Annotated in this window: 59 protein-coding genes and 1 pseudogene; 38 read left to right on the plus strand and 22 right to left on the minus strand. The window is 71.3% G+C overall.

The features are described from left to right. Positions 1 to 477: cellulose binding domain-containing protein (locus ABZT18_RS19270; RefSeq protein WP_354997748.1), on the plus strand; the 477-nt coding region annotated here is incomplete at its 5' end. Between the two features lie 97 nt (positions 478 to 574). Here ABZT18_RS19270 and ABZT18_RS19275 read toward each other — a convergent pair. From ABZT18_RS19275 to ABZT18_RS19285, 3 genes are all read right to left on the minus strand, one after another. After that, positions 575 to 3,490 carry a glycosyl hydrolase gene (locus ABZT18_RS19275; protein WP_354997749.1) on the minus strand — a complete coding sequence of 972 codons (2,916 nt, stop codon included), beginning with the start codon at positions 3,488 to 3,490 and terminating at the stop codon, positions 575 to 577. Between the two features lie 156 nt (positions 3,491 to 3,646). After that, positions 3,647 to 4,021 carry a hypothetical protein gene (locus ABZT18_RS19280; protein ID WP_354997750.1) on the minus strand — a complete coding sequence of 125 codons (375 nt, stop codon included), beginning with the start codon at positions 4,019 to 4,021 and terminating at the stop codon, positions 3,647 to 3,649. A gap of 40 nt (positions 4,022 to 4,061) precedes the next feature. Next, positions 4,062 to 4,757: a DUF1223 domain-containing protein gene (locus ABZT18_RS19285; RefSeq protein ID WP_354997751.1), complete on the minus strand. Its 696-nt coding sequence runs from the start codon at positions 4,755 to 4,757 to the stop codon at positions 4,062 to 4,064. A 130-nt stretch (positions 4,758 to 4,887) separates the two neighbouring features. Here ABZT18_RS19285 and ABZT18_RS19290 point away from each other — a divergent pair, with 130 nt between their 5' ends. From ABZT18_RS19290 to ABZT18_RS19300, 3 genes are all read left to right on the plus strand, one after another. Further along, positions 4,888 to 5,190, plus strand: coding sequence for a GNAT family N-acetyltransferase (locus ABZT18_RS19290; RefSeq protein ID WP_354997752.1), 303 nt, complete (start codon positions 4,888 to 4,890; stop codon positions 5,188 to 5,190). A gap of 74 nt (positions 5,191 to 5,264) precedes the next feature. Next, positions 5,265 to 5,444, plus strand: coding sequence for an SDR family oxidoreductase (locus ABZT18_RS19295; RefSeq protein WP_354997753.1), 180 nt, complete (start codon positions 5,265 to 5,267; stop codon positions 5,442 to 5,444). 38 nt (positions 5,445 to 5,482) lie between these two features. Then, positions 5,483 to 6,199, plus strand: coding sequence for an isocitrate lyase/phosphoenolpyruvate mutase family protein (locus tag ABZT18_RS19300; RefSeq protein ID WP_354997754.1), 717 nt, complete (start codon positions 5,483 to 5,485; stop codon positions 6,197 to 6,199). A gap of 21 nt (positions 6,200 to 6,220) precedes the next feature. Here ABZT18_RS19300 and ABZT18_RS19305 read toward each other — a convergent pair whose 3' ends face one another. From ABZT18_RS19305 to ABZT18_RS19315, 3 genes are all read right to left on the minus strand, one after another. Beyond that, positions 6,221 to 7,147: a 5'-3' exonuclease gene (locus tag ABZT18_RS19305; protein ID WP_354997755.1), complete on the minus strand. Its 927-nt coding sequence runs from the start codon at positions 7,145 to 7,147 to the stop codon at positions 6,221 to 6,223. A gap of 58 nt (positions 7,148 to 7,205) precedes the next feature. Beyond that, positions 7,206 to 7,433 (minus strand): hypothetical protein, encoded by a 228-nt coding sequence (locus ABZT18_RS19310; RefSeq protein ID WP_354997756.1) that lies wholly within the window; start codon positions 7,431 to 7,433, stop codon positions 7,206 to 7,208. 93 nt (positions 7,434 to 7,526) lie between these two features. Next, positions 7,527 to 8,801, minus strand: coding sequence for an MFS transporter (locus tag ABZT18_RS19315; protein WP_354997757.1), 1,275 nt, complete (start codon positions 8,799 to 8,801; stop codon positions 7,527 to 7,529). Between the two features lie 81 nt (positions 8,802 to 8,882). Here ABZT18_RS19315 and ABZT18_RS19320 point away from each other — a divergent pair, with 81 nt between their 5' ends. Beyond that, the gene (locus ABZT18_RS19320; protein WP_354997758.1) at positions 8,883 to 9,770 is read left to right on the plus strand and encodes a winged helix-turn-helix transcriptional regulator; all 888 of its coding nucleotides are present in this window, start codon (positions 8,883 to 8,885) and stop codon (positions 9,768 to 9,770) included. A 37-nt stretch (positions 9,771 to 9,807) separates the two neighbouring features. On the opposite strand, the gene ABZT18_RS19325 is transcribed toward ABZT18_RS19320, so the two are convergent. Continuing rightward, on the minus strand, positions 9,808 to 11,178 hold the full coding sequence (locus tag ABZT18_RS19325; RefSeq protein WP_354997759.1) for a glycosyl hydrolase family 18 protein: 1,371 nt from the start codon (positions 11,176 to 11,178) through the stop codon (positions 9,808 to 9,810). A gap of 209 nt (positions 11,179 to 11,387) precedes the next feature. Here ABZT18_RS19325 and ABZT18_RS19330 point away from each other — a divergent pair, with 209 nt between their 5' ends. The 3 genes from ABZT18_RS19330 to ABZT18_RS19340 all read left to right on the plus strand — a co-directional run bounded on the left by ABZT18_RS19330 (position 11,388) and on the right by ABZT18_RS19340 (position 14,257). Continuing rightward, the gene (locus tag ABZT18_RS19330; RefSeq protein ID WP_354997760.1) at positions 11,388 to 12,503 is read left to right on the plus strand and encodes a Xaa-Pro peptidase family protein; all 1,116 of its coding nucleotides are present in this window, start codon (positions 11,388 to 11,390) and stop codon (positions 12,501 to 12,503) included. After that, complete coding sequence (locus tag ABZT18_RS19335) at positions 12,500 to 13,642, plus strand: acyl-CoA dehydrogenase family protein (protein ID WP_354997761.1); 1,143 nt, start codon at positions 12,500 to 12,502, stop codon at positions 13,640 to 13,642. The genes ABZT18_RS19330 and ABZT18_RS19335 overlap by 4 nt, the downstream gene beginning before the upstream one ends. A 108-nt stretch (positions 13,643 to 13,750) precedes the next feature. Continuing rightward, a complete protein-coding gene (locus ABZT18_RS19340; protein ID WP_354997762.1) occupies positions 13,751 to 14,257 on the plus strand; it encodes an Lrp/AsnC family transcriptional regulator in 507 nt (168 codons plus the stop codon). On the opposite strand, the gene ABZT18_RS19345 is transcribed toward ABZT18_RS19340, so the two are convergent. After that, entirely contained in the window at positions 14,187 to 14,798 is a 612-nt protein-coding gene (locus ABZT18_RS19345) for a histidine phosphatase family protein (RefSeq protein ID WP_354997763.1), read from the minus strand. The genes ABZT18_RS19340 and ABZT18_RS19345 overlap by 71 nt on opposite strands. Positions 14,799 to 14,953: 155 nt before the next feature. Between ABZT18_RS19345 and ABZT18_RS19350 the strand changes: the two genes are divergently transcribed. After that, positions 14,954 to 15,148 carry a CsbD family protein gene (locus tag ABZT18_RS19350; protein WP_354997764.1) on the plus strand — a complete coding sequence of 65 codons (195 nt, stop codon included), beginning with the start codon at positions 14,954 to 14,956 and terminating at the stop codon, positions 15,146 to 15,148. On the opposite strand, the gene ABZT18_RS19355 is transcribed toward ABZT18_RS19350, so the two are convergent. Then, the gene (locus tag ABZT18_RS19355; protein WP_354997765.1) at positions 15,138 to 16,730 is read right to left on the minus strand and encodes an FAD-dependent monooxygenase; all 1,593 of its coding nucleotides are present in this window, start codon (positions 16,728 to 16,730) and stop codon (positions 15,138 to 15,140) included. The genes ABZT18_RS19350 and ABZT18_RS19355 overlap by 11 nt on opposite strands. Before the next feature lie 96 nt (positions 16,731 to 16,826). Between ABZT18_RS19355 and ABZT18_RS19360 the strand changes: the two genes are divergently transcribed. The 5 genes from ABZT18_RS19360 to ABZT18_RS19380 all read left to right on the plus strand — a co-directional run bounded on the left by ABZT18_RS19360 (position 16,827) and on the right by ABZT18_RS19380 (position 20,280). After that, positions 16,827 to 17,030, plus strand: coding sequence for a helix-turn-helix domain-containing protein (locus ABZT18_RS19360; RefSeq protein WP_354997766.1), 204 nt, complete (start codon positions 16,827 to 16,829; stop codon positions 17,028 to 17,030). Beyond that, on the plus strand, positions 17,027 to 17,506 hold the full coding sequence (locus tag ABZT18_RS19365; protein ID WP_354997767.1) for a Clp protease N-terminal domain-containing protein: 480 nt from the start codon (positions 17,027 to 17,029) through the stop codon (positions 17,504 to 17,506). The genes ABZT18_RS19360 and ABZT18_RS19365 overlap by 4 nt, the downstream gene beginning before the upstream one ends. 261 nt (positions 17,507 to 17,767) lie before the next feature. Beyond that, complete coding sequence (locus ABZT18_RS19370; protein ID WP_354997768.1) at positions 17,768 to 18,466, plus strand: polysaccharide deacetylase family protein; 699 nt, start codon at positions 17,768 to 17,770, stop codon at positions 18,464 to 18,466. A 171-nt stretch (positions 18,467 to 18,637) separates the two neighbouring features. After that, positions 18,638 to 19,207 carry an RNA polymerase sigma factor gene (locus ABZT18_RS19375; RefSeq protein ID WP_354997769.1) on the plus strand — a complete coding sequence of 190 codons (570 nt, stop codon included), beginning with the start codon at positions 18,638 to 18,640 and terminating at the stop codon, positions 19,205 to 19,207. Continuing rightward, a complete protein-coding gene (locus tag ABZT18_RS19380; RefSeq protein WP_354997770.1) occupies positions 19,204 to 20,280 on the plus strand; it encodes a hypothetical protein in 1,077 nt (358 codons plus the stop codon). Before ABZT18_RS19375 ends, ABZT18_RS19380 begins: the two co-directional genes overlap by 4 nt. A 66-nt stretch (positions 20,281 to 20,346) precedes the next feature. On the opposite strand, the gene ABZT18_RS19385 is transcribed toward ABZT18_RS19380, so the two are convergent. Continuing rightward, positions 20,347 to 21,753 carry a lysine 2,3-aminomutase gene (locus ABZT18_RS19385; RefSeq protein WP_354997771.1) on the minus strand — a complete coding sequence of 469 codons (1,407 nt, stop codon included), beginning with the start codon at positions 21,751 to 21,753 and terminating at the stop codon, positions 20,347 to 20,349. A 152-nt stretch (positions 21,754 to 21,905) separates the two neighbouring features. Here ABZT18_RS19385 and ABZT18_RS19390 point away from each other — a divergent pair, with 152 nt between their 5' ends. The 9 genes from ABZT18_RS19390 to ABZT18_RS19430 all read left to right on the plus strand — a co-directional run bounded on the left by ABZT18_RS19390 (position 21,906) and on the right by ABZT18_RS19430 (position 32,176). Next, positions 21,906 to 22,955 (plus strand): zinc-binding alcohol dehydrogenase, encoded by a 1,050-nt coding sequence (locus tag ABZT18_RS19390; RefSeq protein ID WP_354997797.1) that lies wholly within the window; start codon positions 21,906 to 21,908, stop codon positions 22,953 to 22,955. 4 nt (positions 22,956 to 22,959) lie between these two features. Continuing rightward, on the plus strand, positions 22,960 to 24,525 hold the full coding sequence (locus tag ABZT18_RS19395) for an amidohydrolase family protein (RefSeq protein ID WP_354997772.1): 1,566 nt from the start codon (positions 22,960 to 22,962) through the stop codon (positions 24,523 to 24,525). A 39-nt stretch (positions 24,526 to 24,564) separates the two neighbouring features. Next, positions 24,565 to 26,121 (plus strand): lysine 5,6-aminomutase subunit alpha, encoded by a 1,557-nt coding sequence (locus ABZT18_RS19400; RefSeq protein ID WP_354997773.1) that lies wholly within the window; start codon positions 24,565 to 24,567, stop codon positions 26,119 to 26,121. Continuing rightward, positions 26,118 to 26,867 carry an OAM dimerization domain-containing protein gene (locus ABZT18_RS19405; RefSeq protein WP_354997774.1) on the plus strand — a complete coding sequence of 250 codons (750 nt, stop codon included), beginning with the start codon at positions 26,118 to 26,120 and terminating at the stop codon, positions 26,865 to 26,867. Before ABZT18_RS19400 ends, ABZT18_RS19405 begins: the two co-directional genes overlap by 4 nt. Beyond that, positions 26,864 to 27,256, plus strand: coding sequence for a hotdog domain-containing protein (locus ABZT18_RS19410; protein ID WP_354997775.1), 393 nt, complete (start codon positions 26,864 to 26,866; stop codon positions 27,254 to 27,256). Before ABZT18_RS19405 ends, ABZT18_RS19410 begins: the two co-directional genes overlap by 4 nt. Next, complete coding sequence (locus ABZT18_RS19415) at positions 27,253 to 28,590, plus strand: glutamate mutase L (protein ID WP_354997776.1); 1,338 nt, start codon at positions 27,253 to 27,255, stop codon at positions 28,588 to 28,590. The genes ABZT18_RS19410 and ABZT18_RS19415 overlap by 4 nt, the downstream gene beginning before the upstream one ends. A gap of 488 nt (positions 28,591 to 29,078) precedes the next feature. Further along, complete coding sequence (gene lnt, locus ABZT18_RS19420; protein WP_354997798.1) at positions 29,079 to 30,734, plus strand: apolipoprotein N-acyltransferase; 1,656 nt, start codon at positions 29,079 to 29,081, stop codon at positions 30,732 to 30,734. Between the two features lie 34 nt (positions 30,735 to 30,768). Beyond that, a complete protein-coding gene (locus tag ABZT18_RS19425; RefSeq protein WP_354997777.1) occupies positions 30,769 to 31,578 on the plus strand; it encodes a polyprenol monophosphomannose synthase in 810 nt (269 codons plus the stop codon). Positions 31,579 to 31,645: 67 nt separating this feature from the next. Further along, positions 31,646 to 32,176, plus strand: coding sequence for an FxsA family protein (locus ABZT18_RS19430; protein WP_354997778.1), 531 nt, complete (start codon positions 31,646 to 31,648; stop codon positions 32,174 to 32,176). Between the two features lie 64 nt (positions 32,177 to 32,240). Here the strand turns inward: ABZT18_RS19430 and ABZT18_RS19435 are convergent, their stop codons facing one another. From ABZT18_RS19435 to ABZT18_RS19445, 3 genes are all read right to left on the minus strand, one after another. Next, entirely contained in the window at positions 32,241 to 32,582 is a 342-nt protein-coding gene (locus tag ABZT18_RS19435; RefSeq protein WP_091636146.1) for an RNA polymerase-binding protein RbpA, read from the minus strand. Positions 32,583 to 32,820: 238 nt separating this feature from the next. Next, on the minus strand, positions 32,821 to 33,978 hold the full coding sequence (locus ABZT18_RS19440) for a hypothetical protein (RefSeq protein ID WP_354997779.1): 1,158 nt from the start codon (positions 33,976 to 33,978) through the stop codon (positions 32,821 to 32,823). Positions 33,979 to 34,030: 52 nt separating this feature from the next. Next, complete coding sequence (locus ABZT18_RS19445; protein WP_354997780.1) at positions 34,031 to 35,440, minus strand: MFS transporter; 1,410 nt, start codon at positions 35,438 to 35,440, stop codon at positions 34,031 to 34,033. Positions 35,441 to 35,497: 57 nt separating this feature from the next. Here ABZT18_RS19445 and ABZT18_RS19450 point away from each other — a divergent pair, with 57 nt between their 5' ends. The 4 genes from ABZT18_RS19450 (at position 35,498) to ABZT18_RS19465 (ending at position 38,952) form a co-directional block, all read left to right on the plus strand. After that, positions 35,498 to 36,145, plus strand: coding sequence for a TetR/AcrR family transcriptional regulator (locus tag ABZT18_RS19450; RefSeq protein WP_354997781.1), 648 nt, complete (start codon positions 35,498 to 35,500; stop codon positions 36,143 to 36,145). Between the two features lie 56 nt (positions 36,146 to 36,201). Beyond that, positions 36,202 to 37,560 (plus strand): NAD(P)-binding domain-containing protein, encoded by a 1,359-nt coding sequence (locus ABZT18_RS19455; protein ID WP_354997782.1) that lies wholly within the window; start codon positions 36,202 to 36,204, stop codon positions 37,558 to 37,560. Further along, complete coding sequence (locus ABZT18_RS19460; RefSeq protein WP_354997783.1) at positions 37,557 to 38,396, plus strand: SDR family NAD(P)-dependent oxidoreductase; 840 nt, start codon at positions 37,557 to 37,559, stop codon at positions 38,394 to 38,396. The genes ABZT18_RS19455 and ABZT18_RS19460 overlap by 4 nt, the downstream gene beginning before the upstream one ends. Positions 38,397 to 38,478: 82 nt before the next feature. Continuing rightward, the gene (locus ABZT18_RS19465) at positions 38,479 to 38,952 is read left to right on the plus strand and encodes a hypothetical protein (protein ID WP_354997784.1); all 474 of its coding nucleotides are present in this window, start codon (positions 38,479 to 38,481) and stop codon (positions 38,950 to 38,952) included. 52 nt (positions 38,953 to 39,004) lie between these two features. Here ABZT18_RS19465 and ABZT18_RS19470 read toward each other — a convergent pair whose 3' ends face one another. After that, positions 39,005 to 39,655: a LysE family translocator gene (locus ABZT18_RS19470; protein ID WP_354997785.1), complete on the minus strand. Its 651-nt coding sequence runs from the start codon at positions 39,653 to 39,655 to the stop codon at positions 39,005 to 39,007. A gap of 227 nt (positions 39,656 to 39,882) precedes the next feature. On the opposite strand from ABZT18_RS19470, the gene ABZT18_RS19475 reads away from it, so the two are divergent. After that, a complete protein-coding gene (locus ABZT18_RS19475; RefSeq protein WP_354997786.1) occupies positions 39,883 to 40,368 on the plus strand; it encodes a DUF1992 domain-containing protein in 486 nt (161 codons plus the stop codon). A gap of 37 nt (positions 40,369 to 40,405) precedes the next feature. Further along, positions 40,406 to 40,930 (plus strand): GNAT family N-acetyltransferase, encoded by a 525-nt coding sequence (locus tag ABZT18_RS19480; RefSeq protein WP_354997787.1) that lies wholly within the window; start codon positions 40,406 to 40,408, stop codon positions 40,928 to 40,930. A gap of 1 nt (position 40,931) precedes the next feature. Here ABZT18_RS19480 and ABZT18_RS19485 read toward each other — a convergent pair whose 3' ends face one another. Next, positions 40,932 to 41,498, minus strand: coding sequence for a maleylpyruvate isomerase N-terminal domain-containing protein (locus ABZT18_RS19485; RefSeq protein WP_354997788.1), 567 nt, complete (start codon positions 41,496 to 41,498; stop codon positions 40,932 to 40,934). 53 nt (positions 41,499 to 41,551) lie between these two features. Further along, positions 41,552 to 42,058 (minus strand): hypothetical protein, encoded by a 507-nt coding sequence (locus ABZT18_RS19490; RefSeq protein WP_354997789.1) that lies wholly within the window; start codon positions 42,056 to 42,058, stop codon positions 41,552 to 41,554. A 125-nt stretch (positions 42,059 to 42,183) separates the two neighbouring features. Here ABZT18_RS19490 and ABZT18_RS19495 point away from each other — a divergent pair, with 125 nt between their 5' ends. After that, positions 42,184 to 43,053: a 2-hydroxyacid dehydrogenase gene (locus ABZT18_RS19495; protein WP_354997790.1), complete on the plus strand. Its 870-nt coding sequence runs from the start codon at positions 42,184 to 42,186 to the stop codon at positions 43,051 to 43,053. Positions 43,054 to 43,119: 66 nt separating this feature from the next. Here the strand turns inward: ABZT18_RS19495 and ABZT18_RS19500 are convergent, their stop codons facing one another. Continuing rightward, positions 43,120 to 43,764 (minus strand): dihydrofolate reductase family protein, encoded by a 645-nt coding sequence (locus ABZT18_RS19500; protein WP_354997791.1) that lies wholly within the window; start codon positions 43,762 to 43,764, stop codon positions 43,120 to 43,122. 759 nt (positions 43,765 to 44,523) lie between these two features. Here ABZT18_RS19500 and ABZT18_RS19505 point away from each other — a divergent pair. Continuing rightward, positions 44,524 to 45,300 carry a maleylpyruvate isomerase family mycothiol-dependent enzyme gene (locus tag ABZT18_RS19505; RefSeq protein WP_354997792.1) on the plus strand — a complete coding sequence of 259 codons (777 nt, stop codon included), beginning with the start codon at positions 44,524 to 44,526 and terminating at the stop codon, positions 45,298 to 45,300. A gap of 66 nt (positions 45,301 to 45,366) precedes the next feature. Here the strand turns inward: ABZT18_RS19505 and ABZT18_RS19510 are convergent, their stop codons facing one another. Further along, positions 45,367 to 45,489, minus strand: a complete 123-nt coding sequence (locus ABZT18_RS19510; RefSeq protein WP_354997793.1) for a hypothetical protein — start codon at positions 45,487 to 45,489, stop codon at positions 45,367 to 45,369. 278 nt (positions 45,490 to 45,767) lie between these two features. Between ABZT18_RS19510 and ABZT18_RS19515 the strand changes: the two are divergent. Both ABZT18_RS19515 and ABZT18_RS19520 read left to right on the plus strand, forming a co-directional pair. Further along, positions 45,768 to 46,092 (plus strand): annotated as a pseudogene (locus ABZT18_RS19515) (Tn3 family transposase); the annotation flags it as partial. 99 nt (positions 46,093 to 46,191) lie between these two features. Continuing rightward, complete coding sequence (locus ABZT18_RS19520; protein ID WP_354997799.1) at positions 46,192 to 46,437, plus strand: Tn3 family transposase; 246 nt, start codon at positions 46,192 to 46,194, stop codon at positions 46,435 to 46,437. A gap of 133 nt (positions 46,438 to 46,570) precedes the next feature. Here the strand turns inward: ABZT18_RS19520 and ABZT18_RS19525 are convergent, their stop codons facing one another. Both ABZT18_RS19525 and wrbA read right to left on the minus strand, forming a co-directional pair. Then, positions 46,571 to 47,995: an MFS transporter gene (locus ABZT18_RS19525; RefSeq protein ID WP_354997794.1), complete on the minus strand. Its 1,425-nt coding sequence runs from the start codon at positions 47,993 to 47,995 to the stop codon at positions 46,571 to 46,573. A gap of 28 nt (positions 47,996 to 48,023) precedes the next feature. After that, positions 48,024 to 48,650: an NAD(P)H:quinone oxidoreductase gene (wrbA, locus tag ABZT18_RS19530; RefSeq protein WP_354997795.1), complete on the minus strand. Its 627-nt coding sequence runs from the start codon at positions 48,648 to 48,650 to the stop codon at positions 48,024 to 48,026. A 95-nt stretch (positions 48,651 to 48,745) separates the two neighbouring features. Between wrbA and ABZT18_RS19535 the strand changes: the two genes are divergently transcribed. Next, positions 48,746 to 49,186, plus strand: coding sequence for a MarR family transcriptional regulator (locus ABZT18_RS19535; RefSeq protein ID WP_354997796.1), 441 nt, complete (start codon positions 48,746 to 48,748; stop codon positions 49,184 to 49,186). 67 nt (positions 49,187 to 49,253) lie between these two features. Further along, positions 49,254 to 49,763, plus strand: coding sequence for a pyridoxamine 5'-phosphate oxidase family protein (locus ABZT18_RS19540; RefSeq protein WP_354997966.1), 510 nt, complete (start codon positions 49,254 to 49,256; stop codon positions 49,761 to 49,763). A gap of 19 nt (positions 49,764 to 49,782) precedes the next feature. On the opposite strand, the gene ABZT18_RS19545 is transcribed toward ABZT18_RS19540, so the two are convergent. Further along, a protein-coding gene (locus ABZT18_RS19545) for an IS5 family transposase (protein ID WP_355252147.1) occupies positions 49,783 to 50,669 on the minus strand; the annotation gives its coding sequence in 2 pieces (ribosomal slippage) (positions 49,783 to 50,315 and positions 50,315 to 50,669; 888 coding nt in all). A 153-nt stretch (positions 50,670 to 50,822) separates the two neighbouring features. Between ABZT18_RS19545 and ABZT18_RS19550 the strand changes: the two genes are divergently transcribed. From ABZT18_RS19550 to ABZT18_RS19560, 3 genes are all read left to right on the plus strand, one after another. Beyond that, complete coding sequence (locus ABZT18_RS19550) at positions 50,823 to 51,311, plus strand: recombinase family protein (RefSeq protein WP_355252064.1); 489 nt, start codon at positions 50,823 to 50,825, stop codon at positions 51,309 to 51,311. Between the two features lie 234 nt (positions 51,312 to 51,545). Continuing rightward, positions 51,546 to 51,863: a recombinase family protein gene (locus ABZT18_RS19555; protein ID WP_355252067.1), complete on the plus strand. Its 318-nt coding sequence runs from the start codon at positions 51,546 to 51,548 to the stop codon at positions 51,861 to 51,863. After that, positions 51,829 to 53,580: an RNA polymerase subunit sigma-70 gene (locus ABZT18_RS19560; protein ID WP_355252150.1), complete on the plus strand. Its 1,752-nt coding sequence runs from the start codon at positions 51,829 to 51,831 to the stop codon at positions 53,578 to 53,580. The genes ABZT18_RS19555 and ABZT18_RS19560 overlap by 35 nt, the downstream gene beginning before the upstream one ends. 272 nt (positions 53,581 to 53,852) lie before the next feature. Here ABZT18_RS19560 and ABZT18_RS19565 read toward each other — a convergent pair whose 3' ends face one another. After that, the gene (locus ABZT18_RS19565; protein ID WP_355252070.1) at positions 53,853 to 54,416 is read right to left on the minus strand and encodes a dihydrofolate reductase family protein; all 564 of its coding nucleotides are present in this window, start codon (positions 54,414 to 54,416) and stop codon (positions 53,853 to 53,855) included. Between the last annotated feature and the right edge of the window lie 345 nt (positions 54,417 to 54,761).

Genomic DNA, 54,761 nt, shown 5'->3' on the forward strand with positions numbered 1-54,761 from the left:
TGTGACTCCTGGCGCGGATCCGACAACGCCCTGCTGTTCGACTGCGGCGGCAACAAGAAGGCGGCGTACACCAACGTCCTGAACGCCCTCAACGCCGGCGGAGGCACCACCCCGCCGCCCACCACCCCGCCGCCCACGACCCCGGCGCCCACCACCCCGCCGCCCACGACGCCTCCGCCGGGGCCGGGCGGTTGCTCGGCGTCGGTGTCGCTGAACTCGTGGACCGGCGGTTTCGTGGCCACCGTACGGGTGACCGCTGGTTCCGCCGGTACGAACGGGTGGAACGTCAGCATGACGCTTCCCGGTGGTGCCAGTGTCACCAACACCTGGAGCGCCTCGGCCAGTGGCTCCACTGGCACGGTGCGGTTCACCAACGTGGACTACAACGGCCGGCTCGGTGCCGGCCAGGTCACCGAGTTCGGTTTCCAGGGCAATGGCAGCGGGTCCGGCATGACGCCCACCTGCACCGCTGGCTGAACACGGGATGACTGACTGATCGGCCACGGTGGCCGGTGCGGAGGACAGTTCGTGGTCCTCCGCACCGGCCAACCTGGTGGTGCGACGTGCGGGTCGATCAGGAGTACGGGAGCCGCAGCACCGACTGGTTGCCGATGCCCACGGTGCTGGGGTTGTTGCCGATCGCCGACCAGATCTCCACCCGGACCGTGCCGTTGCTCAGCGCGCCCAACGTGCCGGTGGCCGAGGCCAGGCCGGCGTTCTGGGTGTAGTGCTCGTAGCCGGGGACCGGGTCGGTGGCGAAGTAGCGCAGGGTCTCCACCCGCTCCCAACTGCCGTTGCCGGTGAGGTCGTAGGAGATCCGCACCTGCACGCCGTTGCCGACCGCCGTCGCGGCGTCCACGAAGAGGTCGAACGTGGTCTGCCCGCCGGAGTAGGCGAGGTTGAGGCCGGTCGCCGTGAAGACCTGCGGGTTGGTGGGCGTACCGTCGTGGTTCCCGTTGGCGGCCGCGACCGTCGTCGTGGCCGCGCTACCGGCGGCACCCAACCCACCCCCGGGCAGCAGGTACCGCGTCGGATTGCCCGTGGTCGGCGGTGTGGTGGTCGGTGGCGGGGTGGTCGGTGGCGGGGTCGTGGGCGGCGGAGTGGTCGGTGGTGGGGTTGTCGTGGGCGTCGGCGTCGGTTGTACGCCGCCGGCAGCGTTGCCGCCGCTCCAGGTGTACGCCCCGGTGGTTGCCGTCTTGCCGGCTCCCACGGTGAGGTTGGTGCCGTTGGAGAACGTCACCGTGATCGGCGCCGCGGTCGGGTTCGACGCCACGTAGGTGCGGGCCCCGTTGCGCGAGAAGACCGCCGACAGCGGGTGGTTGCCGGTCACCGTCGTGTCGACGGTGCCCAGGGCCGCGAGGTTACGGATCCAGTGGAAGGTGTGGGCCCGGCTCTCCCCCTCCTCCGGGGTGTAGCCGGGGTTCGCGCGGAGGTTCGCCAGCGCCGCGTCGCCGTCGCCGAGGGCCTGGAACTGCCAGAGGATGTCCTGCCACACCGTCGGTTGCCCGCCGTTGTTGCGGACCAGCTCGGCATAGTTGGTCCGTACGTAAGCCGGGTTGTTGCCCAGGTAGAGGTGGCCGCCGGTGACCGGCAGCAGGTTGATGCCCTGGATCATCTCCGGGTCGGCGCTGAACCAGGTGGCGTACGCGCCGCCGTCACCCCAGACCATGCCGACCGTCGAGTGTCCGAAGGCGGCGGGGAAGTTCTGGTCGCTGGAGTCGAACCAGTATTCCTGGATGGCCGCGGCCTGTGTCGTGTAGAGGAAGACGCCGGCGTCGCGGACGGCGGTGTCGCCGGTCGCCTGCCCCCACTGGATCAGGGCGCTGGCGAAGTTCATCCCCTCCGACGAGGACTCCTGGTTGTTGCCGGAGCCGAACGAGCCGTGCCCGGAGGCCCAGTCGTGGCCGGCGTAGATGTCGAAGTCGCGCAGGTACGGGAAGCGGGTGTCGTCGCGGCGGTAGTTGTTGGCGTCGCGGATCAGCAGGTCCACCATGCCGCCGTAGCGGCTGGTGGCGGCCCATGCCGGGTCGAACTTGGCCAGTGTCGCGGCGGCGGCGATGAAGTAGCCGTAGTGGAAGTGGTGGTCGTTGAGTTCCTGGTCGGAGCCGTACGACGCCGGGTAGCCGATCAGGGTGCCCCAGTTGTTGTCGTAGTAGAAGACCTTGCTGGTCTTGCCGCTGGACGCGGTGAACCAGTCGGTGAGCGTGCTGCGGATCGCGTTCAACGCGCTGTCCCGCGTCGCGGTGTCGTTGACCAGGTCGGAGATCTCGGCGAGCCGAGCGGCCCGGCCGAGCCCCTTGCCGGTCCAGTAGGTGTCGTTGCCGCGCTGGTCCATCGGGTTCGCGCGAGCGGCGGTCAGGTGGCCGTTGAGCGTCGCCAGGTCGGCGCCACTGCCGTCGCCGACGGCCGGCAACTCCGGCAGGATGCCCTGGAACTTCATGGCGGTGCGGAACTGGTTGACGCCGGTGAGCACCTTCATCCGGCCGCGCGCCGACGGGTAGGTCGGAGTTATCGCGGTGGACCCGCTCAGCGACTTCCACTGGTGCGGGTAGAGACTGACCACGGTCTGTGTGGCGGTCCCCTCCCGGGCGGTCGTGGTGAACGCGTAGGTGGTGGTCAGGCCGCTGGTCGCCGGGTTGTAGGCGTACGACACCTGGGTGCCGGTCACGTGGGCGTGCGCGTACCGGCCGTAGGTCGCGGCCAGGTCGGCGCGCTCGGCCGCGCTCGACGTCGGGGGCAGGAGAGCGACGGAGAAGTAGCCCCGACCGGCCAGGGCCGAGGAGATCCGGCCGCCGGCGACGGTCCAGCTCGCGCCGCTGGGCGCGTACCCGACGTAGTCGTGGCCATTGACCCGGAAGCCGATGGTGGCACCGCTGTTGGACCAGACGTCGGGGGTGCCGGCGGTGCCGATCACCGCGTCTCCGCCGGTGGTCTGGAAGTACGCGAAGGGCAGGCCGTGGCCGATGGTGGCGCGCATGGTCCGCGCGCCGTCGCTCCAGTGTGGGCTGACCGTCCAGTCGGTCCAGCCGTCGACCTTGACCAGGGGTGCGCCGAGCCCGGCCACGCCGACCCGGATGTCCTGGACATACGGGTAGTGGAATTCACCGACGCCGGTCGCGGTGCCGCTGATGGCGGGCGTCGAGTTGGCGGAGAAGCCGAGGCCGTCGGTGAAGGTGTCGTACGAGATCGGGTGGGCGTGCAGGGGCTCGCTGAAGGCGCAGTCGGTGCGCTTCCACAGCAGCGAGGACCACCAGTCGTTGGTGGGTATCGGCCCGGCGGGCGCGTTGGCGGTGGCGAACTGCCGGGGGTTGCTGGACATCGGGCCGCAGCCGTTGGGGAGCGGGCCGACCGGGGTGGTGGTGTAGCTACCGGCGCCGACTGGTGCGGCCTCGGCTGCGCGGGTGACGGGGATCGCGAGGCCGCCGACGACCAGGGCCAGAGCGATGGCGGCGGCCAGGGCCCATCGGCGGTGGGGGACGGGAGGTTGCATGGTGCCTCCATCGCGCGCCGGGGTGCGGCCCGTGCCGGCTCCGGCGCGTTGCGTCTGAATTGGGGGGAAGGTCTGGCGAGAGAGCGCTCTCTCAGTCACGGTAGTGGAGTACCGAGATCCCCGTCAATGTGTCCAACCGGTTGCGTGCTGATGTCGCTATTTGCCGGCGGCGTTGACGTCGCTCAGGAGCGCCTCGGGCGCGCGCATCCGCCACGCGTCGGTCACGAGCTCGCTGAGGCGTTCGAGGTCCACCTGCGCCAGGCGCAGCAGCACCAGAGGCAGGCCGCCGTAGCCGGGCGCGGTGAAGAAGACGTCGGGCTCCCCGAGCAGGAGAGCCTGCTTCTCGGCCTCGTCACCGACGAACAGAACCGCGATGTCGAGCCGAATCACCCGCGGTCTTCCCGGTACGCGCTCGGGATAGGACCAGACGAAACCCTTGTCGGCCACCCGGAAGTCGAAGCCGGCGCTGGCGATCTCCACCGTCTGCGGCAGGGCCAGCGCCACCGCGCGTACGTCATCCGCGTCAGCCACCGAGACCCCCTGCACCGCGCACCAAGCCCATGTGCCGAGATTACGCGGTGGACAGCGCGATGGCCGTGGCACCGACGACGGCCTGATTGCCGTTCTGCTGCACGTAGCCGACGACGGCGGCATTGCGAGGATCGAGATCTGGCGGCGTCGCCAGTTCCACCCGTCCCCGGTCGGCGTCCAGGACCACCGACGTGAAGGCCCGTACGACGTTGTCCTGCCGTAGCGTCCGCCCGGCGTTCTCCCCCCGGGCGATCTCGCTGTCCAGACCGCGTTCCACGATCGCCACGTTCAACACCGCCGGCCCAGCCGGCCGCTCGGTCCGGTAGTCCAGCACCACCTCCTGCTCGCCGAGGTCCTGTACGGACAGCGTGAGAGGCGTGGCGGCCGTCGGCATCAGGGCGGACGCTATCGCGCCCGCCGCCCGTTGACGGTCCGAACCGATGAACTCGACGGTGCCGTTGACGACCATCTGCGGGGTGTACAAACGCCCGGAGCCGAAGGCGCGGGCGTACGCCTCCTGCCTGGAGGTGTACGCCGGGTCCGCGAATCGGTCGGGCCAGCCCAGATCGTCCCAGTAGTCGACGTGGAATCCGAGGGCGAAGACGGGCTGCCCCCGCTCCCGGGCATCGCGTTCGATCTCGGTCAGCACCTCCTCCGCGGGAGGGCAGCTCGAACAGCCCTGGGAGGTGAACATCTCGACGACGGCGAAGCCGCCGTCCATCGCGGGGTTCGTCATGTGGCGCGTCTCCTCCCGGGTTCCGGCTGGCGGCACTGCGTTCCCCGTTACTGCGGAGACAATGCGCCCAGGGTCGCGCCCATGCCGGCCTCGCAGCAACCGCTGCGGGGTCAGGTGGTTGGATGGTCAGGTGCAGTTCACCGTGACAGACGTGCCGGCGCGGGAGCGTTTCGAGGCGCGCGACGAGGCGGGTGAGGTCGCCGGGGTTGTCACCTACCAGCTGACCGGCACCATCATCGCCTACACCCACACCGAGGTCGATCCGGCGTTCGAGGGCAAAGGCGTCGGGTCGACGCTGGCTCGCGCGGTGATGGACGACGCGCGGGCCAAGGGACGGACCGTCGTGCCCATCTGCCCGTTCCTCGCCGACTGGCTGGTCAAGCACCCGGAGTACGAGGGCATCGTGGTCCGCTCGACTCGCAAGGTCAAATAGGTTCTTCCACGACGCCCGATGACCGGTCTCAGGCGTCCGGCAGGAACTGGGCCGCGAGGGTGCGGGCGGGGCTGATGCTGACCGGCATGGAGCCGCCGAACCCGGAGGTGCTCAAGGGCACGGTGTCCAGCCTCGCGATCCAGCGGGTCAGCGATCCGGCCGAGACCGCGGCGGCCATCGCCTTCCTGGCCAGCCCCGCAGCCTCCTACATCACCGGCGCCGTGCTTGACTCCAATGGCGGGTACACCGCCTGACCCCCGCCCCTGCGCAACTTCCTCGGGAGACATCAACGATGACAGCCTCCACCTTCCGTGCCCTGCACCACGACCGCGCTGCCGGCGACCCACTCGTCCTGCCGGGGCCGTGGGACGCGGCCAGCGCGCGGACGCTCGCCGAAGCCGGCTTCCCCGCACTCGCCATCCCGAGCGCCGGGGTGGCCGCCTCGCTCGGTTACGAGGACGGCGCGACCCCAGCCGACGAGATGTTCGCCGCGGTGGCGCGGATCGTCCGGGCCGTTTCCGTTCCCGTGTCGGCCGACGTGGAGGGCGGTTACGGCCTGACCCCCAGCGAGCTGGTCGGGCGACTCCTGGAGACGGGCGTCGTCGGCTGCAATCTGGAGGACTCCGAGGGGCACGCCACGCTGAAGGAACCGCAGCGGCACGCGGATTGGCTGGCCGAGGTGCGGGCCGAGGCGGGCGACGCGCTCTTCATCAACGCGCGTGTCGACACGTTCGTGGTCGGTGCGGGTGACCCGGCCGACGCGGTGGCACGAGCCCGCCTGTACACGGCCGCCGGCGCCGACTGCATATACCCGATCCTGGCGCCGCCGGAGGTGCTCCCGGTGCTGCGGGAGGGCATCACGGGCCCGATCAACATGGTCGCCGGACCGGACCGGGAGTCCGTGGCCGAGCTGGCGCGGCGGGGCGCGACACGCATCACCTTCGGTCCGGGGATGCAGCGGTACGCGATGGGTGCGATCGGCGACCTCGCGGCGGGGCTCCGCGCCTGAAGCCCGCCGCGAGGCCGGCGGTCAGGCGTCGGCGCGGGCGGCGAGGGCGTCCACCAGGCGGCGGGCGGAGCCGGCCAGGTTCCACTGCTGGGCAAGCTCGACCAGCCGGTCCGGGTCGACGGGGGCGGTCGGCAGCGCGGTGGGCAGCTCCGGGAGTGGCACGTCCAGGGCGACCCGGACCACCGTCGGCGCGACGCCCAGGTAGTCGCGGGCGGCGACCAGCTTGGTGCGCAGGCCCGGTGCGAAGGACGAGTCGGAGTCGTCGAGGGCGGCCAGGATGCCGGCGATGCTGCCGTACCGCTCGATGAGCCGGGCGGCGGTCTTCTCGCCGACGCCCGGCACGCCGGGCAGCCCGTCGCTGGGGTCGCCGCGCAGCGCGGCGAAGTCGGCGTACCGGTCGGCAGGCACGCCGTAGCGGGCTCGGACGGCGGCGTCGTCGCAGTCGTCGAGCTTGGCGACGCCGCGCCCGACATACAGCAGCCGGACCGGCCGGGTGTCGTCGATGAGCTGGAACAGGTCCCGGTCGCCGGAGACCACCTCGACCGGGCCGGGCTGGGTCACCGAGAGCGTGCCGAGCACGTCGTCGGCCTCGTAGCCGGTCGCGCCGACGACGGTGATGCCGATCGCGGCCAGCACCTCCAGGATCTTCGGCACCTGCGGGGAGAGCGTGTCCGGAACGACCTCGCCACCCTGGGGGGCCACCCGGTGCGCCTTGTACGACGGCAGCAGCTCGACCCGCCACGCCGGCCGCCAGTCGTAGTCCATCGCGCAGACCATCCGGTCGGCACCGCGACCGCGAATCAGGGTGGCGAGCATGTCGAGGAAACCGCGCACCGCGTTGACCGGGGTGCCGTCCTCGGCTCGGGCGGCGGACTCCGGAATGCCGAAGTAGGCCCGGAAGTAGAGGCTGGGTGCGTCGATCAGCAGGATCGGGGATCGGTGTGCCACGCCGGACAGCCTGGCACAGCCCTCCGACGAACAGGGGTACGCCCGGCCGTCGGCGGTGTCAGCGCTGCTCGTCGTGCCGGTAGACGGTCTCCCGCCGGGCGATGCGCTGCACGGCGTAACTGGTCACCAGCAGCAGGATGGCGACCACCACCTCGACCCAGGCCGCGACGCCGTCGGCCACGGTGAGACCGATGATCAGCAGGACCAGGCCGACGAGTGCGAGGACCCCGGCCCAGAGTTGGCGGCGACGGCGTGTCGCCGCCCGGTTCGCCTCGTTCGCTGCCACGTGGTCCTCCTGGTCGGGGGCGCCCGCGCGGCACCCCGATCCCAGGCTATGACCCCGGTGTCGTCCGACCAGGAAAACCCTGCGAAAGCGCGGTCACCGACTGCCCACGACGACGGTGGGCGCGGCGGGACGAGGGTCGTCGTCCCGGTCGTGGTCGGTGAGGTCGCGCAGGTGCCGGACGGGGGAGAGCAGCAGCACCAGCGGCGCGCACACCAGGGTCGTCGCGAAGACGAACAGGGTGGCACGGGCGCCGAACGGGCCGGCCAGCGCGCCGGCGACCAGCCCGCCGACCGGAATCGCGCCCCAGGAGACGAACCGCACGGTCGCCATCACCCGGGACAGCAGGTCGGGTGGGCTGGCGATCTGCCGGTAGGTCCGGGTGGTCACGCTGAGCACCACGGTCCCGAGGGAGAAGACGACGCTGCCGGCGGCGAAGGCGGCGTACGCCAGCCAACCGGTGCCCCAGGGGATCAGGAACGCGCCGGCGACCGTGGTGAATCCGGCGGCGATCAGCGCGCGGGCGGTGCCGGTCCGTGTGGTGATCCGTGTGGTGAGTGCGGCCCCGACCAGCGCGCCGACCCCCTCGACGGCGAGCAGGACCCCGACCAGGCCGACTGGGGCGTGCAGTTCGCGGACCAGGTAGAGCGGGAAGAGCGCGTGTTGTGCGCCGCAGACGAAGTTGATCGCCGTGGCGGCCCACATGCTCGGCCCCATCACCGGGTGGTACGCGACGAAGCGCCACCCCTCGCGGATCAGCTCACCGACCGGGGGCCAACGGTCCGGCGCGTCGACGCGGCTGGCGGGCAGGGTGCGCAGCAGCGCCGCCGAGACGAGATAGCTGATCGAGTCGACGAGCAGGGTGGGCACCGCGCCGAGCGCCTGCACGGCGAGCCCGCCGAGGGACGGCCCGCTGAGCAGGGTCGCGGCGTGGGTGGCCGAGGTGAGGCTGTTGCGCGACTGCAACTGCTCCCGTTCGACGATGCTGGGCAGGAAGGTCGAGTTGGCCACGTCGAAGAGCACGTTGGCGAAGCTGACCACGAGCGCGGTGACCACCAGGTGGGCGACGGTGAGGTGGCCCCACCACCAGGCCAGTGGGATGGACGCGACGGCGAGGGCGCGGGCCAGGTCGGCGCCCACCTGGGCGCCGCGCAGCGGTAGGCGCTGCACGATGACGCCGGCGGGCAGCCCGATCACGATCCAGGCGACGTAGCTGGCCGCGACGATCACGCCCATCTGGAACGCGGAGGCGTCGAGGACGGTGAGCGCGGTCAGCGGCAGGGCCACCGCGCCGACCGCCGACCCGACCATGCTGGCCGTGCCGGCGGTCCACCAGCGCCAGAACACTCCGGCCCGTTCGTCGACGCGCATGTCGCCGGCCCCCGTTCGTCGTGCCAGTGCGTTCCAATCTGGAACGGACTATAGTCGGGACGGGACCAACGGAGGTAGCGGGTGCGGCGAGAAGATCTTGCCGATGCGGACTGCGGCATCGCGCAGGCGCTCGGCGTACTGGGGGACTGGTGGACGTTCCTCATCGTGCGCGACGTCGCCGGCGGGACGACCCGCTTCGACGGGCTCCAGCGTGAGCTCGGTGTCAGCCGGCGGGCGCTGACCGAACGCCTTACCGCCCTGGTCGAGCACGGCGTGCTGGAGCGCCGGCCGTACTCCCGCCATCCACCGCGGCACGACTACCTGCTCACCGCAAAGGGCGAAGGGTTGCTACCGGTGCTGATCGCGCTACAGGACTGGGGGACGAGGCACCTCATGGGTGACGGTGAGGTGACCGCGACGGCCGATGCCGGCTCTGCCGAGGCGCGCCGGGCGCACGACCTGATCGGGCGGCGGCTGCCCGAGGTCGTCCTGCCCGGTCCCGCCGGCGAGCCGGTCGCGTTGGCCACGACGGACGAGTGGAGCGTCCTCTACTTCTTCCCCGGGGCGTACGCGCCGGGGACGGGCGGCTATCCGCCGGGCTGGGCGGAGATACCGGGCGCCCGGGGTTGCACCCTGGAGTCGACCACCTACGCGAAGCGGCATCCGGACTTCGAGGCCGCCGGGGTGCGGGTGTACGGGATCAGCACCCAGCGGCCGGACCAGCTCGCCGACTTCGCCGAGTACGCCGAGCTGCCGTTTCCGCTGCTGTCCGATCAGGACGGCCGACTGGCCGCAGGGCTGCTGCTGCCCGTCTTCCGCGCCGGCGGGGTGACCCGGTTCAAGCGGCTGACGCTGCTGGTCGACCCGACGGCGGTGGTGCGGGCCGTGCAGTTCCCGGTCGCCGACCCGGCCGGGTCGGTGGACGAGATGCTCGCCGTGGTCCGCGAGCACGCAAGGATCCCCGGCTGACGCTCGGCGTCGACCGGGGACCCTGCGGGCCTCACCGTCAGGCCGGGAGCGTCCAGCGCTGGTTGGCACCGGCGAAGCAGTCCCAGATCTGCAGCCGGGTGCCGTCGGCGGAGCTGTTGTCGCTGGCGTCCAGGCACCTGTTCGACTGCGGGTTGCGCAGCGTGCCGTTGGACTGCGCCTGCCAGACCTGAGCACCGCTGCCGTTGCAGTCCCAGAGCTGGATCTTCGCGCCGTTGGCGGTGGAGCCGTTGGTGATGTCGGCGCACTTGCCGAGGGCGCGCAACGTCCCGTTGCTGGCCACGGTCCAGGTCTGGGCGTTGGTGCCGTTGCAGCCCCAGAGCTGGATGGGGGCGCCGTTGGCGGTGCTCGCCGAGGCCACGTCGACGCACTTGCCGGCGAGCCCGGTGATCTGGCCGGTACGACCGGTCGGCGGCGGGGTGGTGCCGCCCATGATGGTGTCGTACATGGCGCTGACCAGTGAGGTCGAGCCGGTGGTGTCCTGCGACAGCTCCCAGTTCATCACGCCGCCGGCGTTGGCGAGCGCCCACTGCGTCTTACGCTTGACCGTCGGGATGCCGTTGTAGCACTGCTGCGCGCCGCCGGCGGTGGTGCAGTCCCGGTTGGCGTTGGCCGGGTCCATCGCGACCAGCGCCGAGTAGGTGTAGTAGCCGGGGCGGCTGTAGAACGGGATCCCCAGCACGGCCTTGCTGGCCGGCAGGCCGCGGGACTTCCACAGGTTGATGCTGGCGATCGACCAGTCGTAGTTGGCGTGTGGGCTGCCACCGTCGTACGCCATGATGTTGAGCCAGTCGACCTGGCCGAACACGGCCGTCTGAACGCCCTGGACGCTGCCGCCCTCGGAGACGACGGCGGCGGTGAGCAGCTTGCTGCGACTGTGCATCGCACTGCCGAGCTGCGTCATGAGCTGGGTGTAGTTGTTCGCCGAGGCGCCCGGGTCGGGATACTCCCAGTCCATGTCGACGCCGTCCAGGTTGTACTGGTTGACGAAGTTGACCAGGTTGTTGACGAAGGTGGTCCGACTGCCGGAGTTGGCCGCGAGGGCCTCGAAGGCCGAGTCGTTGCCGTCGTTCCAGCCACCGACGGCGATCGACACCTTGACGTTGTTGGCGTGCGCGAGGGAGACCAGCGAGGAGAGCTTGCCCGGGTTCTCCACCGGGCGCAGGCTGCCGTCGTTGTTGGGCAGCGCGAACGCGTAGTTGATGTGGGTGAGCTTGTTGTACTGGACGGTGTTGACGTCGCCGGCCCAGGAGGGCATGTAGCCGACGCTCTTGAAGTTGTTGGGCAGCACCACGGCCTGCGCGGCGGTGGTGGTGACGGTGAGGGTGGCGCCGGCTGTGGCCAGCGCGAGCAGGCCGGCGGCGAGGGCGCGGCGCAGTGGTGAGGACATCGGGGGCCTTCCCGTGGCGGGGGTCGACACCCGCCCACGCGAGGTTGTCGTGGGCGGGGGGTGCGGGACGCAGGGACGGGTGGGCCTCGAGGCAGTCAAATCTTAAAGAGTGTTAACTGTCGCAGTCAATCAACATCTGTGGATTTATCGCCCGTCGCCCCCCGTCGTCCGGTTCGGGGGATCCCCAAACGACCGTTAAGCTTGGCGGTGTGGGAATCGACGAGCTGTATCCGCCGGATCGGCTGATCGCCGCGCAGCGCGCCACCGCCGCCGCCGGCCTGGATGCCCTGCTGCTCACCCCCGGCTCCGACCTGCGTTACCTCACCGGGTACGACGCCCACGCGGGGGAGCGCCTGACCTGCCTGGTGCTGCCCGCCGAGGGCGAGCCGACCCTCATCGTGCCCAGGCTGGAACGCCCGGCCGCGGAGGCGTCCCCAGCGCCGGCCACCGGGGTACGCGTCGTCGACCACGTCGACGGCACCGACCCGTACCCCCTGGTCGTCGCCGCCCTCGACGGCCCGGTCACGGCGGTCGGGTTGGCCGACCGGATGTGGGCCGAGCAGGTCCTCGGGCTACGCGCGGCGCTTCCCGGTGCCGCGCAGCGGCTTGCCTCCGAGGTGCTGCGCGAGCTGCGCATCCGCAAGTCCCCGGCAGAGGTCGCGGCGCTCGCCGAGGCCGGTGCGGCGATCGACGAGGTGCATCTGCGGATGGGGCAGTGGCTGCGCCCCGGGCGCACCGAGGCCGAGGTCGCCGCCGACATCGCCGCGGCGATCCGGGCCGCCGGGCACGTCACCGTCGACTTCGTCATCGTGGCGGCCGGACCGAACGGGGCCAGCCCGCACCACGGCACCTCGGACCGGCCGATCGGGGCCGGCGAGCCGGTGGTGGTCGACATCGGCGGCACCATGGCTTCCGGCTACCGCTCGGACTGCACCCGCACCTACGTGGCGGGCGGGCCGGCGCCGGCCGAGTTCCTGGACTACTACGCGGTGTTGCAGGCCGCCCAGAGCGCCGCGGTCGCGGCGGTGCGGCCCGGGCTCACGGGCGCGGCGGCCGACGCCGCGGCCCGGGAGCCGATCGCCGCCGCCGGCTACGGCCCCGCGTTCCTGCACCGTACCGGCCACGGCATCGGCCTGGACGGTCACGAGGAGCCCTACCTGGTGGCCGGGAACGACCGGCCCCTGGAGGCCGGGATGGCGTTCTCCATCGAACCGGGCATCTACCTGGCAGGCCGGCACGGCGCCCGCATCGAGGACATCGTCGTCTGCACCACAGACGGCGTGCAACGGCTCAACACCACCCCCACGGAGCTCATCGCACTATGACTGTCGACCGGATTCTCCCCACCGACGAGGCCCACGACCTGCTGGGCCTCGCCACCGAGCTCGCCGACCGCGAGCTCGCCCCCAAGGCCGCCGCCTTCGAGGAGCGCGCCGAGTTCCCCCGCGAGGTGCTGCGTACCCTCGGCCGCGCCGGCCTGCTCGGCCTGCCCTACCCCGAGGAGTACGGCGGCGCGGCCCAGCCGTACGAGGTGTACCTGCAGGTGCTGGAGATCCTGGCCAGCCGCTGGCTCGCGGTCGCCGAGGCGGTCAGCGTGCACACCCTGTCCTGCTACCCGGTGGCCGCGTTCGGCAGCGACGAGCAGCGCAAGCTGCTGCCGGACATGCTCGGCGGCGAGCTGCTGGGCGCGTACTGCCTCTCCGAGCCGCAGGGCGGCTCCGACGCCGCGTCGCTGAGCACCCGGGCGGTTCGCGACGGCGACGCGTACCTGGTCTCCGGCACCAAGGCGTGGATCACCCACGCTCGGACCGCCGACTTCTACAACGTCTTCTGCCGCACCGGAGGGCCCGGCCCGAAGGGGATCTCCTGCCTGCTCGCCGACGCGGGCACGGCCGGCATCACCCCGCAGGCGGCCGAGCGGACGATGGGCCTGCGCGCCTCACCGGTGGCGCAGATCGCCTTCGACGAGGCGCGGGTGCCGGCCGACCGACTCATCGGCGGCGAGGGGGTGGGCTTCACCATCGCGATGTCCGCGCTGGACTCCGGCCGGTTGGGCATCGCGGCCTGCGCGGTCGGGCTGGCCCAGGCGGCCCTGGACTACGCGGTTTCCTACGCCCAGGAGCGGCAGCAGTTCGGTCGATCCATCATCGACTTCCAGGGGCTCGGCTTCATGCTCGCCGACGCGGCCACCCAGATCTCCGCCGCCCGCGCGTTGACCCTCGCGGCGGCCCGGCTGCGCGACGCCGGCCGCCCGTACGCGATCGAGGCGGCCAAGGCGAAGCTCTTCGCCACCGACATGGCGATGCGGGTGACCACCGACGCGGTGCAGGTGCTCGGCGGCGCCGGCTATGTGGCCGACCACCCGGTGGAGCGGTACATGCGCGAGGCCAAGGTGTTGCAGATCGTGGAGGGCACCAACCAGATCCAGCGGATGGTGATCTCCCGAGCGCTCGCCAAGGGCTGAGAACGGTGCGTGGTGGCGCGGCTGCGGTGGGTTCACCGCAGCCCGCCGCCCGCGCGGTGCGGTGGGCGCTCGTCGCCGTCGGGCGGTTTTCCCGGTAGGTTGCACGCCGTGGAGGAGATCGACCGCGCTATCGTCGCCGCGCTGACCGCTGACGGCCGTCTGTCGTACACCGACCTGGCCGAGAAGGTGGGGCTGTCGGTGTCCGCCGTGCACCAGCGGGTGCGCCGGCTGGAGCAGCGCGGGGTGGTCAAGGGGTATGCCGCCCGGGTCTCGTTCGAGGCGTTGGACCTGCCGCTGACCGCGTTCGTGGCGATCCGCCCGTTCGACCCGTCGCAGCCGGACGACGCGCCCGAGCGACTGGCCCACCTGCCCGAGATCGACTCCTGCTACTCGGTGGCGGGGGAGGACTTCTACATGCTGCTGGTGCGGGTGGCCAGCCCGACGGACCTGGAACGGGTGCTCCAGGAGATTCGTACGTCGGCGAACGTGACCACCCGGACCACGGTGGTGCTGTCCACCCCGTACGAGAACCGGCCGCCGAAGATCAGTGTTGGGGCACCGAGTCGGTCGCGGTCCCGGGTGCCGGAGGAGCCGGCTGGTTCCACCGCAGGATGACCGGCCGCTCGTGTTCGTGACCGAGCGCGCTGACCGTGGCGGTGTCCAGCCGTAGCAGGCCGCCGGCGGACGGGGGCAGGCCGATCCAGCGGGCGCCGAGCACCCGCAGGCTGTGCGCGTGGCCGACCAGGGCGACGGTGCCCCGGTCGAGCAGCGGGGTGACACGGGCCAGCACCCGGTCGAGTCGTTCGCCCACCTGCGCGGGTGACTCCCCGCCGGGGCAGCCGTCGGTCCAGATGTTCCAGTGCGGCTGGTCGGAGTGGATGTCGACGGTGGTGCGGCCCTCGTACGCGCCGTAGTTCCACTCGCTGAGGTCCTCGTCGACGGCGTCGACGGTGAGCCCGGCCAGCTGCGCGGTGCGCAGCGCCCGGGAGCGGGGGCTGGCCAGTACGGTCGTGAACCGCCGGCCGGCCAGGAACGCGGCGAGGGTGCGGGCCTGTCGCTCGCCGTCGGGGGTCAGCTCCAGATCGGTGTACGAGGTGTGCCGTCGGGTGGCGCTCCAGGTGGTCTCGCCGTGCCGGATCAGCAGGAGCTCTCCCATGCGGTCAGTTAACCACCGAGGCCAAGTCGGCACTCGACACTCCCTCAACCTATCTTCCTAGGATGCCTTAGCGGGTGTGCCAACCGGCACCACCGGTTTCGGCACCCGGAGACCGGGCAAGCGAGCGAGGACAACCGCCAGACCGAGGAGGCGCGATGAGCTTCACCGAGAAGGCACGAAACAAGGTTGAGCAGATGGCCGGCGCCGCGAAGGAGCGCGTCGGCGACATGACCGACAACGAGCGGATGCGTGGCGAGGGCGCCAGCGAGCAGAGCGACGCGCGCGCCAAGCAGGCCGGTCAGAACGTCAAGGACGCCGGCCGCAACGTGAAGGACTCCTTCACGAAGTGACCTGAGCGGTCCACGGGTCCCCGGGCGCACCATCGCCCGGGGACCCGTCGTGTGCTGCGGCTGATTCGGTGCCGAACCACCGTCGCAACGCCTCGGTGACGTCGTCCGTCCCGGTGCCGGCCCAGGCCAGGTAGCCGTCGGGGCGGACGAGCACGGCGTCCGCGTCGATTTCGCCGTGAGCCGGGATCACGTCCAGCCGATGGCGCCACGCGGACGGTAGGGATACGCCGTCGATGGTGAGGTCGATCAGGACGCCCCGGGCGCTTCGGAGTGCGTCACGGACGGCGTCGGCGCCCTCGGTGAGTCGGGGCAGCAGGTCGGGCAGCCAGGCTCCGGTGAGCGGGTGCGGGTCTGTGCCGCCCATGTCGTACGGGCGGTCCGCGCCGGCGAGCAGTGCGGCCACGCCGTGACGGGTGTGGTCGCTGTCGAGCAGGTCGGTGAAGAGGTCCCGGAGCGCCGTGATGTCGTCGCCGGGGGCGAGTAGGGCGAGTTGAGCGCGGGTTTGCAGGGCGACGCGCCGGGCGACGGGTGCCCGTTCGGTCTGGTAGGTGTCGAGCAGGTTGGGTGCCGCGGTGCCGTGCACCTGGGCGGCGAGCTTCCAGCCGAGGTTGATGGCGTCGTTGAGGCCCAGGTTGAGGCCAGGGCCGCCGACTGCCGGGTAGACGTGGGCGGCGTCGCCGAGGAGCAGGATCCGTCCGCTGCGGTAGGCGTCGGCCTGGCGGAGGTTGACGCCGGTGAGGCGGCGCGTGGGCGGGGTCGGGGTGTGGGGTTGCTGGAGCGGGAGGTGCCCGCCGAGGACCCGGTCGGTGGCGTGTTGCAGGTCGTCGTGGGTGGGTGGTGCGTCGGTGCTGTGGTGTGGGCCGGTCCACTCCATCGTGGCGACCAGGTAGGTGTCGGTGGCGGCGCCGGGCAGTCGGGCGAAGGTGAAGACGCCGCCGGGGAGTCGGTGGTGGGTGAACGGTCGGGCGTGGCCGCCGGCGGGAAGGGTGAGTGTGCCGTCGGAATTGAGACGGTCGGCGGGCAGGTGGGCGTGGCCGATGTGGGAGACGAAGCGGCGATCGGTGTGGCCGGGGAAGGCGATGCCTGCTTCTCTGCGGACGGTGCTGTGGGCACCGTCGGCGCCGATCAGCCAGCGGGTGGTGAATTGGCGTTCGCCGTCGGGGGTGCGTACGTGCAGGGTGACCTGGTCGGGAGTCTGGCTGAGTGCGGTCAGTTGGTGTTCGCGGCGGATGTCGGCGCCGAGGGCGCTTGCGTGGTCGTGCAGGACCTGTTCGATGCGGTGCTGGGGCACGGGCAGGGTGTAGAGCGGGTTGTCGGGCAGCGTGTTCAGCTCGAGGGGAAGCCCGCCGAACTGGAATCTGGGCGTGGGTTGGGGAGCGTCTGGTTGCCCGCTGAGTGGTTGGTGGAGGCCGCGCAGGTGCAGAGCCTGGACGATCCTGCCGACGAGGCCGTTGGCGCGGGGTGTGGTGTCCGGTCGGGCGTTCTGGTCGAGGACGGTGGTGGATACGCCGGCTAGTTGCAGTTCGGCGGCCAGGAGTAGGCCGGCGGGTCCGGCGCCGATGATGGTGACGTCGCTGGTCATGGTGTGTCCTCTCGACAGAGTTTGTCAGTCTGGGTTGACGGTGGCGCTCGTCAGTCTGGCTTGACAAACTCGCGACTGTCAAGCCAGACTGACGCCGTGGAGAGCACAGAACTGACCGACCGGCTGCGGTCGCAGGACCCGAGGGTCGGGCTGCGGGCGGTGGGTGCGCTGCACCGGCTGGCCGAGCAGGTCGAGGCCGCCGCGGTGGCACGAGCTCGCGAGGCGGGTTGGTCCTGGGAGCAGATCGGTGATGCGCTGGGCGTGTCCCGGCAGTCGGTGCACGTGAAGCACGGGAGGTGAGCGCGGTGTTCGAGCAGTTCGCCGGAGAGGCGCGGGCCGCGGTCCGGGCGGCGCTGGAGGAGGCCCGGCAGCGGGGTGACCGCCGGCTGGGGACGGAGCACCTCTTGCTGGGGGTCCTGCACGCGCGTGAGTTGGCGCCGCTGGGGGAGTTCGGTGTCGAGCTGGGTCGGGTGCGGGCCACGCTCGCCGACCTGGACCGGGAGGCGCTCGCGGTGGTGGGAGTGGATGTGCGAGGGGTGGAGCGGGCGCCGGTGCCGCTGTCGCCCAAACGCACCCCGCTCACCTCGGGTGCGCGGTCGGTGCTGCGGCGCGCGGTGGGGGCAACGCGTTCTGGCGGGGGTCGGCGGATCACCCCGGCGCACCTGATGATGGCGATCGTGGATGCGCCGCATCCGGATCCGGCGGCCGAGGTGTTGAGCGAGTTGCACGTTGACCGGGAGGCGGTGCGTGTCCGGCTGCGGCAGCTGCCGGCCTAGGTGGGCGTTCCGGTGATCACGGAAGCGGGCGTGTGGCTGTCGACGGGGCAGTGAACGTCGCTCACGTCTGCGATGATCAACGTCGTGATCCGGCCTCGGTTTCGCCCGTTGTGTCGCGTGCTGATTGTGTCGGCCGTTCTCGGCAGCGTCGCGTGCACGGCGTCCCGGGCGTCACCGCCGGCCGCGCCTGTCTTCGTCGCCCCGTCCCCTTCTTCGGCCGCGCCGTCGGTCAGCGTCGCACCACAGAGGACGGTGGCCGCCGTGCCGGGTGCGACGCGGGTGGGAAGCCGGCCACCGGTGGTCGATCACGGGCCACGGGTCGGAAACCTGGTGGCGTTGACCTTCGACGCGGACATGACCGACGGGATGCTGGGCAACCTGCGCACCGGTCGGGTCACGTCGTACGCCAACCTGCGCATCCTGGACCTGCTGGAGCGGGAGCAGGTCCCGGCCACCTTTTTCCTGACGGGCAAGTGGGTGGAGCGGTATCCGGATCTCACCCGGCGGATCGCCGACAACCCGCGCTTCGAGTTGGCCAACCACACGTACGGGCATCTGGCGTTCACCGGCGACTGTTACGACCTGCCCCGGGTGCCCGCGAAGGGCATGACCGACGACGTGGCGAAGACGTTCCGGGTGATCGAACCGTACGGGGGTCGGCAGACCCGATACTTCCGCTTTCCGGGGTTGTGCCACAACGCGGCGGCGCTGGACGCGTTGGCACCGCTCGGGTTGACAGTCGTCGACGGGGATGTGGTCAGCGGCGACCCGTTCGCCACCGCGTGGAAGCCCCTCGTGCGCGCGGTGCTGGACAACGTACGCCCCGGCTCGGTGGTGATCATGCATGTGACCGAGGCGAACGCCGCGATGACCGATGAGGCGCTGCCGCACATCCTGGCCGGGCTGCGCGAACGAGGGCTGGTGCCGGCGCCGTTGTCCGAGGTGCTGACCCCCGCCTGACCCCGCCGCGCCCCCCGCTGCCGCGTCGATCTAGGGCAGATCGCTGCCAGTTGATCTCAAGGCACAACGATTCGCCCTAGATCGACGCGTCAGAGGGGCGGGGAGGGCGTTCCGCGGGGGGCGGGTCGGGCGGCCTGTCACGGTTGGGGTTCTGCCGGACATGGAGTGAACGTGAGCTCCGGCATTGAGTACTACGAGGACCGCTTCCGGCGCGTCTACCTTGAGGGCTTCGAGCCGTTGTTGGCGTACGCGCTGCGGCGCGTCGAGCATCCGGAGGACGCGGCCGACGTCGTCGCGGAGACCTTCCTGGTCGCGTGGCGTCGCCGGCACGACATTCCGGCCGACGGCGAAGCTCGCCTCTGGCTGTACGGGGTGGCCCGACGGGTGTTGGCCAACCATCACCGCGGCGGCATTCGCCGGCAGCGACTGGGTGAGCGGTTACGTGAGCAGATCGGCGCCACGGCTGCCGCCGACCCGGGCAGTGAGGTGCCCGAACGGCTCGCTGTTCGGGCGGTGTTGGCGGGTCTGGGCGAGTTGGACCGGGAGGTGCTGATGCTCACGGTCTGGGAGGGCTTGCAGCCGCGCGAGGTGGCCGCGGTCCTTCAGGTCAGTCCCGCCGCGGTCCGGACTCGTCTCTCGCGCGCGCGAGCGAGGCTGCGTGGACTGGTCGGTGACGACCTTGGCCCGCCTGGACATGTACTCGATGTGCTGACCGCAGCCACTCGAAAGGAGGAGAGATGACCGAGGAACAACTTGACCGGCTGGTTCGAGAAGCCGATCCGGCTCGGCTCGACGTCATGGGGAACCTCGGTGGGGTGAAGCAGACCCTCTTGGAGGAGATCATGGCCGAGTCGACGCTCCGTCGCTTCGTGGAACGACCGCAGCAGCGGTCGTGGGCGGGGCGCCAGGCCCGTCGCTTCGCCGGTGCGGCGACGGCGGCCGCGGTGCTCGCCAGCGTCCTTTCCGTGTCCGTCCTGGTGCGCGAGCCCGAGGAGTTCGGTGAGGCGGCGGCTCCTGCGGTTTCCGCCAGCGCTCCGGTCGTCTACTCGCCGGTGGCGATGCGGGCCGCCGAGAAGAATCCACGGTTACTGATCAACCAGCCTGGCTGGAAGGCGACCACTGTGTACGGGTTCGCGCAGGAGTCTGGCACCATCGCGTTTCGGCGAGGTGAGCGCGAGCTGGAGATGAACTGGTATCCGGCTGACACCTATGCGGTCCGTTACGCCGACCGGCTTTCCATCAGTCGGCCGGAGACGGTGGAGGTCGACGGCTGGCCGGGTGATCTGTTCCGGTATTCGGCCAGAGACTTCGCGGTGATACTCCGTCCGCGCGACGGCGTTTTCGTCGAGATGCGTACCGGGGACAACTGGTCCCGGAAGGAGTTCGACCGGGTCCTCGCGGCCGTCGTCCGCGTCGACGCGCGTACGTGGTTGGGTGCGCTTCCGCCGGAGATCGTCGTTCCTGATCGGGTGCAGGCGCGGGCGGCCGAGGTGCTCGCCGACGTGCCGCTTCCGCCGGGCTTCGACGTCGCGGCACTGGGCGACGTGGGCATCAACGATTCCTACCAGTTCGGTGCCGCCGTGACGTCGCGGGTCGGCTGCGCGTGGATCGCGGAGTGGCAGCGGGCGAGGGCGAGCGGGGACGACGCCGCGGTGCGGCGGGCCGCTGACGCGATGCGGAGCAGTCACGGGTGGCGGGTGCTGCACCAGATGAACGAGCCCGGTGACTGGCCGGAGGTGTTCTGGGAGTACGCCGACAAGATCGCCGCCGGGACTGTGCCGGCCGGGTACCGCCAGGGGCTGGGCTGCGACTGACCGGGTCGGGCAGAACGCGCGACACCCCCGGGAAGTTGGTCTTCCGGGGGTGTCGTCGTCGGTGGGTCAGTCGTCGCGGTGGTCGTTCCACCACTGTTGCCCGCCCTCGGGCAGGGTGTCGATCGGGTCGTAGTAGGCGTAGCGCTTGTTGAGCGCCTCCAGGTCAGCGGACTCGATGGAGGTGCGGTAGTTCTTGGTCCAGTAGGAGATGCCGCGCTCACGGTCGTAGTCGGTGAGCATGTGCACCCAGCGCTTGCCGACGAACGGGACGTCGCAGACGATCCGGGGGGTGGCGTAGCCGGGGAGGTAGCCCATGATGTCGTGCTGGAGTTGCTGGGCGTGCCAGACCGGCACCCGCCAGTGCTCGGCGTTGGGGATCATGTCGCACATGTAGAAGTAGTACGGCAGGATCCCGGCTTCGCCCTGTAGCGCGAAGCAGAGGTCGAGCAGTTCGGGGGTGGTGGCGTTGACGCCGCGCATGAGCACGCCCTGGTTGCGGACGTCGCGGACGCCGACGTCGAGGGCGGTCTGGGCCGCTTTGGCGACCAGTGGGGTGAGCGACTGGGCGTGGTTGACGTGGGTGTGGATGGCGAGGTTGACGCCGCGTCGGGCGGCGGTGCGGGCGACGCGTTCGAGGCCTTCGACGACGTCGGGCTGCAGCCAGTGCTGGGGGAGGCCCATGAGGGCCTTGGTGGCGAGCCGGATGTCGCGGACCGTGTCCAGTTCCAGCAGGCGCATCAGGTACGACTCGAGGTTGCGCCAGGGGACGTTCGCCACGTCGCCGCCGGAGACGACGACGTCGCGTACGCCGGGGTGGGCTTTGAGGTAGCTGATGTGGGCGTCGTAGCGGTCGACGGGCTTGAGGGTGAGTTTGAGTTTGTCGACGGCGGGGGTGGAGTTGCCGACGAGGTCCATGCGGGTGCAGTGCCCGCAGTACTGGGGGCAGGTGGAGAGCAGCTCCGCGAGGACCTTGGTGGGGTAGCGGTGGGTGAGCCCTTCGGCGACCCACATGTCGTGCTCGTGCAGGCTGTCGCGGCTGGCGTAGGGGTGTGACGGCCAGTCGGTGCGTCGGTCGGAGGCGACCGGGATCATGTAGCGGCGGATGGGGTCGGCGAGCAGCGCCTCGGTGGTGAGGGGCGCGAACGGCACCATTGTGTTGATCATTTGGGGTGGGACGAGCATCGACATGGTGGCGAGGGCCTGTTGGTCGGCCTCAAGGTCGGTGTAGAAGCTGTCGTCGATAAGGTCGCCGAAGACGGTGCGGAGCTGCTTGATGTTCTTGACGCAGTTGACGCGTTGCCACTGGGCGGATTCCCACTGGTCGCGGGTGATGTGGCGCCAGCCGGGGAAGCGGGTCCAGTCGGGTTCGACCAGGGGGCGGCGGTGGTATTCGTAGGGCTGCCCGGCGGTCGGTACGGCGACCGGGGCGTGACGGGGTTGAGGGATGGTCTCAACCGGTTGGGTCTGGGTCACGGCCCCTCCTCGGTGTTGTGGCTGATCATCGGGCTCGAAGGCTACTGGAAAATATTCGGTACAGAAACTAGTCTGCCGTAAGTTTTCCCGTTACGCGAGCCTTGACCGGGGCTTCGGGCGGCTGGACAGGGGAGGTTGGCGTGACGTCACCGGTGGGACTGCACCGCGTCGTGCAACCGGCGGGGGTGCTGCCGCAGGCGGCTTGGCGCCTGGACGCATCGGCGGCGATCGGGCCGAACGAGGTGCGGATCCGGGTGCAGCGGCTGAACCTGGACGCGGCGAGCTTCCGGCAGTTGTCGGAGAAGCACGGCGGGGACGGTGACGCGGTCCGCGCCGAGGTGCTGGAGATCATTTCGACCCGGGGGAAGATGCAGAACCCGGTGACCGGCTCCGGCGGGATGTTGATCGGCACGGTCGAGGAGGCCGGCCGGCGTTCCCCGCTCGGGCTCAAGCCGGGGCAGCGGGTCGCGACCCTGGTGTCGTTGACGCTGACCCCGCTGGTGGTGACCGACGGGCTGGCCCGCTGGGACGGGCGCAGCGAGCAGGTGCCCTGTGACGGGTGGGCGATCCTGTTCGCCCGCTCCATCGCGGCGGTGCTGCCCGACGACGAGGACCCGCAGCTGTCTCTGGCGGTGCTGGACGTGTGCGGGGCTCCCGCGCTGACCGCGCGGGTGGTGTCGCGCTACGTCGAGGATCGTCGCCGGACCGGTGATCCGACGCCGGTGCGCGTCGCGGTGATCGGTGGGGCGGGCAAGAGCGGGTCGCTGTCCCTCGCCTCGGCGCGGCGGGCGGGCGCCGCGCGTACCGTCGGGGTGGTGCCGGTGGCGGCGGAGCGTGACGCGCTGGTGGCCGCGGGTCTGGCGTCGGTGGTGGCGTTGGCCGACGCCCGGGACCCGGTGGGGCTGTCCACGGCGGTGACCACCGCCCTGGGTGCCCCGGCGGATGTCACGGTGGTCTGCGTGGACGTGCCGGGGTGCGAGCACGGTGCGGTGTTGGCCACCGCGGACGGCGGCACAGTGATCTTCTTCTCGATGGCGACGAGCTTCTCCGCTGCCGCGTTGGGCGCGGAGGGGTTGGCTGCGGACGTGACGATGCTGGTGGGCAACGGTTATGTGCCGGGGCACGCGGAGCTGGCGTTGGGGCTGTTGCGCGCCGAGCCGGGGGTCCGTCAGCTGTTCACGGCGCGGATCGCGGCAGACTGAGGTCATGACGAACCCCTCGACGTTGTACCGCGGCGGCGTGCTGCACTGCCCCGCCGACCCGAGCGCGACGGCGCTACTGGTGTCCGGTGGGCGGATCGCCTGGTTGGGGACCGACGGTGACGCGCCGCCGGCCGACCGGGTGGTGGACCTGGGTGGGGCGTTGGTGACGCCGGCCTTCGTCGACGCGCACGTGCACGCCACCGACACCGGGTTGGCGTTGTCCGGGCTGGAGTTGTCCGGGGTGCGCTCGGCGGGGCAGTTGCTCGACGCGGTGGCCCGATTCGCGGCAGGTCTGCCGGCGGACGCGGTGGTGCTGGGGCACGGCTGGGACGAGTCGGGCTGGTCGGACCCGACGTTGCCCGACGCGGCGGCGCTGGACCGGGCGGCCGGCGGGCGGCGGGTGTACCTGTCGCAGGCCTCGATCCATTCGGCGTTGGTGTCGTCGGCGCTGCTGGTGGCGTGCCCGCAGGTGGTGGACTCGGCCGGTTACGACGCGTCGGGGTGGTTGCGTCGGGACGCGCATCACGTGGTGCGGGCCGCGGCGCAGGGGTCGGTGAGTCGGGCGCAGCGGGTCGCCGCGCAGCGGGTGGCCCTGTCGCACGCGGCGTCGCTGGGTATCGCGGCGGTGCACGAGTGCGGTGGTCCGGAGATCTCCGACGAGGAGGACTTCACGGGCCTGTTGGGCATTTCCGGTGCGGGGTTGCCGGAGGTGTACGGGTACTGGGGTGAGCTGGGCGGCGCGGCGCGGGCCCGGGAGTTGGGTGCGGTGGGCGCCGGCGGTGACCTGTTCGCCGATGGGGCGTTGGGTTCGCGCACGGCGCACGTGTCGCAGGCGTACGGCGATGGTGACGGCTGCGGGCACGGGTACCTGACGGTCGAGCAGGTGCGGGACCACCTGCTGGACTGCGCGGCGCACGGCATGCAGGGCGGGTTCCACGCGATCGGTGACGCGGCGATCGGCACGGTGCTGGAGGGTTTCGCGGGGGCGGCGCGGACGCTGGGTGTGGAGAAGCTGCGCGCGGCCCGGCACCGCATCGAGCACGCGGAGATCATGAACAAGCGGATGATCGCCGGGTTCGTGGAGTACGGGGTCGTGGCGAGCATGCAGCCGGCGTTCGACCGGCTGTGGGGCGGCGCGGGCCGGATGTACGAGTCGCGGCTGGGTCTGGACCGGTCGTTGGAGTCGAACCCGATGGGTGCCATGCACGGAGTGGGTGTGGCGTTGGCGTTCGGGTCGGATTCGCCGGTGACGCCGCTGGACCCGTGGGGTTCGGTGCGGGCGGCGGCGGCGCACCACAACCCGGCGCAGCGGATGAGTGTGCGGGCGGCGTTCGCCGCGCACACCCGTGGCGGTTGGCGGGCGGTGCACCTGGACGTCGAGGGGGTCCTCGCCCTGGGTGCGCCGGCGACGTTCGCGGTGTGGTCGACGCCGGCCGGCGTGGAGCGGGGTCTGCCGGTGCTGCTGGCCGAGGACCCGGAGGTGCGGGGTCCGGACGACCCGACGCCGCTGCCGGTGTGCCGGAGCCTGGTGCTGCGCGGTGAGGTCATCTATGAGGAGGGGGCGTCGTGAGCGAGCGAGCCGTCAGGCACATGAGCGAGTGGATGGTCGATGAGCAAGCTTGATCTTGATCCGGTGCTGGTGGCACGAGCGCGGGAGTTGGCGCGCCGGGCCGGGCAGCCGGTGGTGGACCTGGCACGCAGCCACACCACGGTGTCGGTGGAGCGGGCCGTGCTGCGGTTGGCCGGGGTGACCGGTGCCGACCCGGACGGCATCCCGTGGGTCAACCGGCTCGTCGACGCGGTCGTCGCGGACGTGGGGTTGGGGCACGGGGTGGCGGTGCCGGTGTACGACGCCCTCGCCCGTGAGGGCATCACCGACGTGACGCTGCTGGCGCAGAAGGCCGCCGCCGGGTCGGTGCGCTTCGCCCTGCCCACCGGCCGGACCGCCACGACCGCCCGGTCGGCGGCGCGGAAGGCGGTCGGCGCGGGCATCCGGCGTATCGACCGGCGGCGCGCGGAGCGGGACCGTCTCGTGAAGCGCCACGGGGACCCGGCGCAGCGGCCGTGGATCTACCTGATCGTCGCGACCGGGGACATCTACGAGGACATCCCGCAGGCGCAGGCGGCGGCGCGGGCGGGTGCGGACGTGATCGCGGTGATCCGCTCCACCGGGCAGTCGCTGCTGGACTACGTGCCCGAGGGTGCGACCCGGGAGGGGTTCGCCGGCACGTACGCCACGCAGGAGAACTTCCGACTGATGCGTGCGGCGTTGGACGAGTCGTCGAAGGAGTTGGGCCGCTACGTGCGGTTGACCAACTACGCCTCCGGGCTGTGCATGCCGGAGATGGCGGCCCTCGCCGGGTTGGAACGCCTCGACATGATGTTGAACGACTCGATGTACGGGATCCTGTTCCGCGACATCAACCCGATCCGTACGTTCGTCGACCAGCGGTTCTCCCGGCAGGTGCACGCGCGCGCCGGGATCATCATCAACACCGGTGAGGACAACTACCTCACCACCGCCGACGCGGTCGACGAGGCGCACACGGTGACGGTGTCGCAGCTGCTCAACGAGTTCTTCGCGCACGAGGCGGGCCTGGCGGACTGGCAGCTGGGGTTGGGGCACGCGTTCGAGATCAACCCGGAGGTGCCGGAGTCGTTCCGGTTGGAGTTGGCGCACGCGCTGCTGGCCCGGGAGTTGTTCCCCGACGCGCCGCTGAAGTGGATGCCGCCGACCAAGCACATGACCGGCGATGTGTTCCGGGGCAACCTGCTCGACGGGTTCTTCAACCTGGCGGGCGCGCTGACCGGTCAGGGCATCCTGCTGGTGGGGATGATGACCGAGGCGGTGGTGACGCCGTGGTTGTCCGACCGGGACATCGCCCTGCAGAACGTGCGGTACGTGCTGGGCGCCGCCGGTGGGCTGCACGAGGACTTCGTGCCCGCGCCGGGCGGGTTCATCCGGCGGCGCGCCAACCAGGTCCTCGGTGAGGCGCTGGACCTGCTGGAGCGCATCGGGGAGCAGACGTTGCTGACGGCGATCGCGGAGGGCACCTTCGGGATCATGAAGCGGCCCGCGGACCGCGGTAAGGGTCTCGCCGGGGTCGCCGCGCACGAGGCCGACTACTGCAACCCGGCCACCGACATCCTGGAAGGGGCAGCGTGAGCGGGGCGATTGTGCGGCCGTACGGGGACACCACCGGCGACGGGATGGTGCAGGTGTCGTTCACCCTGCCGGTGGCGCACGACAAGCGGGCCGAGGGCGCGGCCGTGCAACTGGCCAACCGGATGGGCATCGACCCGGCGATGGTGGTGCACGCCAAGCCGATGGGTGACGGGTTCACCTTCTTCGTCGTCTACGGGCGGGTGAACCACCTGGTCGACCTGGACGCGGTGCAGGTCGTGGAACGGGACTTCGCGCTGCTGTCGGCCAAGGAGGTCAACACCGTGGTGAAGCAGCGGCTGCGGCGCAAGCTGTCCGTGGTCGGGGCGTGCATCGGCACCGACGCGCACACCGTGGGCATCGACGCGATCCTCAACGTCAAGGGCATCGCGGGGGAGAAGGGCCTGGAGTACTACCGGGAGCTGAAGGTCACCAACATGGGTGCCCAGGTCAGCGTGCCGGAGCTGGTGGAGGCCGCCCGGGTGGAGAAGGCCGACGCGGTGCTCGTGTCGCAGGTCGTCACCCAACGCGACGCGCACCTGCACAACACCCGGGAGATGTCCGCGGCGTTCCGCGAGGCGATGCCGGCGGGGCGGCGGCCGCTGCTGATCGTCGGCGGTCCCCGGTTCGACGAGTCGATGACCGACGAGTTGGGCGTGGACCGGATCTTCGGTCGGGGCACCACGCCCGGCGAGGTGGCCAGCTACCTCGTGCACGCCCTGATCACGCAGCGAAAGGCGATGGCATGACCGACTCCAGGCTCGGATTGACCGTGACGCACCGGCGGTACGTGCCGTACTCCCACGCCCACTACGCCGGCAACCTCGTCGACGGGGCGTACGCCCTCGGACTGTTCGGTGACGTCGCCACGGAGGTGTGCATCCAGACTGACGGCGACGAGGGTCTGTTCGCCGGTTACTCCGACGTGCGGTTCACCGCGCCCATCCGCGCCGGTGACGTCGTCGAGGTGACCGCGCGGGTGTCCCGGGTGGGCTCCCGCAGCCGCACCCTGGAGCTGAGCTGCGCGGTGGTGTGCCGGGGCCGCCCGGACCGCTCAGAGTCCGCCGCCGAGGTCCTGGACCCGCCGATCGTCGCGGTCACCGCGACCGGCACCGTGGTCGTACCCGCCGCGTCGTGACCCTGGCGGTCTGCGCGGACGTCGGGTCCACGTACACCAAGGTGGCGGTGGTGGACCTGGCCGCCGGTGTGCTGGTGGGCGCGGCGGCCGCACCCACGACGGTGGGTACCGACGTGCTGCACGGCCTGGACGCCGCGGTCGCGGCGGCCACCGTCGGCCTCGGCGCGCGGGACGCGCCGTGGTACGTCTGCTCGTCGGCCGGCGGTGGGCTGAGGCTGGCCGTGATCGGCTACGAGCCGCTGGTCACCGCGCAGGCGGGCCGACGGGTCGGGTTGTCCGCCGGTGCGCACGTGGTGCACGTGGCCGCCGGTCGGCTCGGCGCGTCGGACCTGGCGGCGCTGCGGGCCGCCCGACCCGACGTCGTGCTGCTGGTCGGTGGCACCGATGGCGGTGACGCCGACACGATCACCCACAACGCGACCCGGCTGGCCCGTGCGCGGTGGCGGGTGCCGGTCGTGTACGCCGGCAACGGCGACGTACGCGAGCAGCTCACCGGGCTGCTGGAGGCCGCCGGGGTGCCGGTGACGGGCGCGGAGAACGTCCTGCCACGCATCGGGGTGCTCGCGCCGACGTCGGCGCGGGCGGCGATTCGCGCGGTGTTCCTGCGCCACGTCATCGGCGGCAAAAGGCTGTCGAAGGGCACCCGGTTCGCGCGGCTGGTGCGGGCCGCCACCCCCGACGCGGTGCTCACCGGTGTGGAGGTGCTCGCCGACACCATCGGCGGTGACCTCGCCGTGGTCGACGTGGGTGGGGCCACCACCGACGTGTACTCGGTGCTCACCCCCGACGAGCGGGCCACCGGGCCGGGCCGGGAGGTCGCCGGCAGCCTGTGGCGGGCCCGCACCGTGGAAGGCGACCTGGGCATGCGCTGGAGCGCCCCCGGGGTCGTCCGTGCCGCCGCCGAGGAGCGGCTGCTCGCCGCGGGTGAGTCCGACGACCTGACGGCCGCCACGGCGCGCCGGGCCGCCGATCCGGCGTTCCTGGCCGTCGACGACGCCGAGCGGGCCGTGGACCGGCGCATCGCCACCCTCGCGGCGACGGTGGCGTTGCGGCGGCACGCCCGCGGCGCAGCCACCGGCGAGCGGGCCGGACGGGACCTGCGCGACGTGCGGCTGCTGGTGGGTTCCGGTGGTGTGTTGCGGCACGCGCCGCCGGACACGTCCGGGCAGGTGTTGGCGGCGGTCCTCGCCGACCACGCCGGCGGGTGGGCGTTGCCGCGTGCCGCCGCCGCGGTGGTCGACGCCGACTATGTGCTGGCCGCCGGGGGGTTGCTCGCCGAGGAGCATCGGGCGGCGGCGGGGGCGTTGCTGCGCCACCATCTGCGGGCGCATTGAGACTCGCCGACCCGACACGCCGTGGCGCAACACACGACAGGCCGGGGGTGGGTTGACAACCGACGGGGGTTGGCACGTACCGTCTTTGAGTCCTACCACGGGAAGCGGCTGTTGTTCGCTTCGTCCCTTCGTCCGCTGGCCGAGCGACATTTTCAAGCGTCATCGTCGCGGCGGCCAGGTCCAGCGGGCGGGGGTCGGCGGGGCGGCGCGAACCGGCCGCGGTTACCGGTGTACGGGCAGGGTGAGGTGCACGGCCAGTAGACAACGGCCCGGCGGGGGCAGCCAGTCCACGTCCGGTCGGTCCGAAGGTCGTCGTGCCCCATTCTCGCCACACCGGCCGGGAAGGGCCTGGGAGCATCGGGGCGCGGCGTGAGCCGCGCCCCGATTTCATGTCCGCTGGGCGGTCTGTGCCCGGCGGCCCGATGCGGCCGGCACACCCGCCAGCCAGGTAGCCTTCGCCCCGTGATCGAGGTGAAGCGGTGACGACCCTGGACCGGGATGAGACCCACACCCCGGCAGTGCTGCCCCGGCCGGCCGTTACCGGCCGGCCGCTGCCGCTGAGGGTCGCCGTGCCCCTGGCCGTGGCAGCTGGGCTGGCTCTGCTGGTGGCGTTCCCCCCGTACGGGGTGTGGCCGCTCGCGCCGGTCGGGGTGGCGTTGCTGGCCGCCGCCGTGCACCGGCGGCGGTTGCGCGCCGGTGCCGGCCTGGGTTTCCTGACCGGGGTGGCGTTCTTCGCCCCGCTGTTGGCCTGGACGAACCTGCACACCGGCTACCTGCCGTGGGTGCTGCTGTCGCTGCTGCAGGCCGGTTACCTGGCACTGCTGGGCGCGGCCACCGCCTGGGTGTCGCCGCTGGCCGACCGCAGCCGCTGGGCGTGGCCGGCGCTGACCGGGCTGCTGTGGGTGGGGCAGGAGGCGTTGCGCGACCGCACCCCGTTCGGGGGGTTCCCGTGGGGGCGGCTCGCGTTCAGCCAGGACACCTCACCGTTGCTGCGTCTGGCCTCGCTGGGCGGTGCGCCGCTGGTCACGTTCGCGGTGGCCCTCATCGGCGGGTTCCTGGTCACCGCCGCCTGGCAGGGCTGGGTCACCGCCCGTAGGACGCCGCAGGACGACGTCTCGCACGCCGACGGGTCGCAGGGTGGGGCGACAGGGCGCCGGTGGGCGCCGGTGGCCGTACCGGCCGCCGTGGCGGTCGCGCTGACCGCCGCGTGCCTGCTCGTGCCGGTCGCCACCGCGGGGTCGGGCGCAACGGTCACCGTGGCGATCGTGCAGGGCAACGTGCCGCGGTTGGGCCTGGACTTCAACGCCCAACGGCAGGCGGTGCTGAACAACCACGTCGACGCCACCATCGAGCTGGCCGCGCAGGTCGCCGCGGGCGCGCAACGTCAACCCGACCTGGTGGTGTGGCCGGAGAACTCCAGCGACATCGACCCGCTGCGCAACCCCACCGCCGGGGCGCGGATCTCTCAGGCCGCCGACGCGGTCGGCGTGCCGATCCTGGTCGGCGCGGTGCTGCTGGGCCCCGGCGCCGGGGAGGTCCGCAACGTGGGCATCCTGTGGCGGCCCGGCGTCGGCCCCGACCTGGAGCAGCTGTACGCGAAGCGCCACCCGGTGCCGTTCGCCGAGTACGTGCCGCTGCGCGACGTCGCCCGGATGGTCAGCGACAAGGTCGACCTGATCCGGTCGGACTTCGTTCCCGGCAGCACCCCGGGCGTGGTACGCGCCGGCCCGACCGTGCTCGGTGACGTGATCTGCTTCGAGGTCGCCTACGACGAGGTGGTCCGCGACACCGTCACCGGCGGCGCGCAGCTGCTGGTGGTGCAGACCAACAACGCCACCTTCGACGTGGCGGAGGCCCGACAGCAGATGGCCATGGTGCGTCTGCGGGCGGTGGAGCACGGCCGGCCGGCGTTGATGGCCTCCACGGTCGGGGTGTCCGGGTTCGTCGCCCCCGACGGGCGGGTAAGCGATGCCACCGGGTTCAACACCCGGGAGGTCGTGGTGCGGCAGTTGCGGCTCGACGACGGAACCACCCTCGCCACCCGACTCGGTTGGTGGCCGGAGGTGGCGCTCGCCGGGCTGGCCGCGGCGGCCCTGGTCGGCGCGGCGGTGCTGCGCCGACGGCAGCGGGTCATGCCCGCCTAGCTACAGCCGGTACGCCGGCGGGAGCGGAGGAACCGTGATCCAGGCGACCGATACGATCCGACGCCCGGACGAGGTGCCCGGTGTGGGCCGGGTGCTGGTGGTGATCCCCACCTACAACGAGGCTGACAACATCGCCGCGATCGTGGGCCGGGTCCGGAGCGCCGCCCCGGCGGTGCAGATCCTCATCGCCGACGACAACAGCCCCGACGGCACCGGTGCGATCGCCGACGCCCTCGCCGACGGGGACGCCCACGTGCAGGTGCTGCACCGGCAGGGCAAACAGGGCCTCGGTGCGGCGTACCTGGCCGGGTTCGGTTGGGCGCGTGAGCGCGGCTATCAGGCGGTCGTGGAGATGGACGCCGACGGCTCGCACGCACCGGAGGACCTGCCGGCGCTGCTGAACGCCGCCCGCGACGCCGATGTGGTCATCGGGTCGCGGTGGACCAGCGGCGCGCAGGTGGTCAACTGGCCGCTGCGGCGGCTGCTGCTGTCGCGCTGCGGCAACCTGTACGCGCGCCTCGCGCTGGGCATGCCGGTCTCCGACGCCACCGGCGGTTACCGGGTGTACCGGATCAGCGCGTTGGACGCCATCGACCTGGGGTCGGTGACCTCCCAGGGTTACTCGTTCCAGGTGGAGTTGTCGCGGCTGGCGCACCTGGCCGGGGTACGGATCGTGGAGGTGCCGATCACCTTCGCGGAACGGGAACGCGGGGACAGCAAGATGAGCCCGCTGATCGTGGCGGAGGCGCTGTGGCGGATCACCGCCTGGGGTGTGCGGGACCGACGGCAGGCGGTACGCCGCAGTCTGCACGGCACCGCCACCGGTCAGGCACGGTGGCCGTGAGCGGAGTCGTGTCATGCTGGATGGACGGGACACGTCAATGGTGTCGCGGGAATGGCGATGAGGTGAGATGCGCCGAGGACTGAGATTCGTACCGTTGGCCCTGTTGCTGGCGGTGGTGGTGGAGCTGGCGGTGTTCGTCGGCGTGGGGCGGGCGCTGGGGTTCGGGGCGGCAGTGCTGCTGGTGTTCGCCGCGTCCCTGCTGGGGCTGGTGCTGCTGCGCCGCGAGGGGATGCGCGCCTGGCGTGGTTTCCGCTCCGCCGCCTCCGCCGGGCAGCCACCGGGTCGGCAGGTGACCGACGGGCTGGTGGGGTTGGCCGGCGCGATGTTGCTGGCGGTGCCCGGTCTGGTCAGCGGGTTGATCGGGTTGCTGCTGCTGGTGCCGCCGGTGCGCCGACTGGCCCGCGCGGGGGTGCAACGCACCACCGAGCGGCGGGTGTCGTCGATGGTCGCCGGTGACCTGTTCGGGCCCCGGACGGTGCGGGTGCGCCAGGGTGCGCCACAACCGGCGTCGCAACCGGCCCCGCAGCCGGAGCAGCCGGTGGTGGTCGACGGCGGGCGGGCCATCGAGGGCGAGATCATCGAGCCCGGTCGCCACTGAGCACGGACACACGGACACGACGGCGCCCCCGGGGTTTATCCCCGGGGGCGCTGTGTCGTGCGGCTCAGGCGCGGCCGCGGCGGGTACGAACCTCCTGCAGCCGCTCAGCGAGGATGTCCTCGAGCTCGGCGATGGAGCGCCGCTCCAGCAGCATGTCCCAGTGGGTACGCGGCGGCTTGGCCTTCTTCTGCTCTGGCTCGTTGCCGTCGACGAGTCGGGCGACGCTGCCGTCGAACTTGCATTCCCAGGTCATCGGGACCTCGGCGTCGACGGCGAACGGCACCTCGAACTGGTGGCCCTTGGCACAGAGGTACTCGCGGGTCTGACGCGGCGCGAGCTCCGTGTTGCGGTCGGATTCGTAGCTCACCGCGCCAAGGCGGCTTCCGCGCAGCATACGCTCGCCCATGATCGACTTCCCCTCGTTCGTGGTGCTGGTCTTCTGGGTGTAACGGTGCGTTCCCGTCCAGCCATTCCCGCCCGAGGGCGTGAGGCGTCCACGGGTGGGCCGGGACCAAGGGTAACCGGCCGGGACGGTCACCCGGCCAGGTGATCCCCGGGCGGGTCGCAACGGGGATGTGTATCCGCTGCCACCGGGGATGTTAACCGCTCGACCGCGACGAAGGTTGCGCTGGTGTCCGCACCGATCAGCGGGTGGTCTCGTCGGGAGTGGCGGCGCCGAGGCGGGCCAGCGCCAGCGCCAGGTCGCTGACCTGGTCACCGAGCTGCGCCACCCGCCGCTGGGCCAGGTCCCGGTCGGTTTCGGCGGCGTCGAGCCGTACCGTCAGGGCGGTGACCCGGCCCTCGGCGGTGGCCGCCGTCTGCCGGGTCGTGGTCAGCTCGGCGGTGAGCGTGTCGCGGTGCGCGACCGTGGCGGCCAGCTCCGCGCGCAGCCGCGCGGCCAGCTCCGCGGCCTCCTGCCGCGCGTCGTCGGCCTGAAGGGCGGCGACCTGCGCGCGGTCGCGGGCCCGGTCGGCCTGCTCCCGGGCCCGGGCCGCGTCGGCGGCCTCGGCGCGGGTCCGCGCGGCGTCGGCGCGGGCCTGCTCGATCTGCCGCCGCACGTCCTGCACCTCGGCCTGCCACCGCCCGGCCCGCTCGGTCGCCTCGGCCGCGGCCCGGGTGGCCCGCTCGGCGTCGGCGCGCAGCGCGTCGCGCTCAACGGCCAGGTCGGCCACCCGCTGTCGCTCGGTGTCCCGTTCCGCCCGCAGGTCACGCACCTCGCCGCGGGCCTGGTCACGGTCGCGTTCGGCCTGGGTGCGCAGCGCCTCGGCGGCGCTGGCGTCGTGCCGCGCCTGGTCACGGGCGGTCTCGGCGCGGTGCGCCCGCTCGTCGGCCGCGGTGGCCTGCCGCACGGCCTGCTCGGCGCGTTGGCGGGCGTCGTCGGCCTCAGCGCGGGCAGCGCGGGCCTGCTCGCGGGAACGCGCCGCGTCGGCCGCCGCGGTCTCGGCGTCGTCGCGGGCCTCGTCGCGTTCGGTCTGGGCCGCGGCGACCTCGGTGGCGGCCTCGGCGCGAGCCTGGGCGAGCTGCCGCTGCACACCCACCGGGGACAACTCGGCGTGCAGCGACTCGGTCAACGTCTCGACGACCTGGTCGAGCCGGTCCACCACCTCCCAGGTGCGGGCCACCTGCCCGGGCAGGCCGGGGGCGTTGCGGTGACGCATCCGGCTGTTGCGGGAGGCACGCTGGCAGGCGCCGTCGTTGTCCCGGCAGTAGCGAAATGGTCGACCCGCGCCGACACGCTGCGGCACCGGCTGTCCACAGTGGGCGCACGGACGGGTTTCGGTGGTGGTGGGCTGGGCGTCCATCGAGGTCGCAGTCTAGTGCCGGGCCGTCGACGGTCGCACCGCGCCCACCGGGTCAGCTGGCCGCGCGGGCGGTCGCGTCCAGGGTGTAGCGGCGTTGCAGCAGCAGTGCCGCGAGCATCGCCACCGCCGGCAGCAACCCGAAGCCGTAGCGGACCGCGGCGAGCGCCGCGTCCGGCTGCACCGGCGATTCACCGGCCGTCGAGGCCACGAAACCACCGACGGCCAGGCAGAGGGCGTACGCGTACGGGCCGAGCGCCGCGCCGGTGGCCTCGGTGGCCGTCCACACCCCGGTGTAGGTGCCGGCGCCGATCGTGCCGGCGGCGCTGGTGTCAGCGCCGCCTGGTTCGGCGGCGGTTGTGTTGGTGACGGTGGTGTTGGCGGCCCGGATCACGTCGGGCAGCATCGAGAACGGCAGCAGTTGCATGCCGGCGAACGCGACCCCGAGCACCGCCACCGCGCCGATCAGCACCGGCAGCCCGGCCGGGCGGCCCACCGCCAGCACCAGCGAGCCGACCGCGAACGCGCCCTGGGCGGCGAGCAGCGCCCGCTGCTTGCCGACGCGGCGGGCCACCCCCAGCCAGACAGGGGTGACCAGCAGCGCCGGCGCCACGAACGCGGCCACCAGGACGGTGGTCAGGCCGGGTGCCCGCAGCTCGTACTCGGCGTAGTAGGGCACTCCTGCGAGCACCAGGTGGGTGGTGGTGGACATCGCCAGGTACGCGGCGACCAGCCAGCGGAACTGCTTATCGCGCAGCGCCGTGCGTAGTGCCCGCCAGCCGCTGTGCCCCGCCGGCGTGGTGACCGCCGCGGAGCCGCGCAGCCGGGCGATACCGGCCACACCGACCAGCATGGCGAGCAGCATCCCGACAGCGAGGACCACGCCCATCCGCTGGTAGCCGCCGCGGGTCGCGGCGTCGCCGCCGGTCAGCAGCGGGGCCAGCAGCCCGGAGGCCAGGATGCCCAGGGTCAGCACGACCATCCGGAACGCCATCAGCCGGGTGCGTTCGTGGTAGCCGATCCGCAGGTCGGCCGGGGTGGCCAGGTAGGGGACCTGGTAGGCGGCGAAGAGCAGGTTGCCGGCGACGAAGAACACCGCCACCCACGCGGCGGCCGATGCGCCCGTCAGCCCGCCGGGCACCGCGAAGAGCGCGGCGAACGCGAGCGGCAGGGCGCAACCGAGCAGCAGCAGTCGACGCCGGTCACCCCGGCGGGTCTGCTCGACGTCGGCGCGGTGCCCGATCCACGGGTGCAGCAGCACGTCGGCGATCTTCGGCAGCAGCAGCGCGAGGCCGGCCAGCCACGGCGCGACGGCCAGCAGGTCGGTGAGGAAGTAGAGCAGCAGCAGGCCGGGCACGGTCACCCAGACACCCATGCCGAGCGAGCCGGCCGCGAAGCCGGCCAGGGGGCCACGGGGCAGCGTCGCATCGGTGGCGGCCACGAGCCGCCGGTCGAGCCCGGTCATCGCCGCGTCCTCTCCGCAATCCAACGGTTGCTGGATTCTAGGGGCAGAATGGCGGCCATGACCATGCCCCGACGCCGTCCGGGTCGGCCCCGCCGCGACGAGACCCGGCCGACCCGCGAGGTGGTGCTCACCGCGGCGACCGCGCTCTTCGCCGAACGCGGCTTCGACGCCGTCGGGCTGCGGGAGGTCGCCGCCGCCGCCGGGGTCGACGTCGCCACGGTCGCGCACCACACGGGTACGAAGGCAGCGCTCTACGACGCCTGCTTCGCCCGGGTCTTCGCCGCCGAGCGGGAAGTCCTGACCGAGGCCGCCGAGCAGGCCCGCTCGGCTCTCGACGCGGGGCCCGACGCGACGCGGCGGGCCCTGCACGAGTTGGTCGACGTGTTCGTCGACTTCCTGGAGGACCACCCGGAGACCACCGCGCTGTGGTTGCGCCGCTGGCTGGAACCGCAACGGCACGCCGAGCTCGACCAGCGCTACGCCGAACCGTTGTACCGGCTGGTGGCAGAGCTGCTCACCGCCGCGGCGGCGGCCGGCGCGCTGGCGGAACCGACCCCGCACATCACGGTGCGCAGCCTGGTGTGGGCGACGCACGGGCACGTGGTGGCGCTGGCCGCGGGTGCCCCGGGCGCTCGGGAGCGGCGCGAGTTCCGGGCGTTCGTGCATCGCCTGCTGAACGGGCTGTACGGATCGTCGACCCCTTGACGGGCCGCCCCCGCGCGACGATTATCCATCCGACGTTGGATTAAATGGGGGCGGCAATGCAGGCACCACCCAGGGTGGCGGTGATCGGCGCCGGCGCGGCCGGGCTCGCCGCGGTCAAGGCACTGCGCGACGCCGACGTGTCGACGGTCTGCTTCGAGACCACCGATCAGGTCGGCGGCCTCTGGGTGTACGGGGCACCCGACTCGCCCGCGTACCGCACGCTGCACCTGAACACCAGCCGTGGCCGCACCCAGTTCGCCGACCATCCGATGCCCACCGACTGGCCGGACTACCCCGACCACCGCCGGATCGCCGCCTACCTCGCCGACTACGTCGACCGCTTCGAGCTGGGCGACACCATCCGTCTGCGCCACACCGTCGAGCAGGTCACCCAGGATCCCGCCGGGACCTGGACGGTGCGGGCGAGCGGACTGGACGGGCCCGTCGAGGTCACCGTCGACGCCGTGGTCGTCGCCAACGGGCACAACCGGGTGCCCCGGCTGCCCGACCCGCCGTACGCCGGTACCTGCACGGCCGAGCAGATGCACAGCCACGACTACCGGGGCCCGGAGCAGTTGGCCGGCAAGCGGGTCCTGGTCGTCGGGGGCGGCAACTCCGCGATGGACATCGCCGTGGACGCCTCGTACGCCGCCACCCGCACCCTGCTGTCGCTGCGCCGGGGCGTCTGGGTGGTGCCGAAGTACCTGCTGGGTCGCCCCTCGGACACGCTCAACGGGGCGCTGGCCCGCCGGCTGCCGTGGCGACTGCGCCAGCGCATCAGCCAGACCATGCTCACCGCCACCGTCGGCAGTCCCGCCCGCTACGGGCTGCCCGCGCCGACGCACGGCTTCCTGCAGGACCATCCGACGCTCTCCGACGGGTTGCTGTCCCGGCTGACCCACGGCGACGTCGAGGCCCGGCCCGGTGTCGCCGCCCTCAATGGTGACCGGGTCGAGTTCACCGACGGCCGCAGCGACAGCGTCGATCTGATCATCTGGTGCACCGGCTACCGGGTGGAGATCCCGTTCCTCGACCCGGCGCTGCTCGGCGGGGGCGCCGACACCCTGCCGCTGTACCGGCACGTGTTCCACCCCGACGCCCCCGGCCTGACCTTCGTCGGGCTGATGCAGTCCACCGGTTCCGCGTTCCCCCTGGTGGAGGCGCAGGCGAAGCTGATCGCCGCGCACCTGACCGGCCGGTACACGCTGCCGGACCCGGACCGACAGCGGGCCGCCTGCCGGGCCGAGTTGCGGGCCGCGACGGCCCGCTGGGGCCAGCGCCGCCCGGCGATGCGGGTGGACTTCGACGTCTACCTGGCCGAGCTGACCCGGGAGCTGACCGCCGGCACCCGCCGCGCCCACACCGCCACGCCCGCCGGTTCCGGCGGGGTCACGTCGGTCGGAGCGGGGCAGTGACGAGCCGGGCGGCGACCGGGCTGACCGGCCGCCGGGTGCTGGTGACCGGGGCGAGCGGCACCTTCGGCCGACACCTCGGCGCCGCGCTGACCGCCGCCGGCGCCCAGGTGGTGGGGCTCGACCTGCACGCGCGGCCCGACGACGACCTGCCGGTGCTCGGCTGCGACCTGACCGACCCGGCCGCCGTACCGACCGCGGTGCGGGCCGCCGTCGACCGCCTCGGCGGGCTCGACCTGTTGATCAACAACGCCGGGGTCGGTGGCCCCGCCCCGGCCGAACTGCCACCCGACGAGGTGGTCCGCCAGCAACTGGAGGTCAACCTGCTCGCCGCGTGGCGGACCACCGCCGCGGCGCTGCCCCCGCTCGTCACCGCGCGCGGACGGGTGATCTTCGTGGCCAGCCGGATGGCGGTGCTGCCCCTGCCGCTCGCCGCCGCGTACGGGGTCAGCAAACGGGCCCTGGTCGCGTACGCCGACGCGTTGCGCCACGAGGTGGGCACCCACGTCGGGGTGAGTGTCGTCTACCCGAGCATGGTGGCCTCACCGATCCACGACAGCACCGCCGAGGCCGGGCTGTCCCTGCAGGGCGTGTCCCGCCCGGAGCCCGTCGAAGGGGTGGTCGCGGCGATCCTGCGTGCCGCCACCGCCCGGCGGGCGCCCCGGGATGTGGCGACGACCGCACGCGGACGCCTGGAGATGGCCGTCGGCCGGCATGCGCCCGCGCTGGCCGACCGGCTGGTACGCCGTACCCTCGCCGCCCGGCTTGCCGCCGGCGACCTGGACGCCGCCCCGCTGGCCGCCGGGATGCTCCGCCGGCACCGCGACCCCGACAGCTGACCCTGGTACGTCCGCTCAGGGAGCGGCAATCTCCGCGATGTCGGCGTCACGCGCGACGAGCCTGGTAAGGGATCATTGGTGGATGGCTGACATCCCGCTTCAGGTCCGTGCCCAGGTTCGCCACGAGCCGGACCGCTCCTACGCGGTGCTGGTCGAAGGACCTGAGGGGGAGGTGCTGGTGGGCACCACCCGCAGCATGAGGGAGGTACGCAGGGTGGCACACGAGGGTGCGGCTCGCCTGTTCGGCGTGCCGACGGACCGGATTGCCGCGGAGTACCTGGACGTGGTGATCCCTCAGCCACCCTACGGGCGCGACGGGCAGTGGGTGCGGATCGTCTCGGCGGGCGAGTCCACCAACCCGGAGGACTTCCTCGACCTCGGTGCGGCCGGACAGGCGCACTGGTTCGGCCACGAGGGCGGCTGGTTCGTCACGGTTGCCGGCTCCGGGACAGCCATTCACCCCAGCGAGAACCTCGACTTCACCCCCGTCCTCACGGACGAGGAGGTCGCCGAGCTACGGAGTTACCTCGCTCGGTCAGCCCAACCTCCTTCTTGAGGGTCTGAGGCTCAGGGCGTGGCAGCCCGGAGTTTGGCCTGGTGACCGCCGCTCAGGGGGTGGCGACCGCCGCGCGGGACCGGTCGGCTGCGATCCGAACGGCCAGCGCCGCGAGGGCCGTCCCGGTCACCCACCGCTGCACCCGCAGCCACAGCGGCCGGCGGGCGAAGAACCCGGCGAGGGAGCCGGCACTGAGCACGATCAACGCGTTGACGGTCAGCGCGACGGCGATCTGGGTCAGGCCGAGTAGCAGACTCTGCGCCGCCAGGTGCCCCCGCGCCGGATCGATGAACTGCGGTAGCAGCGACACGTAGAGGATGGCGATCTTCGGGTTCAGCAGGTTGGTGACCAGGCCCATGGTGAACAGCCGACGGGGTGGGTCCGGCGGCAGCGGTGCGGGCGTGAAGGGGGACTGCCCACCCGGACGCAGCGTCCGCCAGGCCAGCCAGAGCAGGTAGCCGGCCCCGGCCAGCTTCACCACCGCGTACAGCGTCGGCACCAGGACGAAGACGGTGGCCAGCCCGGCGACGGCCGCCGTCAGGTAGACGCCGAACCCGGCGGCCACCCCGAGCAGCGAGATCAGCCCGGCCCGGCGGCCCTGCGCCACCGAGCGGGAGATCAGGTAGACCATGTTCGGGCCGGGCGTGAGCACCAGCCCCAACGCGACCAGCGTGATGCCCAGCAGTGCACCCGTACCCACCATGACGCCCCCCGTTGATCGGTTACCCACACCGACCGTAGGCCGGGCGGGCGTCCCGACCCAGGGCCACCTGCCAGAACGTGGCCTGCCGTTGGAACCGGTCGTTCAGTCCGAAACCGCCCCTCGGCGGAAGCCCATGGGAATGGTCACGGGCCTGACCGCGCTGTCCGTTGCGGGGCGTGCCACCGTGCGGAGGTGGCGCGTTACGGTGGCCAGGGAGGTGCCGCAGGGTGACTGAAGCGTGGGACGCCGCCGTGGAGGCGCAGATCCGGGGAGCCGTGCAACGCGGCGAGTTCGACGACCTGCCCGGCATGGGCAAGCCCATCCCCGGCCAGGGAGCGCCGTACGACGAGTCGTGGTGGATCAAGAGTTTTCTGGAGCGTGAGGCGCTGCCCAGCGACCTGCTCCTGCCCACACCGCTGCAACTGCGCCGGCGCATCGAGCAGGTTCCCGACGAGGTGCGCGACCTGCCCACCGAACAGGCCGTACGCGACTTCGTGGGGCAGTTGAACGCGCAGATCGTGGCCTGGCTGCGCAACCCCGACGGCCCTCGGGTGGCGGTGCGTCCGGTGAACGCCGACGAGGTGGTCCACCGGTGGCGCGCGGAGCGCACCCGACGCCAGGCCGGTGCGCCCGCCACCGAGCCGGCGACCGTCGCCGCGCCGGCTCGCCGCACGCGTCGTGGCTGGTGGCTGCGCTGGCGCCGCCGGAGCTGACCCCCCACAGTGGCGAGCGCGGCGGCAGACTGTGCGGATGCTGATCGAGCCCACCTCCCCGAAGCTCGTCCTGCGCCCGTGGAGCGCGGACGACCTGGACGCGTTGCTGGCGGCGTACCGGGATCCGGTGCTACGCCGGTGGACCCGAGTCCCGGCGACCAACGCCGCCGAGGGCAGGCAGTGGCTGGATCGGGTCCAGAAGGACTGGGACGACGGCAGCCGGTACAGCTTCGCGGTCCTTGAAAACGACGCGGACGGCCCACGGCTGGCGGGAAACGTGGTGCTCAAGATGGTCACGCGGGACTGGCCGACGCCCGAGGTGGGCTACTGGACGGCGTCGTGGTCGCGCGGCCGAGGTGTCGCCCCACAGGCGGTCACCGCGCTCAGTCGGTGGGCGTTCGACAGGTTCCCCGAGCTGACTCACCTCGACCTGCTGCACCAGGTGGACAACGTGGCGTCCTGCCGGGTGGCGCAGAAGAGCGGCTACCTGTTCCAGGAGGTGTTGCCGGCCCAGCCGCCGTTTCCCCTCGACGGTCACCGGCACACCCTCACCGCCGGCTGAGTCACTCCACGGCGGCCCGCCAACTCCAGGAGGTACGACGTGCCCGGCCGGGCAGCTCGCCGCGACCGGTCATAAAGAGCAGCACGTCCGGTGCGGCGCCGTCCGGGGCATCGGGGAAGAGCCGCCGCAGCACCAGCGCGCTCAGGCGCTGCGGCGGCCCCCACGGCACGCCGAGCCCGAGAGTGATGTCGTGCGTGTGCAGCAGGGTCTCGGCCACGCCCATCGCGGCGAAACCGGCCGGGTCGCAGGGACCGAAGTGCCAGGCCCGCACGTTCGGCCCAGCGGCGTCGACCGCGGCGGCGAGCAGCCCGGCGCAGGCGCGCACCACGGTGAGCACCTGCGCCGGGCTCGCGTCGGGGGAGACCCGCAGGTCGTACGGCAGGTAGCCGTCATCCGGGCGGCCGGTGACCTGGCCGGCGTACCCGAGCAGGTCGTGCGCGATGTGCGCGGCGGTGGTCCAGCAGCTCCAGGTCAGCGAGCCAGCGGGCACCGACCAGTCGCGCTCGGCGTGCGGGTGTAGCACCCGGGTCATCTCGTCGGCTGCCTGGAGCAGGTCTGCACCGGTCATCGCTGGCATCCGTCGACCCTCGCAGTGGTGCGGCGGCGGCGCAACCGGGATCGTCAGCCGGCCGAGGAGGGGTGCGAGTCGAGGCGGTGTGTCGATCCCGCGGCCAGGGCCTGACTGACGTTCTGAATGCCCGCGTGGATCAGGTCGCCGTACTGGTCGGCCGGCAGCTGCGCGACGAGGGTCCGAGCGGTGGACAGGTGCGCTCGGGCCAGCGTGGTGTTGCTCAGGCGTCGGTGCACGTCGGCGAGATTGAGATGCAGCGACGGCAGGAACCCCCGCACCCGAAGTGCGTCGTCGTGCCGTCGGGCGCGGTCGTCGGTGAGGTCGGCGACGGCGGCCAACGCGCGTTCGTCCCACACCAGTTCGGCGTCGGCGGTGTCCTGCAGGTCGGCGAGGTAGTGGGCGAGAGTGCAGCGGTGCAGGGCGTCACCGGTGGGGCCGATCTCGTCCCACAGCGTGCTGAGCAACTCACGGGCCTGGACCGGTGTACCGGATTGGCCGAGCTGCACCGCTTCGATGATGCGCGTCATGGTCGGGTCGGGTGTCGGCTGGTCGTCCATGCCGCCGATGCTCGGGCCTCAACCCGGTCGAGGGTCAAATCACGGGCGGTCGTCACCCCCGCGGCAGGCAGCGGCCCTCCGGGCATAATCTCGCCGTGCGCTACCTGATCTCTCACCCTGACGCAGTGGCCGAGCTTGGCGATCATGACGTCGCGCTGTACGACGGCACTCAGCCCATGCCCGAGAACCTGGACGATGTCGAGTTCTACGCGCTTCCGTACGGAGTTATTGATCCGCGCCTCTGCGCGCCGATCGCCCGGATGCCCCAACTCAAGGTCGTGCAGACCGTGACCGCCGGTTACGAGCACATCCTGCCGTTCCTGCGGCCCGGACTGATCCTGGCCAACGGCCGAGGCGTGCATGACGCGGCCACCGCCGAGTTGGCCGTGGCGCTCACCCTGGCCGCCCGGCGCCGACTGCCGGACTTCGTCCGGGCGGGGGGAGAGGGCCGCTGGGCCACGGCCTGGTCGGCTGGGCTGGCTGACGCCCGGGTGCTGATCGTCGGGTACGGCTCGATCGGCGCGGCGATCGAGCGCCGGCTGGTGGGGTTCGAGGTGGAGATCAGCCGGGTGGCCCGGCGCGCCCGCCCCGGCGTACAGCCGATTTCCGAGATCGCGGAGTTGTTGCCGCACGCAGATGTTGTCATCCTGGCTACCCCGCTGACGCCCGAGACCGAGGGCCTGGTGGACAAGGACTTCCTCGCCAGGATGGCCGACGGTGCCCTGCTGGTGAACGTGGCGAGGGGCCGGGTGGTGGACTCCGAGGCGCTGCTGGCCGAGCTCAACGCGGGTCGGCTGCACGCAGCCCTGGACGTCACCGAACCCGAACCGCTGCCCGCCGACCACCCACTGTGGTCCGCGCCGAACGTCCTCATCAGCCCGCACGTCGGCGGCCTCACCGCCGCGATGGCACCCAGGGCTCGCCGACTGCTGGTCGACCAGGTACGGCGGTACGCGGCGGGCGAGCCGCTCGCGAACGTCGTTGTCGGGCCGTAACGCCTGGTCCACCAGCGAACGTTCACCTTCGGCACCGACGACACGTACCCAACGGGCGCGCGGGCGTCAGTCGTCGCGTCCGGCGCCCCGATCGGGTGCGCTCATGTCGCCCGTGCCGGGCGCGCCGTCGGCGAGGCCGTAGCGCAGGTACACGGTGCCCTTCGGATTGGCTACCGGCGGTTCGAGGAGCGTGAGGTTCGTGGGCACCGCGCCACCGTCGAACACCTTCTTCCCGACGCCGAGCACGATCGGGTGCACCCAGAGGTCGAGACGGTCGAAGAGCTTCTCGCGCAGGAGGGTCTGCACCAGATTCAGGCTCCCGACGACCTTCACGTGCTCGTGCCGGTCACGAATCTCGCGCACCGCGCCGGCCAGATCGGGGGCGAGCTGCGTGGACCCCGCCCACGAGAGATCGGGCGTGCCACGGGAGGCCACGTACTTCGGGACGCTGTTGAAGAGCGCGGCGATCTCGTTGTCCTCGCCGCCCTCCTGGTGTGGCCAGTAGGCGGCGAAGATGTCATACGTCCGCCGGCCGAGCAGGAGGGCGTCCGTGCCCTCGTACGCGGCAAAGACCTGCGCCCCGGCAACCTCGTCCAACAGGGGCGCCTGCCAGCCGCCGAACGAGAACCCCACCGGGTCCTCGTCGGGGCCGCCAGGCGCCTGCCCCACGAGGTCGAGGGTTGCGAACAGCTCGATGTGGATGAGGCCCATGCCGTACTCCCAATGAGTTGGTTGTCTCGCACGGTGCCCTGCTATCGCCACCAGGCCGGGACGCCGCACCGGAACTCCCGCTGACGATAGATCACAGGCCGCGCCAAGCACGGTGGCTTGCCGCCCTGTTGCCCCAACGTCACCGGCCCGATCTACACCGTGCTGCTCTCCACGCTTGCCGGCGTCTCCACTGTCCCACCGCGGAGGTCGACGCCGTGGCGTCAGCGTTCCTACTGCTCCGTACGCTTCTCGCAGTGCTGTGCGTCCCTCATCGACAATTGAGGCATGGCAGCCATCCGCAATCCGCGGTCGGGCTCGCCGGTTGGGGCAGTCGGGGTCGGCCCAGTTGGGCGCCGGACGGACGCCTTCCGCAATGGCCATTGGCGGGGTCGAGTGCCTGGGTCGTAGTGGAACGACAGAGGGTTGAGGCACCCGGTCGTGTTGTCCTGAATTGCAGTCAAGGTCGCGACGAAGTTCTGTGGCTTCGTGCCGAAGGTGCTTGGTCCCGCATCACGGTGTAGGAATTCTGGCCCGTCCGTAGTTTCCAGACCAGAACGGTAAGAACTGAGGGTTGATCAAGCTCTGCCACGAGCCATAGCGTGCCGCCCGCTTGGTGACGGTCGATGCTCAGGCGGTGGGTTCGTGGCGACTCAGGATGTGTTCTCGGCGGAGGAACTGGCGCGGCTTCGGGGTTTCCCGGAGATCAACGGGGTGGGGAAATCCGTTGTCGGTTGTCGGAGGGGGTGGTACAAAGCCGCGGTGGAAAAGACTCTGGAGTTCGCTGACCTGTTGCGGCTGATGGACGAACGATCGGCCGCTTTCCGGGCGGCGGTCGCCGCGGCACCCAGCCTCGACGTGCGGGTGCCGACCTGCCCTGAGTGGACGTTGTTCGACCTGGTGCAGCACCTGGGCGAGGGGCGCCGCAAGTGGGCCGCCATCGTGGCCGCGGGGCCCGCCGACGCTCCGCCGGCGATGTCCGCCCCGGTGGCGCCCCGGGAGCGCGAGGCCCTGCTGGCCTGGTTCGCGGCGTCGACGGAGGAGTTGCTGGACGCGCTGCGGGAGGCCGGCCCGGATCGTGGTTGCTGGACGTGGTGGGGTTCGTCGCAGGCGCCGCAGACGACTGGTGCCGTCGCCCGGCACCAGCTCCAGCAGGTCGCCGTGCACACCTACGACGCCCAGGTCGCCGTGGGCGCCCCGCAGCCGCTGCCGGACGAGGTGGCCCTCGACGGTGTCGACGAGTTCCTGACCACCTGCGTCGCGACGACGGCCGCGTGGCCGCACAAGCCCGCGGTCATCGACTACCACGCCACCGAGGGCCATTCCTGGCGGCTCTGGTTCTCCGCCGACGGCGCCCGGACCGCCCGCCTCCTCACGCCGGTCGCCGACGAGGGCCCGGAGGTGGCCTATGTCTCCGCCCGGGGCACGGCCAATGAGCTGGTCATGTTCTGCTACGGCCGCATTTCGATGGACTCGCTGCAACTCGACGGCGACCGGCGCGTCTTCGACCAGCTGATCGCCTGGGAGCCGGAGGAATAGGACCCGACGACGGACCCACCGCCCTGCGCCGACCTCGGCCTCAGCGCACGGTGTGTCCGCGGCCCGTCACTCGTAGCGGTATTTCAGCGCGTCCGCCTCCACCTGTTCTTTGTCAGCGATCGTCAGCTCCGGCATCCGCAGCTGGGCCAGCGTCACCTCGGCCGAGGTGGGCTGGGCGTCCGCCGGCAACCACTGCTCCGGCTTCCAGGCCCCGCTGCGCAGGAACGACTTGGGGCAGTGCGGGTAGGCCCTTGAGAAACATCGGAACGAGAAGTAACGCTAGCGATGATCTTGGCGGGAAGCTTGCCCGACTGCTACCGCTTTCGCAGAAGCGGTCCATTTTGGGAACAGATCAGCATCCGGTCCGGAACCGCTGATCCGGACCCGGATCCGTTTTCAGAATTCGGCCCTTGAGGACCAATGGCAGTGGATCCGGCGCTAAGCCTCTGGCCTGTTGATGTTCGTGGATGTGCCGTCGGTGGTCCACACCGGGCTCAAGCACCGCGACATCTTCGCGACGGCCTCCGACCGCGGACGCCCGGGCGAACCAGAAGTACTTCGCCCGCAAGCGGGGCGTGACCTGGCTCAACATGATCTCCGATCACGCGGTCGGACTGGCCGCCATGGTGCTGTCCGGCACCCCACGCGACACCCTGAACGTCGTCGACCTGGTCTACAACCCCGCAGCCGGAGGTACTGATCACCGACGCCGGGTCGTATTCCGACGTCGTGTTCGGCATCGTCACCTTGCTGGGCTTCGACTACCGGCCAGTGCTCGTGGACCTACCGGACACCAAGCTGTGGCGTATCGACGCGGCTGCCGACTACGGCGTGCTCGACAAGACCGCCCGCGGCCGGGTCGACGAGCTGTACCAGGCGTACCACGCCGGCATGGAAGATCAGCTCGGCGCGCTCGGGCTCGTCCTGAATTGCATTACCTTGTGGAACACCCTGTACCTAAACCACGCGCTGGACGCTCTACGGGGCCAGGGTTACCCGGCGCTCGACGCCGACGCCGCCCGGCTGTCGGCCTACCAACACAAAAACATCAACGTGCACGGCCATTACACGTTCGCGTTGCCCGACCTCGGCGGTGAACGACGACCGCTGCGCGACCCCGACAGGGTCGAGGAGTGAACGCCTGCAGCGCCGCACCGAACGATTGTGTCCCTGGTCGGGACCGGCGGGGCCGTTGCCCACGCGGGATGACGGGTCGGCCGCCAGGGGGTGGTCACCACGTGGGCAACGCGATTTCTCCTGTCGTCGCGGGTCAGCTCCGCTGCCGCCTGGGCAACAGCACGCTGACCAACGCGATCGCCAGGGCGACTCCGACCGCCAGGCCGAAGACCAGTTCGTACCCGGAGGCCAGAGCCTCGGGGGATGAACTGTTCCTGCTGTGCGAGGCGGCACGGGCGGCGGCCGCGGTCGCGAATACCGCCAGCGCCACCGAACCGCCGACCTGGCTGGCCGTGTTGGCCAGACCACCGATGATGCCGGCGTCGCGCGGCTCGACGTCGGCGGTCGCCGACGCCATCAGCGTCGGGAAGACCAGGCCGATGCCGATCGCCACGAGCAGTGTCGGGCCCAGGACGCTCGCCACATAGTGGCTGCCGACGCCCGCCTGCGAGAGCCAGCCGAACCCGGCTACGAAGCACGCACACCCGGCCAGAATCAGCAGGCGCACGCCGGTCTTGGGCAGCCAGCCGGCGGCAAACCGCGCGACCGCCACGAACATGACCGCGGCGGGCGTCTGCCCCAGCCCGGCGTCGAGCGCGCTGTAGCCCAGCACGTTCTGCATGAAGAGCGAGGTGAAGAACCACATCGCGGTGGCGATGCCACCGAATAGCAAAAGCAATGCGTTGCTGACCGCCACGCTGCGGTTGCTGAACAGGCGCAGCGGCATCATCGGCGCCGTGGCGGTCCTCTTCTCCACCACCAGGAAGACCGCCAGCAGGAGAACGCCGGCCACGACTGGTACGAGCACCCGCGCGGATCCCCACGCGTGGTCGGCGGTCTGCATGACGCCGTAGATCAGCGCCGCCAGCCCGGCCGTACCGGTGACCGCACCAACAAGGTCCAGCGCCTCGCGGCGGCCGGGCCGCGCGGTCAGCGACGTCATCGCCACCGCGATCAGCACCGCCCCGATCGGCACGTTGATCAGGAACACCCACCGCCAGGACAGCCCGGTCGTCAGCACACCGCCAGCAACCGCACCGACCATGCCACCGACGCCACCAGAAGCGGACCATGCTCCGAACGCCCGGGCGCGCTGCGGGCCCTTCGAGAAGTAGGTGTTGATCACGGCGAGGGTGGCCGGGGCCAGCATCGCGCCACCCAGACCCTGCGCGGTGCGGGCGGCGACCAGCATTTCCGCAGTGGTCGCCAGGCCCGCCACCAGGCTGGCCAGCGAGAACAGGGCGAGCCCGGACACCAGCACACGGCGGTCACCGAATAGGTCAGCCGCGCGACCGCCCAGGAGCATGAAACCAGCGAACGCCAGGACGTAGCCGTTCACCACCCAGACCAGTCCGGTGTCGCTGAACCCGAGATCCCGCTGCACCGCCGGCAACGCAACGTTGACGATCGCCACGTCGAGGATGACCATGAACTGGCAGGCGCACGCCAGCGCCAGAACCAGCCAGGCCGGACCGGTGTACGGCTTGACCGCCCGGCTGTCGGCACGGGTACTCGTCATGACTTCCTCCGCTTCATCGGACTTTGCCTCAGGCACTTCGGGCAGCGCCCGCGACGAGGGGGGCGCCCTTCAGCCGGACGGCGAAGTTGGCCAGCCGCTGGCCCTGGTAGCGGGCAGCATCGAGTGCCGCGGCGTCGGCGCCGTTACCCCCGGTCGAGACGGTGCCGTAGGGGTTGCCACCGGCGGCGTAAACCGTCGCGTCGGTGAAGCCGGGCGGCACGATCAGCGCGCCCCAGTGGTAGAAGACGTTGCCCAGGGCGAGGATCGTGGCCTCGCTGCCGCCGTGCCGGTTGTAGGCCGAGGTGAACGCCGTCACCGGCTTGTCGGCGAGGACTCCTTCGCGCCACAGGCCGCCGGCCTGATCGATGAACTGCTTGAGCTGCGCGGCCGGCGTCCCGAACCGGGTCGGCGTACCGAACGCGTACGCGTCGGCCCAGGCCAGGTCGTCGAGCTGGGCCACCGGCACCGAGCTGGTGGCGTCGAGATGCTGACGCCACTGTGGGTTCTGGTCGATGGCGTCGGCGGGGGCCAGCTCGGCGGCCCGGCGAAGCCGCACCTCGGCCCCTGCCGAGGTGGCGCCCTCGGCGACGGCTTCAGCGAGAGCGTGAACCGTGCCCGTCGAGCTGTAGTAAAAGACTGCGACCTTCACCGTCATGTCGACTCCTCGAGTCTGTGTAGCATTAGTTAGGCGCATAATGGTTATGCGCGTAATCTTATGCGCGTAACCAATGCTGTTGTCAAGGAGTGCCCATGGATCCCGAGTACGCCGACGCCCTCAATCAGGGGATCCGCCTGCTCAGCCTGCGCCACCGGGCACGGGCGGCGCAGTTGCTGGCTCCGCTCGGCTTGCACCCCGGCCAAGAGGCCGTGCTGCTCGAGCTCGACCGGACCGGCCCGCTGATCCAGGCTCAGCTCAGCGAGGCGCTGGGCTGCGAGCCACCCAGCGTCACGCTGATGACTCGAAAGTTGGAAGCCTCCGGCCACATCCGACGCGTCCCCGATCCGGCCGACAAGCGCGCCACCGTCGTATCGCTGACCGACAGCGGCAAGGCGCTTGCCGACCAGATCCGGGAGCTGTGGGTCACCCTCGCGCAGGAGACGGTTCACGACCTGCCCGCCGACACGCTGAGGCAGCTGCCCGGCATCCTGCACACCATGTCCACCAACGTCGACGGCAAATCTTCTGCCTAGGGCGTGTCCTGCCGATCTTGGTAGCAGACTATGCGGGTAGGGTGCTCGCCATGATCGAGGATGCTCCATGCCGTTGACGAATCCGTGGCTGTCCGGGCCCACGCCGGCGAAGCGGCTCGATCGTGAACGGCTTGAAGAGCGCCTTCTCAACCTACTGTCGTCCCAGAACATGTGTGTGCTCGCGACCACGGGTCCGGACGGGCCGCTGGCCACACCGGTTCGGTATTACCCGCTCGGCTTCGCGGTGCTCTTCACCGTCGCGCCACGTTCGCCGAAGATGCGCAATATCGCCGCCGACCCGCGGGTGTCCGTCGGCATCTTCGCGCCGCTGGTCGGGCTGGCCAGCAGCCGCGGTGCCCAACTGTTCGGAACTGCCAGGGTGCTTGACCCGGAGCATCCGGACCGTGCGCACTACTGGGCAGCGGTCCGATGGGAGAACGAGCACGCCGAGCGGGGACGACCGCTGTCCGAGCCGCCCGAGGACACACTTGTGGTCGTTGAAGCGGAGCGGATTGTCTATACCGAGCACTGGCTGCGGCGTGAGGGGTTTGCGCCACGCCAGTTCTGGCGTCGTTGAAGATGCCTCTTCCGGCCAATCACGAAAGCCAGATGATGGCGGCGATCAGGACGAGGCTGGCTCGATAGAGGGATGCGCGTTTGGCGTATCGGGTTGCCAGGTCACGCCACTGCTTGAACCGGTTGAAGCAGCGTTCCACGACGTTGCGCTTCTTGTAGATCTCCTTGTCGAAGGTTGGTGGTCGTCCGCCGGTGCTGCCCTTGGCGGCCCGGCGGGCGATCTGGTCCGATCGTTCGGGGATGACGTGGCGGACTCCCCGTTGCCGCAGCGCTCGGCGGGTGGAGTCGTGGGCGTAGCCCTTGTCCGCGATCAGCACCTCGGGCCGTTTGCGAGGCCGTCCGGGGCCGGGTTCGTTGACTCGGATCGCGTCGAGCAGGGCCAGTAGCTGCGGGTTGTCGCCGGCCTGGCCTGGGGTGAGCAGGATCGACAGCGGCCGGCCGCGTCCGTCGACGGCGAGGTGGATCTTCGTGCTCAGTCCGCCTCGGGATCGGCCGATGGCCTCGCCATCTTGCGCACCAGGCGTCGCCGGACTTGCCGGGGAGCCCCCTTTTTGCGGGCGCCAGCGGCATGCTGGTGCGCCCGCACGACCGACGAGTCGATGCTGATCGTCCATTGCACCGGTATGCCGTCGTCGTGGACCTGCGCCGCGGCGAGGATCCGATCCCACGTGCCGTCGGCCGTCCAACGTCGCAGGCGTTCGTGGCAGGTCTTCCACGGCCCGAAGCGTTCCGGCAGGTCACGCCACGGCGCACCCGTGCGCAGCTTCCACAGGATCCCGTTGATGACCTGCCGGTGATCCCGCCACCGCCCCCGACTGCTGCCCGGCTCCGGTAGCAACGGCGCGATCACCGCCCACGCCTCATCAGTCAGTTCACCACGACGTACCACCGGCACATCGTCAACGATCAACCACTACAAGATCGGCAGGACACGCCCTAGTCGACACCCGCCGAGCGTCAGCCCAGCACCCATCCCTACCGCCCACGTCGACCAGCACTACCTGCGGCCGGAGAACTCGATGCGCTCGCCAGCGAAGGCTGCCTCAAGATCTACAAGGACGTGGCCACCGGCACCAAGGCCGACCGCCCACACTGGCAGGCATGTCTGGACGACCTGCGTCCCGGCGACACCCTGATCATCTGGAAGATAGACCGGCTCGGCCGAAGCCTGCGCGACCTCGTCGACATCGTCGCCGTCCTCGAAACCCGCGGCGTCGGCGTCAAGTCGCTGACCAACGGCATCGTCGACACCACCACCGCGCACGGCAAACTTGTCTTCGGCATGTTCGCCCTCATGGCCGAATACGAAGCCGCCGTCATCAAGGAACGCACCCTCGCCGGCCTCGCCGCCGCACGCGCCCGCGGCCGCACCGGCGGCCGCAAACCCAAGATGACCCCCGCCCTGATCGACAAGGCGCAACGCATGTACGACAGCCGCCAGTTCATGATGGCCGAGATCGCCACCTCCTGCGGCGTCACCCCCAGGACGATCTACCGCAACATCCGCACCGACCGCGCGACCGCGCCAGAGCCGTCGTTACGAGGCTGACCAGGAACGTTATGGCTTAGCGCCGGATCCACTACCGTTGGTCCCCATAGGCCAATTCGTTCTCACGCAAGAGTGTGGCTGTGATGTTCTGAGAAACGTTTGTGCGAGCATGCTGGGCATGGCTGGTGAAGAAGGCCGCGATCCGGAGACCCAGACGCCGATGATGTCGAGCGGCACCCGTGCCCGCGCTGTCAGGCGCAGCCCGGCTCGCCGTGCCGATCGCGGTCCGGCGTGGTGGCCACCTCGTACCACACCGGCCGGTTCACCAAGGTCCGCCGACTGAGCAAGGCTCTGCGGGTGCTGGCCCCGGCCGCGGGCATCCGGATCGGGTACGCCCGATGCAGCACCCTGACCCAGGAACTCCAGTCACAGCTGGCCGCCCTCGCCGCGCACCGCATCCCCCGCGACAAGATCTTCGCCGAGAAGGTCTCCACCCCGGTCCGGATGAGAGCGCAGTTCGAGGCGGCACTCGCTGGCCCGGCAGATCAAGGCCCACGCCCCGCACAGCCGGGTCATCCTGACCGTCAACGAGACGAAACGCCTTGGCCGTGACGCCGCCGAACTTACTGCGCTGGCCGATCATCTCAGCGCGCACGGCCTGGTCCTGGAGATGCTCGCCGGCCCGCTGCCCGGCCTCTACGACCCGGCCGGCTTTGGGCGCATGCTGTTCGCCTTCTTCGCCGCGATGGGCGAGACCGAACGGGAGAACGTTCGCGAGGCCACCCTCGAAGGCCTCGACGCCGCCGCCCGCAAGGGCAAACACGGCGGCCGCCCGGCCGTCATCACCGAGGACATGCTGCATACCGTGCTGCGTCGGCGTGCCAACGGTGAGACCGTCGAGCAGATCCGCCCTGACCTGTTCATCGCGACCGGTAAGCGCAAGGGCCGCAACCCGAGCGTGGCCAGCATCTACCGCGCGCTCGCCGCCCACGAGAAAACCCAGGCGTACCCAGCCGCCGTCGAGCAAGCCCGTATCCAGCATGCGCAGCGCACCGGCGCCGACCTCCGGCGATCGTGCGCCCCCGGCCCGCCCGTGTCCTCGACCCGATCGACGCCGAGCTGGCGCCGAAAAACAACGCTTAGCCGTACTGGCCCCACCTCGACATCGAGGGCGTGCCCGACCCCGGAGCACGTCCCCTGGATCGACCCGGCCCATCCGGCCTGGCGAACGACCCGGTGTCAGCGGCTTCACCGATTAGAAATCCTCCGCCGCGTCGTCAGTTCTGTCAGCCCTCTCGCACCGGTGGAAGGATTAACGACCATGACCGACGCCAGACCGCTGGGCGCCGACGAGACCGCGTTCATCGCGGCGGTCCGCGCGGAGGATTCCGGGCGGTTCGCGTTCCTGACCGAGCGCCACCGGCGTGAGCTGCAGGTGCACTGCTACCGGATGCTCGGGAACTACGAGGACGCCCAGGACATGACGCAGGAGACCTTTCTGCGAGCGTGGAACAAGCGGGAGTCGTTCAAGGGCCACGCGGCCCTGCGGACCTGGCTGTACCGGATCGCGACGAACGTCTGCCTCGACTTCCTGGAGAAGCGCAACGACCGCACACCCGTACCGTCCGAGCTGTCGGACTCCGACTCCGAGGTGCTGTACCTGCAGCCGTACCCCGACCGGATGCTCCCCGAGGACCCGCAGGAATCGGTGGTGGCCCGGGAGACGATCGAGCTGGCGTTCATCATCGCCGTCCAGCACCTGCCGCCGCGGCAGCGGGCGGTGTTGATCCTGCGCGACGTCCTCGGCTGGCCGGCGTCGAAAGCCGCCGACGCCCTTGAGCTGACCGTCGCATCGGTGACCAGCGCGCTGCAGCGGGCCCGCGTGACGATGCGCGAGCAGCTACCCGACCGCCGCCTCGACTGGCGGAGCCCCGCCACGCACGAGCTGTCGCATGACGAGCGCGGCGTGGTGAAGTCGTATATCAACGCCCATGAGCGCAACGACCTCGACGGGCTGGTGTCCCTGCTGCGCGACGACCTGCGCTTCGCGATGCCGCCCGAGCCGGGCACCTGGAGCACGACGGCCAAGGACGCGGTGGACGGCTGGGTCTCCCATGGGCTCTTCCAGCGCGGCTACGACGACTGGCGCTGTATCACCACGACGGTCAACCGCATGCCTACCGCCGCGCTGTACCTCCGCACCCCCGACGACCCGGAGTACCGGCTGTTCACCATCGCGGTCCTGCACATCGTCAACGGGAAGATCGCCGAGCTCACCGGATTCGACGCCACCGACAAACCATGGCTGGGCTTGCCACCGACACTGTGACCACACGTGTCACCATCGTCGACGAGTACAGCGCACGCCGTCGTCACCGAAGTCGCCACGGAAATGAGCACCCCGACCGACTGAACACCAAACGCGACAATGCGAACACCACCGCCCCGCCGGCGTTGCCGGCGGGGCGTCTTGATGTCAGAAGATCATCGTTCGGAACGCAAGGAAGGGCCTGGGGAAGGTTCCCTCAAGGCCAAGGGCCACGGTGAGCACGCCAGGAAGGATTTTGACCTGGCCTCACGAGCCCAGGACTCGGCCCGTGCTCATCGCCTCGTCTCGTATCGGGTCATTACCACGCCGCCGGGAAACGTCCGCGTCTCCACCAGGTTCAGGTTCACCCAGCTGTCCAGGGCCGTGAAGAACGGCGTGCCGCCGCCCAGCAAGACCGGTGCGGTGACCAGCACGTACTCGTCGATCAGCCCGGCCTGCATGGCCGCTGCGGCAAGTGTGGCGCCGACGATGTCCATGGGGCCGCCGTCTTCGGCCTTGAGCCGGGTGATCTCGGTGACCGCGTCGCCGGTGACAAGGCGGGTGTTCCAGTCGACCGTGCGGGTCGTCGAGGAGAACACCACCTTCGGCATGTCCCGCCAGCGGCGGGCGAACTCGATCTCCGCCGGTGTGGCGCCGGGCTGCTGGTCGGCGGTCGGCCAGTGGGAGCTCATCGCCTCCCACAGCTTGCGCCCATACAGCGCCAGGCCGGTCGCCCCCACCCGGTCGGACCACCACTGGAACAGCTCGTCGCTCGGTGCGCTCCAACCGAGGTCGTTGCCGGGCGCGGCGACGTAGCCGTCCAGGCTCAGGTTCATGCCGAAGATCAGTTTCCGCATCGTGTCAGCCTCTCGTAGTCGATCTCACACGTACAGACGGGCACGGCGCGCAAACCTAATCGGTGCGCGATCTGCGTCCGCACATAGTCCTCGCGTTCCGGACTCGGCACGGCGTACTCGGGTGGGCTCGAGCACTACCCACCGAATCTCGACTTCACCCTCGTACGGGCAGCGGCGCACCCATGGCCCAGCTCTCCCCGGCCGCTACTGCCGACTGCCCGGACGGGAAGGCCTTCCACGGCCACCTGCAACAGAGGCTGTCTATTTCGCAGAGACGTTGCGGTAGCACTCGACGCGCTCGCCGCGTGAGGGTCGCCGTGGTGGGCCGCTCCGCGGTATCAGTGC

This window comes from Micromonospora sp. NPDC005291 (assembly GCF_040607415.1).
GTDB lineage: Bacteria > Actinomycetota > Actinomycetes > Mycobacteriales > Micromonosporaceae > Micromonospora.

Bases quoted from the DNA above. Each gene is read 5' to 3' on its own strand.
- ABZT18_RS19275 (WP_354997749.1), bottom strand. From the start codon at position 3,490: ATGCAACCTCCCGTCCCCCACCGCCGATGGGCCCTGGCCGCCGCCATC.
- ABZT18_RS19285 (WP_354997751.1), bottom strand. From the start codon at position 4,757: ATGACGAACCCCGCGATGGACGGCGGCTTCGCCGTCGTCGAGATGTTC.
- ABZT18_RS19295 (WP_354997753.1), top strand. From the start codon at position 5,265: ATGCTGACCGGCATGGAGCCGCCGAACCCGGAGGTGCTCAAGGGCACG.
- ABZT18_RS19300 (WP_354997754.1), top strand. From the start codon at position 5,483: ATGACAGCCTCCACCTTCCGTGCCCTGCACCACGACCGCGCTGCCGGC.
- ABZT18_RS19315 (WP_354997757.1), bottom strand. From the start codon at position 8,801: ATGCGCGTCGACGAACGGGCCGGAGTGTTCTGGCGCTGGTGGACCGCC.
- ABZT18_RS19325 (WP_354997759.1), bottom strand. From the start codon at position 11,178: ATGTCCTCACCACTGCGCCGCGCCCTCGCCGCCGGCCTGCTCGCGCTG.
- ABZT18_RS19335 (WP_354997761.1), top strand. From the start codon at position 12,500: ATGACTGTCGACCGGATTCTCCCCACCGACGAGGCCCACGACCTGCTG.
- ABZT18_RS19345 (WP_354997763.1), bottom strand. From the start codon at position 14,798: ATGGGAGAGCTCCTGCTGATCCGGCACGGCGAGACCACCTGGAGCGCC.
- ABZT18_RS19350 (WP_354997764.1), top strand. From the start codon at position 14,954: ATGAGCTTCACCGAGAAGGCACGAAACAAGGTTGAGCAGATGGCCGGC.
- ABZT18_RS19355 (WP_354997765.1), bottom strand. From the start codon at position 16,730: ATGACCAGCGACGTCACCATCATCGGCGCCGGACCCGCCGGCCTACTC.
- ABZT18_RS19380 (WP_354997770.1), top strand. From the start codon at position 19,204: ATGACCGAGGAACAACTTGACCGGCTGGTTCGAGAAGCCGATCCGGCT.
- ABZT18_RS19395 (WP_354997772.1), top strand. From the start codon at position 22,960: ATGACGAACCCCTCGACGTTGTACCGCGGCGGCGTGCTGCACTGCCCC.
- ABZT18_RS19400 (WP_354997773.1), top strand. From the start codon at position 24,565: ATGAGCAAGCTTGATCTTGATCCGGTGCTGGTGGCACGAGCGCGGGAG.
- ABZT18_RS19410 (WP_354997775.1), top strand. From the start codon at position 26,864: ATGACCGACTCCAGGCTCGGATTGACCGTGACGCACCGGCGGTACGTG.
- ABZT18_RS19430 (WP_354997778.1), top strand. From the start codon at position 31,646: ATGCGCCGAGGACTGAGATTCGTACCGTTGGCCCTGTTGCTGGCGGTG.
- ABZT18_RS19435 (WP_091636146.1), bottom strand. From the start codon at position 32,582: ATGGGCGAGCGTATGCTGCGCGGAAGCCGCCTTGGCGCGGTGAGCTAC.
- ABZT18_RS19440 (WP_354997779.1), bottom strand. From the start codon at position 33,978: ATGGACGCCCAGCCCACCACCACCGAAACCCGTCCGTGCGCCCACTGT.
- ABZT18_RS19445 (WP_354997780.1), bottom strand. From the start codon at position 35,440: ATGACCGGGCTCGACCGGCGGCTCGTGGCCGCCACCGATGCGACGCTG.
- ABZT18_RS19450 (WP_354997781.1), top strand. From the start codon at position 35,498: ATGACCATGCCCCGACGCCGTCCGGGTCGGCCCCGCCGCGACGAGACC.
- ABZT18_RS19455 (WP_354997782.1), top strand. From the start codon at position 36,202: ATGCAGGCACCACCCAGGGTGGCGGTGATCGGCGCCGGCGCGGCCGGG.
- ABZT18_RS19465 (WP_354997784.1), top strand. From the start codon at position 38,479: ATGGCTGACATCCCGCTTCAGGTCCGTGCCCAGGTTCGCCACGAGCCG.
- ABZT18_RS19470 (WP_354997785.1), bottom strand. From the start codon at position 39,655: ATGGTGGGTACGGGTGCACTGCTGGGCATCACGCTGGTCGCGTTGGGG.
- ABZT18_RS19480 (WP_354997787.1), top strand. From the start codon at position 40,406: ATGCTGATCGAGCCCACCTCCCCGAAGCTCGTCCTGCGCCCGTGGAGC.
- ABZT18_RS19485 (WP_354997788.1), bottom strand. From the start codon at position 41,498: ATGACCGGTGCAGACCTGCTCCAGGCAGCCGACGAGATGACCCGGGTG.
- ABZT18_RS19490 (WP_354997789.1), bottom strand. From the start codon at position 42,058: ATGGACGACCAGCCGACACCCGACCCGACCATGACGCGCATCATCGAA.
- ABZT18_RS19500 (WP_354997791.1), bottom strand. From the start codon at position 43,764: ATGGGCCTCATCCACATCGAGCTGTTCGCAACCCTCGACCTCGTGGGG.
- ABZT18_RS19520 (WP_354997799.1), top strand. From the start codon at position 46,192: ATGGAAGATCAGCTCGGCGCGCTCGGGCTCGTCCTGAATTGCATTACC.
- ABZT18_RS19525 (WP_354997794.1), bottom strand. From the start codon at position 47,995: ATGACGAGTACCCGTGCCGACAGCCGGGCGGTCAAGCCGTACACCGGT.
- wrbA (WP_354997795.1), bottom strand. From the start codon at position 48,650: ATGACGGTGAAGGTCGCAGTCTTTTACTACAGCTCGACGGGCACGGTT.
- ABZT18_RS19535 (WP_354997796.1), top strand. From the start codon at position 48,746: ATGGATCCCGAGTACGCCGACGCCCTCAATCAGGGGATCCGCCTGCTC.
- ABZT18_RS19540 (WP_354997966.1), top strand. From the start codon at position 49,254: ATGCCGTTGACGAATCCGTGGCTGTCCGGGCCCACGCCGGCGAAGCGG.
- ABZT18_RS19565 (WP_355252070.1), bottom strand. From the start codon at position 54,416: ATGCGGAAACTGATCTTCGGCATGAACCTGAGCCTGGACGGCTACGTC.